Genomic DNA, 42653 nt, shown 5'->3' on the forward strand with positions numbered 1-42653 from the left:
ATTTGCTTTTTAAACTCAGGCGTGAATGTGCGGCGTTCTCGCTTTGTCATAGTTGGAGCTCCTCATCTGTTTTAGGTCAAGTGTACGTGACCTTAATTTTTCTGTCCAGATAAGTGTAGACGCTCCAGTGTACATAGGTAAAAGTATATTTACGCTTATGTACACTTTTGTTGTTAAAGAGGTATCTGCAGCCAAAAGACAACGGTGTACCCTCTAAATTCCCTGTATATTGATTAGTGAACACCTGTTTCATACAGTGAGATAAAAAGAAATTAATTAAATAAGAAAGGAGGCGGCCAGGGTGTTTCAAGTAATTGACGAAAAAAAGAAGCAGCTGAATGCAAAATGTCCTCTGCCTGCTTATACATTAAGGAGCTTAAAGGAAAAATTACTTCTCGAGTGGACGTATCATTCCAATGCGATTGAACAAAAAATTAGCGCCGCATTCCCCTTCAAAATCTCCGATTTAGTGGGGGTTAGGCGCTAAGGTCTTTATTCTTCTCGTTCTTCTATCTTTTTATTATGCCAATTGCCACTTCTTACCTATCATCATTCATACTGATTCTCTTTTGTTTTACAATTGATTTCCATTTTGATACGATCAACCTATCATAAGGACTACAAAATGGAAAGGAGGGTTTGGTCATGAAAGTTGCGAAGTCGCTGCTGCACAAAATTACAAACCAGACAGAAATCTTCCATGCTACGCTGGATATTTACAATGACGCTTTGGCTTATGTGATTGAGGTCATTGACAAAGAATTTGATGATACCGAATGCCTGACAACAAAGTCGATTGTGCCGGCAGTGGAAAAACTGATTCACGCAACCAAATCAAACCCTCTTCCGAAGTACAAAGAGTTTAATGAGCGTTTTTACAAGTTTCCATCCTACTTCCGTAGAAGTGCCATTGCTTCTGCTTTTGGCAAGGTAAAGAGCTTCCGCTCTAACTATCAAAATTGGGAAAAAGAGCAGAAACACGCTCTTTCCGAAGGAAAAAGATTTAAGAAACATCCTCCACGGCTGCAGGTGGAACATAAAGAATTCCCTGTTTTTTATCGAGGGAACATGTTTAATAAAACATCCGATACATCTGCACAAATTAAGGTGTTCTATCAGAATGACTGGGTATGGATGGATATCGAATTCAAAGGACAAGACCACTACAAACGTGGTGTCTGGGAATGGAAAGAAAACAACCCTAAGCTGATTAAGCGGGGAAAGAAATTCTTCCTTTCCATCAGTTATGAAAATAAAGTTACTTTAACAAAAACACCTATTCAAGAGCAAAAAGTGTGTGCGGTAGACCTCGGATTGACAAATTCTGCGGTTTGTTCGGTTATCGATGCAACAGGCACTGTCTTAGGACGGACGTTTATTGACCAGCCTAAAGAAAAAGACCGGCTGCATACGTTAACGAACAAACTGCGGAAAGCCCAGCGGGCAAGTGGCCGCATTCATGCGCCGAATTTTTGGCGGCAGATCAATGGGTACCAGCAGCATATTGTCCGCCACACCAGCCATGAAATTGTAAAATTCGCATCAAAGCATGACTGTGACGTTATCGTATTCGAATACCTGGGCAGAATGAACAGCCCGAAGGGGTTCTATGGAGCCAGGAAACTTCGCTTCAAGCTTCATGGGTGGCGAAAAATTGGCATCCAGAACAAAGTGGAAGAAATGGCGCACTACCTAGGCATGCGCATTTATCGGATCAATCCGCGAAATACCAGCGCCCTCGCGTTCGATGGTTCTGGAAAAGTAGAACGAAATCAGAAAAAAGACCTTGCCACATTTTCAACAGGCAAAGTCTATCATGCGGATTTATCTGCTTCGTATAATATCGGCGCCCGTTATTTCATTCGGGCTTTTAAAAAATCCATTTCGGAAACGAAATGGTTGTCTCTTCAGGCAAAAGTTCCTGAGCTGGCAATAAGGACATCTCAGACCTTGTCTTCGTTCATTAGTCTCCATCATGCACTCGGGCTTCCGCAGGAAGCTTAACCAGCTGATGTTGTACTGTATTCAAGATAAGGGATGCTCCATCAAAATCTTTGATTTAGGTGGAGAGGTTCACGGAAACTCACTAACCTTAAAAGAAACAAAGGTCGTTCTTGAAGGCATTACTGTAGGCGGCAAAACCATGCGGGAACATTTAGAAGTAATTAATCATCAAGAAGCCGTCAGGTATATTCAGGAAATCGTAATAACGAAGGAGCCTCTATCCCAATCACAAATCAAAAGTATTCACCGGCTTGTCTTAAAAGGAATTGATGATAAGCATGCTGGTGTGTACCTTGATCAGCAAGTATCTATTTCCGGAGCAGAGCATATTCCGCCTGAACCATTTCTTTTAAAAGAAAAGATGGAAGAGCTTGTTAAATGGCATGAAGGAGAGGCACAGCAGCTTCATCCGGTTGAACGGGCTGCCAAGTTGCATGCCATCTTTGTCGGCATCCATCCATTCATTGACGGAAATGGCCGCACGTCAAGGCTGCTGTTAAATTTGGATTTAATGAAGTCAGGGTTTCCGCCAATCGTTATTAAAGCAGAAAATCGTCTGGCTTACTATGGTGCATTAGACAAGGCGCACATAACAGATGATTTTCAGGACTTTGTCGAATTAGTAGAGCAAGAAGTGAATCACACGCTGGATTTGTATTTGTCTGCGGTGAAATAAGTGAGGACAATGATAATCCAGGTGGCCAAATAGAAGGTTAAACGTTGAACGATAAGAAAAAAGCACCGTTCTGTTTTTAAAGCGGTGTTTTTTCTTATGGTCTTCCCTGTCTTTGCTACTACGAAGTGTTTAATGTGATCAAACAGGCAGAGGGTCTCCAAAGCAAGCGGGAGACGGAAACATTTGAACACGATCCAATTGAGTCCGCTCAGCAGATCGTCGATGGATATACAGATTCCCCTGTTATCCGCCATCATTCCGGGCGTGCGGTTTACTTTCCAAAATTGGATCGTGTCAGTGTCCCGCCGATAAAGGATTACCGAAAAGCGGAAAAGTATTATTCGGTCCTGTTTCATGAGATGATTCACAGTACAGGCCATCAAAGACGGCTTGCCCGCAAAGGGATTACACAAAGCGGCGTGTCATTTGGAGACGAGACCTATTCAAAAGAAGAGCTGGTTGCAGAAATTGGCGCGGCGATGCTGTGCGGAGTAGCAGGTATTGAAAATACGACAATCGAAAATAGTGCCAGTTATATCGAGTCCTGGCTACGTGTACTAAAAGAAGATTCCAAATTGATTGTCTATGCGGCAGCGCAGGCTCAAAAAGCAGCTGACTATAAAACAATAGTAGCTTCTTAATTAATAGCTGTGTTTGACAAAAGAGCCTTCTTATTTAAGTACCTTATAATAAGAGGACTCTTTACCCTCGATTATCTATATCTGCAATTAGAAGGCCGGGTGTTATGATATCCCTGATTAGGATGATGATTCTTGTTATTAGCGTTATATCGTTGCCTTTTAGCTAACCTATTGAGGAAAACAAACAATCAGTTAGTGAGCATAAGTATACCTAATAAAAAGTATACATGTGATTAGGTATACTTTTGTAATGGAGATATTCGTACACAACAGGTATTCAAAACCATAAAGTCATACAAAAAGGAATTATCAAGCTTCCTCTTTTGTATGGCTTTATAAGCGGGTTCGTTTACGAAGATAATTAAAAAGTTAGCGGTCAAAAGTATACCTAATCAAAAGTGTACCTAAACACAAGTATACATATGATTACGTACACTAGTGTTTATAATGAATGAAATTCGACTGTGTAACGACAAGAAAAAAGCGCTGCTTATTTTTAAAACAGTGCTTTTTATGATTCCGTATAACATTGTGTTAGACCAAAAAGGGATCAGCCCTCTAAGATTTCTAATAAAGGACGGGCTTCGTATAAATGATCGGCAAACTTATTTAAGAATTTTCGCCGCTTTTGTTTGCTCATCTTATTTGCTGCTGTCGTATCTAATAACTCAATATAATAGGAGAGCTCAACCGCAATAATATCTGGTTCATTAAACTTATATTCTTCTGCCGCCTGCTCAAAATTTTTATCCAAATCATCATTTTTATCAGTAGCCATTAATGCTTTGTGTATGGTCTTTATAACTGCACTTTCCTTAGCCTCATCAAATACTGCTGAAACACACTCCATAACTGGTTCATAATCGCTAAGCTGAGCGGCTGCTTCTGCTATATATTTGGTAAAGGGCTTGTACAAAACATCCAGTCTGCTCTTAAAGTCTTGAGGTTTTCCAGTGAATTGCAGCATAAACATTTCCTGAACAAATTTCCTTTTCCATGTGACAGGGTGGAATTCTCTTAAAGCATCATTGAAAAACCGCTTCCGAAAGTATTCGGACACTTCATGCGTTTTTGCCATTTCTTTTAAAAATTCCTCAATCGCACCTGCTGTATTTTTAGATAGGTTATGCTGTTGGTATTCAGACACAAATACAGCTACAGATTGTCTGTATCCATGATCAAAATATTCTTCATCCAGGTACTTCTTCTGTATACTGCCAGAATTCCAATCTGAATGTTTATCAAACATGAAAACCCTCCCTTGCTCTTTTTAAAGAAACAGGCTTTTCCAATGCGTACCAACATCCGCATCGTACCATTCATACTTCTTGGTTTCCATATTTTTCTGAACTCTTAACATTTCTTTAATATAGAGGGTAATGGCTAAGGGTTTAACGCCAGAGAAAATAGCTGTCCAAATAGCCCAAAATATACGGTCTTTGGAGCAGCAAATTATTTAGCTGCAGGAATAAGAAGTACCGTTTATGCTTTTAGCTAATAGAGATTTAAAAGGCAGGAAACAGCCTGTTGCTAACAGTTCATCCGTATCGAATCACATTATTACTCCGGCTGACACATTAAGCGGTCTTTTCTCAGGGAGAAAGACCGCTTTTGTTATATGCCGGCTCACAAAGCAGCGCTAATCATCCATACACTGCTTCTACGTAGTTAAGCAGAGACATATAGTAAAAAATGTACTGGGAAATGTGAAAAAATTGCTTCCACAGCTGCAGGGAGACCTGAAGAAGAAACAAATTGTAGTCATTTATTGTTTAGGAGGAGAAAAATGAAAAACTATAGCTATATCTCACATTTAGAGTGCCCAAAATGCGGTGAAGTACATGAGGAAAAAAAGGTACAACAATTATGTAAGTGTGGTTCACCATTATTGGTGCGCTATGATTTAGAGAAAGTGAAAGCAAACGTGTCACGTGAAGAGATTGCAAATCGTCCAAATAGCTTATGGAGATATCATGAGTTACTGCCTGTTCATGAAAAGGAGAATGTTGTAACACTCCGTGAAGGAATGACGCCGTTTGAAAGACTCCCATCATTAGGTGCAGAATATGGATTAAATCATTTATACATAAAAGATGAAGGCGTGATTCCAATGGGTTCTTTTAAAACACGGGGTGCGAGTGTTGGTATTTCAAAAGCAAAAGAACTGGGTGTAAAACACTTAGCCATGCCAACAAACGGTAATGCAGGCGCGGCTTGGGCGCTGTATGCAGCAAAAGCAAATATCAAAGCTACAATTGTCATGCCTTTAGATGCGCCGCAAATTACACGTAAAGAAGTTTATATTGCCGGTGGAGACTTGCATCTTATCAACGGTTTGATCAGTGATGCAGGAAAAGTTGTGGGCCACTTAGTTCAAAACCAAGGAGTATACGATGCTTCTACACTTAAAGAGCCCTATCGTATTGAAGGTAAAAAGACAATGGGCTATGAGATTGTCGAACAATTTGGATGGAAAGTGCCTGATGTTATTTTGTACCCAACAGGCGGGGGAGTAGGCATCATTGGAATTTATAAAGCCATTCTTGAACTGCAGCAATTGGGCTGGATCGAAGAGGGGAAACTTCCACGTTTAGTAGCTGTTCAAGCAGAAGGCTGTGCGCCAATTGTAGAAGCCTGGAAAAAAGGCGAAAAAGAATCCAAATTCTTTGAAGATTCAGCGACATGTGCATTTGGCATTAATGTTCCTAAAGCATTGGGGGATTTCTTAGTTCTTGAAGGGCTTTATGGAACAGAAGGCTGTGCGATTGCCATTTCAGATGAGGAATTATTGAAGGCGCAAAAACAAGTAGCTTCGTTAGAAGGAAACTTTGTCTGCCCAGAAGGAGCAGCAACTTTTGCGGCAGCTAGAATCCTGCGTGAACAAGGTTGGATCCAGGCAGACGAGCATGTTGTATGCCTTAACACGGGTTCAGGGCTCAAATATCCGGAAACAGTTAAAATCGAAGGTGTAGAAACACTTCAGCCGGGACAGGAAATATAACCCCTGAAAGATGATTATGAGAAAAGAATTTACCTTGTCATCACGAGATGCAAGGGGGATCATGCCTAATTACATGAATCCTGTTCTTTATAGTATTCATCAACTTCAAATGAAAACACAGTGATAGAGGAGTGTTTAAAATGTGTCTAAGTATACAAAGAGTATATAACGACTTGCCTGCAGGCCGCCTCATTTTTGGCCCGCAGCAGCCAGTTCGTTCAACAAAACTGCAAGTTTTACGCCGTCATTTGCGAAGCTTGCGTGAAAGAGTTCAATGATACTTGCTGCCGTGAATGTGCACAAGAGGTTGATCTAAAAAGAATGTATGTTTTACTTGCTAAGTAACAAACGAAAAAAAAGCGGCCACTCATCTCCCGCTCATTGCGAAGCAATTTGAAGGGTTTTCTGGCCTGTAATGCGATCAAAAAGTTGGTAAGCACAAGTATACCTACACACAAGTATACCTAAATACAAGTACACCTATACAAAAGGATACTTTTGTATAGGTGTACTTGTGTGAATAGAAAATACCCCCAATAATAAAACCTTAATAAAATAAGATTTTTATCACTCCTAGCGAGGCTACCCTCTTCTTTAACCCGCTAAGTAACCGGTAGGTGAACTTCTCCATCAAGATCTTTGATTTAGGTGGAGAGGTTCAGATAGTATAGTGTTTGTTAGCATACTGGTTTGTATTTGGAGGGGAAACATATGGAATGGTCAAAAGGGGAGTTTATGGTAAGTGATGAGATTTCATTAATGAATTTAGATACTGTTTCATATTTGCTTTCATCAACATATTGGGCTGCGAAAAGAACTAAAGAAACCATTGAAACAAGCATCCATAATTCGATTTCTTTTGGTGTGTATCATAATAACAAACAAATCGGTTTTGCCAGGGTGGTAACAGATAAAGCAGTGTTCTCCTGGGTGCTGGATGTAGTCATTGATGAACGGTACAGAAAGAATGGGTTAGGCCAATGGCTGATGGAATGTATATTAGAACATCCAGAAATTAAAAATACCAAGTTTGCACTTGCAACTTCAGACGCTCACGGTTTTTATAAAAAATTTAACTTTAAAGAAAATCAATGTATGACAAGAGTATAAGAAAGCATGCAAAGTGAATGATTGAATGACTGCAAAAAAGTAGCCCGCACAATGGGCTGCTTTTTTTGTATTCAAGTGTCGTCGTCTGTATGTATCGGCACAGAAAGAAGAAAAGCGAAAATAACATGGGTTACCCAAAAAAATTCGCAAGAAACAAAAGAGAAAAGAGCTTTTAACTGTTCTTGCTGCCAGGATTCCAGACAAGTCTATACGATAACTTTAAAGAGTATTATGATGACTTGGACCTGTCTATGAGAGAAGATGGGTATCTCCTGATAGAACGTGAAACCACCTTAACAAAAAAGCGGCAGAAACTTCTTCAGCCTACGTGAGGGAATACACTAAGGATGAAGATGCAGGTACTTTGAATACAAAACCTGTCATCAAACAGACAGCTAAAAGCAAGATGAATACAAAGTGATTCAATCTAAAACATGGTCACAAAAGACTCATGGTTATCCCGTTATTAAACACAGTACACTATGTGAAAAATTCAAACTAAATATTAAAATAACTGTCATTAAAACAATGAATAGAACCATGCAAAAAGGTTGCTAAATACCTTTTTAATTTACCTCCCAAAAAAAGTATTTAGTGTTTTCAAAAATCATTTTATCTTTCACCAAACTTTTACTCTTGAAGAGTAAAGTAGCATTTGTACTAGGGAGGTACATACAAAGCGAAATGAAACTTTTTGGGAGGAATTTACATATGAAAATTAAAAATAAATTATTTGGATTAGCAATGGCAGGCATGATTGGACTTAGCTCTTTAGGTACCGTTTCCGCTTATGCGGCCACAGATACAACGACAAGCACAACAGCCGTTCAGGAAGAAACAGCGAAAAATGTAAAAGCAACATTAGATGCAGCCTCTCAAGAAAAAGTACAGGCGATCATGGATAAATTAACAACAGGGTTACAGGATCTTGGTGTTACATTGCCTGAAAAAGGGGATAAAGCAGACTTGTTTACGGATCTAGATGCGGACACAAAAGCAAAGACCGAAGCGATCATGGATAAAATGAAGGCCGATACCATTACATTTGAGGAAGCACAGACTCAGTTAAAAGAGCTTGGCGTAACGCTTCCGGATAAAGCGGAAAGAGGCGATAGGGGCAACCTGTTTGCGGATCTAGATATGGATACAAAGGCGAAAGTAGAAGCCATCATGGATAAAGAAAAAGCAGGCACGATTACATTGGAAGAAGCACAGACTCAGTTGAAAGAGCTTGGCGTAACGCTTCCAGATAAAGCGGAAAGAGGCGGTAAAGGTGATCTATTTGCAGACCTAGATGCCGACACGAAGGCGAAAGCGGAAGCGGAAGCTATCATGGATAAAGAAAGAGCAGGCACGATCACCTTTGAAGAAGCACAAACTCAGCTGAAAGAACTTGGTGTGACGCTTCCAGACAAAGCAGACAAAGACCAGGATAAAGTAGCAGACCTATTAGCGGGGCTGGATGCTGATACAAAAACGAAAGCACAAAAGCTGATTGACCAGGCAGAAGAGCAGCTGGCAGAGTACGGCATTGATCACCTTCCTCTGCATGGATTCAACAAGGCAACTGAAGCAGAATAAGCATCTTCTTATAAAAAATATAAAAGACACTGCAATACCATTGCAGTGCCTTTTTGCTACGGATATAAATGAATAGTTTGTAAATGGATAAGTGCATAACAACAAGGGAGATAGCGCCTATGGAAGAAGAGGTTCTTATCTATATAAATGAAATTCGTCTTCTGTATGATGAGTATCTCAAGTGTGAGGATAAAAAAATTAAGCAAATGATACATGATGATATTCTTTCTTTAGTTGAGGCGATTGATGAAATGGACAGATAAAGATAAAAAGGTAAATAATAAAGTTAAGCCCCATGTGTAAAAGAATCCTTTGACACATGGGGCTTTTTTTAATAAAAAACCTCTGTGGAACTGGCTTGGTGGAGGCCACTCTTTTTTATTGTCGTTGTAAAACCAAGCAGAGGAACTCAGTCTATTGGTGTACTGGGCAAGACTTCTTTATAACAGCAGCCCTCATCATCCCATTTATAAGGGCCTTCTTGTATTAGAATCTGCTTAGGGTAGGGGGTTATGAACCGCTCGGATACATCACCGATATAGGAAAACAATTTAGAAGCACCATCCAAGAATCCTAGCAGCTCGTCAAGACTAACCAAGCGAACAATCATATCCATTCTTATCCCATCTTCGCTGTCTATTTCATCATACACTTCAATTACAGCCTGACGAAACGCACGATCATGCTTTACCAATTTCACAACGTCTTTCATAGTTGGAACACCGAAAATGAAATTCAGCTCATCAGATGGTTCTCTAAGGGCTTTTTCTCCAATTAAGTTTACATGGCGATTAATAGGATTCGTTACGTAATAAAGGCGCTCAAATTCCATGAACACATTGTGGTCCGGATTCGTTTGTTTAACGGCTGGATCCGTTACCAGGTATAAAGCTGAATGATTCACTCATAAAACTCCTTAGTTTTTGCTTTTATTATATCAATTGAAAAACAACAAAGGAAAAAGTGAGAATATTGAGCCTAAGGGCAAAACAGGAAGTAATACTTTTTTTGTATGTTCATCCATTTATTGTTTTATTATACTAGATTGTAGAATCAAAGCTGATATAAGGAGAGAGGCATAATGATAAAGCCATTAAATGTTTTAGCTGCATCACTAGTAGCAGGAACAATTTTTACGTCGTCCGTTTCATCAGTTTCCGCGTCTTTCATTGATACTAAGGGGACAATTTACGAAGAGGCTGTAGATTTCCTTATGGATACTCAGATCTCTACGGGTTATTTCGAGGAATTCGGAGTAGAAATGCCAATCAAACGAGTGGATGCTGCTGTGATGATCGCCAAATACTTGAATCTTGATGTCCAGCGCGCCCCTAAAACGAATTTTAAAGACGTGCCGGCTCGTGCAGTTCAATACGTGGCTGCTCTTAAATATGCTGGAATTGTAAATGGTAAATCGGATACTTACTTTGGTGCTGCGGACAACATTACGCGAGGCGAAGCAGCTATTATCTTTATGAACGCATTTGGAATGGAGCTTGATGGAGAATTCCGGCCAGCTGATATATCGACTAAGTTCACAGATGTAACAGGCCGCTATGTACAGCCTGTAAACTTCCTTGTAGAGCGTGGTGTTATTCAAGGAAAAGCGAATAACCGGTTTGGTACAACTGAGCCTTTAACAAGAGGTCAGTTTGCTTTGATGGTTTATAGAATGCACCTGTACAATAAAAAAACGACGATGGTATTCGCAAATTCCTAAACATATTAATAAGAGAAGAGAGCGGCCTTGTTTGATCTGAACCCAAAAAGCTAGACACAAATATTAAGCAGCTTCCTGGGCATGAATCCGGTATTGAACCGGGCTCATGCCCTCTGGATTCGTTTCTGATTATAATACGTCATGTAGCTTTCTAATTCCTCAATGAAATGATCCATGTTCTGGCATTTTTGAAGATAAAGCAGCTCTGATTTCAACAGGTCAAAAAAGTTCTCCATAATGGCATTGTCCAGACAGTTTCCCTTACGGGACATGCTTGGTTTGACACTCCCACGGCTAAAGCCGCAAGCCCTTCACCTTGCGGTGAGACGGGTGGGATTCTGAAGTGCGAACGCGTTCCCAGTCCATTTCTGTTTAGAAATCGCCTTCAGTTAGGGGCGGTGTCATCAGCCCGTCCTGCTTCGTTTTGTATGCCTTCGGCATACATGTACCTTACAGGCGGTCCTGCTGTTACCACAGGACTAGGTTAAGCTGCTTGCTTGTTTTTCTTTTTTGAAAGTCCGCTGATGGCTTTCGAAATATTAATGGCCGCATTCACATCGGCATGAAGTTTATACTGACACTTGATACAGGCAAACGTGTGTCTTTTTCGATTCTTTTTGTCTACATAGCCACATTTACATGTTTGAGAGGTATGATGTGGATTCACATATTCAACTTCAATCCCCGCCATTTTGGCTTTGTATTCAATAAACTGCTGAAGCTGATAATGTGCCCAGGAGTGTAGATTCCTGCCTGCGTCTTTTTTTGATTTGGCTTTATGCCGAATGCCTGTCAAATCTTCCATTCGAATGCAGCGAACACCGTTCTCTGCAGCAAAACTCACGATTTGCCGGCTTATTGTATGGTTCAGATTTTTCATCCACTGTGACTCTTTGTTTTTGGATTTTTTAATAACGGAGATAAGCTTTAGCTTTCCTAACTTTTTTCTTCTTGAAGAAAATGTTCTTCGAATGAAAGCAGCCTCGTTTCCGCGAAAGAAGAGCGTTTTCGTACCGACCGAGGCAGCAGCTAAATAGTTCAGCCCTACATCGATGCCCATCACTTTTGATGAAGAAGCAGCTCGTTTTGGCTCAAATGAAACAGAAAGCGAGATATACCATTTGCCTTTTTTCTCATACAGCTCAGCGGCTCCTTGTTTTGCCTGCCCGGAAAGAATTTTATCCAGCCAGTGCTGCTGATACGCTTCTGCGATAACCGGCACACCAATTCTCTTTTCTAACGTAGGGAAAGACAGCTTATATAAACCGTTTTCCTTTTCGATAGCGAGGTTTTGATTGTTAAAACCACACCAGAAACGGCGAAACGTTTTTGCTTTTTGATTCTTTTTCTTCGATTTCACTTCACGGATGGTCTGATTCACCACTGCCGAAGGTAGTTTTTCTTGAGAAAAAAGCTTGTAGACCTTAGACGTTGCTTTAGATAGTTCTTCATAACTTAGCAGCCAGTTTGAAAAAGAAGTGTTTAATTCGGTCATTTTTTGATACATCTGTTTCTTTGTTTCCGTTGGTTTCATCAGCTCTAGCCTCAATGAAATAGTTTCCACTTTTGATCCTCCTTTCCAATTTATTTTATAGAACAAGGATACCAAATGTGTGTTCTATACACAAATACTAAAATTGAAAAAAACAAAAAAATTCGAACCTTTGACATGTCAAAAGACATGCCCGGTTCGACCTCGCTCTCATCCCACCTCTGAAGAAGTGGGCTTTCCCGCTTGGAAAGTCTGTAATCTGACGTTCCTGAAGCAGGTGCTGGTATTTGCTCATTTGATAGTGCCAGCCTTGGTCCGAATGAAGAATTGGCGAGTCACCTTCCTGTAAGGAAAGTAAAGATGATCGACAAAAAGATATACGGGTTTGTTGAACCCATGTTGATTTCGTGAACAATGATAGATAGTTAAGATTACACCAGTGTTTTTGCATAGAGGACCTTTTCATATTTAAGTAACGAGTAGTATTGTATATAATTAGGGCAACTATTAAAATAGCCATAAAAGAAAGAACCTTAAGGAGAAAAGAAAATGTTAAATTCTGATTTGGATATACGCTTAGAACCGCGCATTAAAGAATTATACCAATTACATAAGGAACGTTCTGCTAATATTGACTGGAGCTATCATGAATTTATCCCCTGGGACAAGGCCATGTCCTTTAAACGAGTTCCTTGGGATGAGAGTCAAGTAACTCTTCCAGAAGGTGTAATTGTGGCTATAGAAACAGCATTACTTACAGAAGTAAATTTACCTTGGTATACTTCGCATTTAGATTATACATTTAAAAACTCAATGGAAGTAATAAATGATTTCGTACGCACTTGGACGGCTGAAGAAGACCAGCACTCTAATTTACTTGAAACGTATTTATTGGTGACACGAAACGTAAATCCTACAAGATTGCATCAATTAAGAAAAAGGGTAGTTGAAAATGGCTGGTTTCCAGACTTCACTAATCCTCTCGCAACAATGGCCTATACTTCATTGCAGGAGTTAGCCACACTAGTTTTTTACAATAATGTAGCTAAAATAGCGAGTCCATACGATAAAGATTTATCAACATTACTTAGACGTTTAGCGAAAGATGAAGCACTCCATTATGCATTCTATCGCGATACAGTGAAAGCACATCTAGAACTTGATCCGAATTTCATTGTTTATTTTGAAAATGTAATTATCAATTTCTCTATGCCAGGCGCCGTTATGCCAGACTTTAATGAAAGAATGAAGACCATAGCAATAGATTCGAATTATGGTCCTCTACAATATTTTGACCAAGTATTAGATGTGATTGTGACGTATTGGGATATTGCTAACTTACAGCCTACTAGCGAAGACGCCAAACAATCACAGGCGAATATCTTGAAATATCATGGTCGTTTAAAAAGAGTTAGAGATCGCCATCTAGAAAAAAAATAAAAGAAAGATGCGTGAAAGGGTTTTTAAAATGAAAACAACTTGCGAATTATGTGAAAAAGAAACAAACGATAAAGTAAGTTATTTAGAGCTTGAAACATGGGAATTTGATTTTTTAAATAAAGAGAAAAAAGATTTTTACCCTATCTGTTTCGATTGTTTTGACAAACATACCAATCATTTTATTGACAAAGAAATGAATCTTGAATTAAGAAAAAAACGTTCTCTTTCGGTGAATAAGGAGATCCAAGAAGAAATTGAGGCTATTCTTGAAATCGAAAATTAATTTTAGCTGCAAATGCAATCTGATTATGTTTGCCTCCTTCTCCCGTATAGTCCCGATGTACATCATATGATTGGCCAAGATGAGTTATCCCTCATGAAAAGCGCTGCTAGACTCGTAAATACCGCCAGAGGCGGAATTATAGATGAGGATGCATTATATCATGCGTTGAAGGATAGAAGGATTTGGGGAACTGGACTCGATGTTTTTGAGCAAGAGCCTGTACGATTAGATCACTCTATATTTTCTTTGCCCAACGTTGTCACTTTACCCTTATAGGGAGTGCTAGTGTGAAAACGAGAATGCAGGTGGCTCATTTAGCTATGAATAATCTAGTGAGTGTATTAAAAAGTGCAGAACCAATTACACCAATTCTGATAAATAAGGTTTCAAGTAATGGTTAAAATCAATCGAAAAACACATGGTGGAGGCTATAATTTAAGATGACTTATCAATTAAGAGACTGCTTCAAAATGTTTGCATTAAATTCAAATCAGAAGCTCGCAGCTGAGGTCGCTCGGCTTTTGGGCTGCGAGTTGGGAAAAAGTTCTGTAACCCGATTTAGTGATGGTGAAATCCAAATTAATATAGAAGAAAGTGTGCGAGGATGCGAGGTGTTTTTAGTTCAATCCACTTCATATCCCGGGGCTGAACACGTTATGGAGCTTCTTATCATGATTGATGCCTTGAAAAGGGCTTCAGCCGAAAAAATTAACGTTGTAATACCTTACTACGGCTTTGCACGTCAAGACAGAAAAGCACGGTCTCGAGAACCAATCACAGCAAAACTGATTGCAAACCTTTTGGAAAAAGCGGGAGCAACGAGGGTGATCTCAATTGACCTTCATACTCCGCAAATTCAAGGCTTTTTTGATATCCCTGTTGACCAGCTAGTGGGTGTTCCTATCCTTTCAGAGTATTATCAAAACACAGAATTGGAAGATATTGTCGTTGTTACGCCGAATCATGGCGGTGTAGCGAGGGCCAGAAAAATGGCGAGCAAATTAAATGCCCCGATTGCCTTAATTGATATACGCCGTCCTCAGCCAGGTGAAGACGAAGTTACCAATGTAATAGGCAGTGTAGAAGGGAGAAATGCCATTATTATTGATGGTGTAATTGATACAGCTACAACTATGACTCTAGCTGCCAACGCTTTAGTCGAAGCGGGAGCAAAATCAGTACGTGCCTGCTGCACTCACGCGATCCTTTCTGGATCTGCTGCCAGCAGAATCGAATCATCACCAATTAAAGAATTAGTGGTGACGAACACAATTGAGCTTGCAGAGAAAAAACTTGTTGATAATATTACATCTCTATCCGTTGCACCATTGCTTGCCAATGCGATTGACCGAATCCATAACGAAATAGCAGTCAGTCCATTATTTGAATAAATTTGATTAGAGCCAACTATAACTGTTAGTTGGCTTTTTATTACTAAATGGGGCACAAGAAATTCTGCTTGCAGGTGTGCCAGAGATTATACGCGGCAAAGTCACAATCATAGGCAGGGGTGTTATTAATAATGGCACTAGCTGTTGCAGTCGTGTAAAGCACGCTGTCAGCTACAAACCTAAATTACTTTTATTAATAAATTTGAACTTTGCGTAAAATATCAATTTTAGGAAAAAATAAAATAAAAAAAGCGGGTGCTAAAATGACAGACCGCTTAACTTACTTTTTTAATAATCGGCTTATAATAATTTGCGAAATCTTTGTTACCGACAAGCGTTTCCTGAATGATTCGACGTATAGCGCCTTTGACAAAAGTTTCAATATTTGAGTGATCAATCATTTTTAGAATAGCCAGTATTTTCTTATGACCGCCACGATCTGAAACAGCTTGAATATAATCCGCTACCGTAAGATAATATCCATCGAATTCAAATTTCTTATCGGCTTCGAGTCCATGTTCAAGTACAATAATCTTATATAACTCGTTATAAGGTTCCATATGAGAAGCCTCCTAAAGTTTTAAATAAGATTAGTTTACTCAGAATCTTATATGTATATACATATTATTTATTTCTCCGTTAGCTTTCAAAGCATAATAGAGAAAAACATAAAGGGGTAATGTAAATTAATTTTTATTTTGCATAATTTATATTACCGCCGGCAGTAAAAATGTTTCATCCCAAAATGAACGGTAATCTTATGATATTGAGGCACAAGGGAAAAAATGAAGCTTTTTTGTAATTAACGAGACTACACTTTGCAAATGCTCAATATTTTCTCTATACTAACAAAACAGGGATGCTGGTAACATCTCCGTATTTACGGCTCATGACAGAATGTCGGCGGCTAATTGAATTAGGTCAAAAAATAACCCAGTATAGAGCCGCGAACTCTACACACAGGATGGGTTATTTTTTATTGCAATAATATTAACTTTGCGCCAAATACTTATTTTGCGAACAGTTAATATAGACATACAAACATTCGTTTGATAAAATTATCATTATAATAAAAAAGCATCGCGTAGATAATCAAGGCTCCACGAGATGCTTTTAAAAATAACGCGTTGTTGATCAAAGGCACAACGAGTCGAGTTATCTTATGATATTGTACACTTAATTATGCACGATTTTAAATGGTTTATTAAGAAATTACGGCAAATTAAGCAGAATTGACGCTAGAGTTGTCATTGAAGAAGCAACCGGATATCAAAAGAAAATGCAAATTTAAAAGAGCAGCTTCCCAAACAACTAAATGTGCAGGCAATTTACAAAGGATAATCATTTAAAGTAGTTGAGAGTTATTACGCGTCTAAAGGGCTAGAAGTCGGATTAGAATCAACTAACCTCTTCATAAGAATGATTAGAACAATTGTGACCAACCCTCTCTATTCAGGATGAAAAAAGAAAGCTCAAATACATATGATCATGAATTTGCTTAAAGATGAACGATTCTATAGTTTTTTAAAACGAATCAAATATAACGAATGGTCTCATTCCCACCAATTAACTGAAATTGATTTCTCTAATTATCTACAATTATTCATTAGTACTCATTACGATCATTATAATAACTAACTACTTTTTAATATTCGCTATATTAATACAAACAAATATTCGCCAAAATTGGATTTGGCGCAAAGTTTGACTAAATTTGACCTTTAAGGCAGGAGTGATTTTATGGCGGCACCGCGTGAAGAAAGGATTGCTGAACAAAGAATTGAAGCTATGCTGCCATCCTTTCCTTTTTATGTTCAGGAATATATACGTGATAAACGCAGATATGGCAACACTCCCTCTACCCAGCTGGACTACCTATATGATTTCCGGATCTTTTTTGAATGGCTTTTAAAAGAAGGCTTAGCCCCTTCAAGCCAATCTGTCTCTGAGATTCCCTATTCCATACTGGCTACGCTTAGAAAGCAGGATGTAGAGTTTTTTATTGATTATGTTCGGGATGAACCTTTTGAAGCCAAAAAAGATGTTTGGAAAAAGCGTTCAGCTACCCGTGTAACTCGGATCATTCAGTCATTAAAATCTCTGTTTCGCTATTTAACAGAGGAAACGGAGCTTGAAAACGGAGAATGCTACTTTGATCGTAATGTAATGACAAAGATTAAAATCGGGAAAGCAAAAGAAACGGCCAAACGGCGCTCTCAGCGTATCAGTACTTTACTTTTGAATGACGATGATATCCAAGAGTTTTTGTTCTTCCTGAAGAATGAATATGAGCTTACCCTGACTCCAAGAAAACAGGCCATGTACCTGCGTAACAAGGAACGGGATATTGCCCTTATCTCTCTTATGCTAGGCAGCGGGATCCGTGTTAGTGAAGCGGCAGGGCTTTTGATGAACAGTATTAATCATAAGAAGAATACCATAGATGTAACGCGGAAAGGCGGAAAGGAAGATACTGTGCTGGTCCTCCCTTCTACAATGGAAGACCTTCGCGCGTACCTAGATGTGCGCGAAGCAAGATACCAGCCACAAAAACAAGAATCCTTTGTCTTTTTAACACGTTATCAGGGAAAAGCGCAGCAAATCTCTATCCGGTCTATTGAGACCAATATTAACCAATATACACAGGCTTTTACGTCTGGACGAGCCATGAGTCCACATAAATTGCGGCATTCTTTTGCTGGCGGCTGGCTCCGTAATGGCGGTGACATTGTAAAACTTCGCGATCAATTGGGGCATAGTTCGATTGAAACGACTTCTCTTTATACAAATTTAAAACAGGAAGAAAGTATTTCTATTATAGAGCAAATGGATAAATCAAGAAAAAACAAATAAGCAGATTCAACATAAAAAAGAACGTTCTAAAAAGTAAAAAGCGCAGCAGACAAATGTGCTGTGCTTTTTACTCTGCTATCTTTTCTAAATCCTTATTGTCCTCTGCCTGTAAGGCATGCTTTTGAGCCGCTTCATCCCCAAATACGAACATCTTTCTGGCCCTGTCCATGATCCTTACTAAATCCTCATAGTCTTGCTGCATGGTGATTGCTCTTTTTTCAAGCTCTTCGTATTTTGTTTCTATGGCCGCTTTCTCGCGTTTGATCGTTTCAAGTTCTCTTTGAAGGATTTCGTAGTCTGCTTCAGACATATTTATATTTTGCAGAAAAGCAATAATCTCTCTCATTGTAAGTGCTGGAGAGTCTGGAATCCCAACTGTGTTTTCACCTGAAGGGTTATTTTCTGAAACAATATGAAGTCCTGAAGACTTTTCTTTCTTTTCGAGATTACGAAAATGTTGTTTTCTTTGTTTACGTGCAAGACCCAATGCTTTTTCGTACTGCTGTCTAATCACAGCATTCCAGCGGAATCCGCATGCCGCGGCTGTTCTGTTTAAGGTGTCTCCCAATTCTTCAAACGCTTTGAGCTGGGTACTTCCCTCTCTTACATGGCGCAGTACGGTCTCAGCAAGCAGCAGATCATTTTCTTCTGACCAGGCATCTTGTCTCACTTTCATCGGTTATCGCCCCTTTTATTTGGATGACCTTTTCATCAAGATAGCCGCTTCTTCCGTCTTTTATACAAGAATACTTAAAAATGATGTATTCCATATATATTCTGTTGAACTTTAAAATATTTGTGAAAGTTAAGAAGTTAACTAAGATTTACTTTATATTGATAGCCACCATACAAATCTGCTGATATGTGTATAAAGCCTAAAACAGAAAGCCAGAACAGTCTAAGACCGTTCTGGCTTTTTCTATCACCTCATCCTACATGTTTTGTTCTGCTTTTCTTTGACGGACCATCTCATTCGCTCTCTTAATGTATTCCTCGTTTGTAAAAACAGCCTGGGTAGTGGTATTGTGCTTTCTTGCGTGCCTTGAGAAGCTTTTAGCATTGGACCAAGAACTGCAAATCGGACACGGCAGCTCCCCATCAACTTTCCATAGTTTGGTGGTGAATCGCTTTGTATTCGTCTTCATTTTTACTGTATGTTTAATGACAGGTTTTGTATTCGTAGCCGCTTCTTCGCCATTCTGGATGTGTTCACTTATGTATGCTGCAGGCTCTTTCGCTCCTTTTTGATCAGCGGTTATTTCGCGTTCTACCAGGAGATAAATAGCCTCACTAATAGAAAGGCCTAACTCATCGCAACGCTCTTTAAAGTCACCATATAGGCTGTCTGGAAGGCGGGCAGTCAGAACAGTTGAGGACTCTTTTCTTCTTTTGTTTCTTGCGAATTGTTCCAGGTAGCTCATGTTATCGTCTCTCCTTTTTCTTTTTATCTCCTTTTTATATACATATGACGACAAGTGAAACTTTATGTATACAAAGATAATGCAGACGAATACATCAGAAATTGTTACTTGGAACTCAGGGATAGTGAGGGTCTGTTAACCTGAAAACAAAAAAACAGAACCCGCTCTCGAGTCCTGTTTCCTCTTTTCTATGCTATCTATTGTTACCCTTTTTCATATGTTCAATTAGCTTTTTTGTCATTAAGTCCTGGCTTCTCGATGATTTTACTGGGGCAACGTACACGCCGTCTTTCACTTCATTTTCAAGATCCGTGATTCTTTTTTTGTTTATTGTTTTAATTTTCATGGCTGCTCCCTCTTAAAAGTAGGTTGAAACAAGTACCTTTGCGGTTTCTGTATCCAGAACCATTTGTCTCAATTTAGCATTTAGCAAAGCTGCAGTGAACCTCTCCACCTAAATCAGGGATTTTGATGGAGCATCCCTTATCTTGAATACAGTACAGCATCAGCGGATTAAGCTTCCTGCGGAAGCCCGAGTGCGTGATGGAGACTAATGAACGAAGACAAGGTCTGGGATGTCCTTATTGTCAGATCAGGAACTTTTGCCTGAAGAGACAACCATTTCGTTTCCGAAGTGGATTTTTGAAAAGCCCGAATGAAGTAGCGGGCGCCGATATTATAAGAAGCAGATAAATCCGCATGATAGACTTTACCGGTTGAAAACACGGCAAGGTCTTTTTTCGGGTTCCGTTCCACTTTTCCAGAGCCATCGAACGCCAGGGCGCTGGTGTTTCGCGGATTGATCCTGGAAATGCGCATGCCCAGACAGTGCGCCATTTCTTCCACTTTGTTCTGGATGCCTATTTTTCGCCACCCATGAAGCTTGAAGCGAAGTTTTTTGGCTCCATAAAATCCTTTCGGCATTTTCATCCTGCCCAGGTATTCGAATACGATGACGTCACAGCCATGCTTTGCCGCAAATTTTACAATTTCATGGCTGGTGTGGCGGACAATATGCTGCTGGTACCCATTGATCTGCCGCCAAAAATTCGGCGCCTGAATACGGCCGCTTGCCCGCTGGGCTTTTCGCAGTTTGTTCGTTAACGTCTGCAGACGGTCTTTTTCTTTAGGCTGGTCAATAAATCTTCGGCCTAAGACAGTGCCTGTTGCATCGATAACGGAACAAACCGCAGAGTTCGTCAGTCCAAGGTCTACCGCACACACTTTTTGCTCTTGAATAGGTGTTTTCGTTAAAGTGACTTTATTTTCATAGCTGATGGAAAGAAAGAACTTCTTCCCCCGCTTAATCAGTTTCGGGTTGTTCTCTTTCCATTCCCAAACACCGCGTTTATAAAGATCCTGCCCTTTAAATTCGATATCTGTCCATACCCAGTCATTCTGGTGGAATACCTTGATCTGGGCAGTCGTATCAGATGTTCTGCTGAACATGTTTCCGCGATAAAAAACAGGGAACTCTTTATGCTTTATTTGCAGCCGAGGAGGCTGTTTCTTAAATATTTTTCCTTCGGAAAGAGCGTACTTCTGCTCTTTTTCCCAATTTTGATAGTTAGAGCGGAAGCTCTTTACCTTGCCAAAAGCAGAGGCAATGGCACTTCTGCGGAAGTAAGACGGAAACTTATAAAAACGCTCGTTAAACTCTTTGTATTTCGGAAGAGGGTTTGACTTGGTTGCGTGAATCAGTTTTTCCACTGCCGGTACAATCGACTTAGTTGTTAAGCCTTCGATATTATCAAACTCTTTGTCGATAACCCGGATGATAAAGGACAGGGCCTCATTGTAAATATCCAGCGTATCATTGAAGATTTCGGTCTGGTTTGTAATTTTGTGCAGCAGCGACTTCGCAACTTTCATCACCAAACCCTCCTTTCCATTTTTTAGTCCTTATGATAGATTGATCGTATCAAAATGGAAATCAATTGTAAAACGAAAAGAGAATCAGTATGAGTGATGATAAGTAAGAAGCAGCAATCAGTGTAATAAAAAAAGATAAAAGAACAGGAAGAATAAAGACCTTAGCGCCTAACCCCCACTAAATCGAAGATTTTGAAGGAGAATGCGGCGCTAATTTTTGTTCAACTAAAAACCAGCATTTTTTTATCAAATTTCTTCTATAATTAAGTTATAGTACACCGAAAAGCCTCTCCTATACCAAGTAATAGGAAAGAGGCTTTTGTAATATATTATGTTTTATCGTCCAAGCCTTATAAAAGTTAAATATGAAGGTAGCTTCCCATTGTTTGACGGTAAATCGTCTTGTACTCTTTTTGTTTCTACTGTATGTTTAATGACAGGTTTTGTATTTACAGTAAATACACCCTCTTCGTTGGTGTATTCCCTCATGTATGCTGAAGGATCTTTCGCTGTTTTTGGATTAGCGGTGGTTCCGCGTTCTACCAGGAGACAAATAGCTTAGCTTATGAAGATTACAATGCTCCTTAAAGTTGTCATATAAGCTGTTTGGCAAGCGGGCAGTTAGAACGGTTTTCTTTTGTTTCTTGCGAATTGTTCCAAGCAGCTCAGGCTATCTTCTCTTCACTCTCCTTTGTATACCTGTTTATATACATACAAAGACAAATGAAGCTCCATGTATACAAGCACAGTGATGACGAATACAACTGAAGAAAAAAGCTAACACAAAGTTAAGAGAAGTAATGAAGCATACATTTTTATATTATGCTGTTTCACTATCGGATTCCGCTTTCTGACGCAAAGCTTTATTAACAGAGCCACGGTTCTTCCAGATAAACCGAACCATTTCTGTTGGTTCCAGCAGCTGTTCATCTGGATCGCAATAGGTTTCACCCTTTCCATGAATGGTCCATGCCTTCGTGTGGTGATTGAACATCAGCGTCCACTTCCCATTTCGCTGCCTGTCTTCAAAAACAAAGTAATGCTTGTTTCCTTGTTCATCGTAAAAAGCTATATGGGGGAAATCAATAGAAAATTGTTCAATATCTTTTTTCGATTTTAAAATTCTAGTCATCATTCAACTCTCCTTCACGAAAACTTGAGAAATGCAAAAATATCTTGTTTTTAGACAGTTATTTTCAATATTATATATAATTTCAGAAAGTAATGTACACGGTCTTTTTATTCTACATTTTACTCTTCTGAAACATATATGCTGCATTTGATAAAATCTAAAATTAAGATATGCCAAGAGCAATCCCTAACCCGTGGCCAACAGATTTTGGATTGTCAACACTAAATCAGACAGCCTTTTTAAGGGACGATCGTTTGTATTCAATCGGGCTTACATAGCCTAGTGTTCCATGAATCCGCCGCTTATTAAACCAATTAACATAATCACTGAATTCCAGCGTAAGATGCTCGAGGCTATCAAACTTCATTTGGCTGACAAACTCTGTTTTAATGATTTTAAATGTGGCTTCCGCCACGGCATTATCGTATGGACAACCTTTCATGCTTAAAGAGCGGCCAATCTGGAAGGCCGCTAACGTTTCATCGATGAGCTGGTTTTTAAACTCACTGCCACGGTCGGTGTGGAACATCTGGATGTCCCGCAGATCACCCTGAATGGAAGAAAAAGCCCGTGCGACAAGGCTTGCATCTTTGTTTGGGCCTGTGCTGAAGCCAATAATTTCGCGGTTAAAGAGATCGACAAAGATACATACGTAATGCCATTTGTTTTTGACTTTGACGTATGTTAAATCACTGACGACTACTTTTTTGGCTTCTGCCTGCTGAAACTCGCGTTTCAATTCGTTTGCCTGGGCTGACTCATTACACGGAGCTTTCTGTGGCTTGAACTGTGCCACCGTATAGGAAGAAACAAGCCCTTGTTCCTTCATGATACGTCCAATACGTCGCCTGGAAACTATAAATCCACGTTTGTGCAATTCGACTTTGATTTTGCGCGTGCCGTAGGCACTTCGATTTTGTTTGAAAATCTCTATGACAGCGCCTGTTACGTTGTCTTCTGACTGACGTTCTTTTGCCTCATAATAGTACGTACTACGTGAGATTTGCAGGACGCTGCACATTGTTGATACCGAGTATTTGTCTTGGTTTCGCTTGATGACATTTACTTTCGTCCCATGATCAGCGCGGCTTGCTTTAAAATATCGTTCTCCATTCTGAGCTGTTTCAATTCCTTGCGAAGCTCTAAAAGCTCCTGCTGTTCAGGAGACCGGTTGTCTTTTTCTTTAAAAGAACCGGAGGTTTCATCCTGGTGGATCCACCGGTCAAGAGATGACGGAGTCAGATCATATTCATCAATAATGGCTCGTTTCGTTTTTCCATTCTGGTACAGCTGCACCATTTGCTTTTTAAACTCGGGCGTGAATGTGCGGCGTTCTCGCTTTGTCATATTTGGTGCTCCTCATCTGTTTTAGGTCAAGTGTACGTGACCTTAATTTTTCTGTCCAGATAAGTGTAGACGCTCCACTCCCACCCCTTAGATATAAAGGGAAATTTTTCTTTTTACTATACACCAAGTTACAATTTCATTTTACCTAATTTGTTTTTTTATTGAGCTACCCTAAAGGTTAATAACACTCCTTCACAATCCCTTCCTACTTTAAAAAAATATTCTTCATCCCTTATGCTACAATCTGGCCCTTTACATAAAGAAAGGCCCTTTCCTTGTTACAGAAAAGCGCCCGATTGTTAAAGATCAAAGGCTGTTGTAGCTTGCTGCACTTATTTAACTCTACCATTTTTTTATATTCTGCCCTTTTTCTGAGAAGAAACCACTCGCAATCGATTTTGATCAGACTTTATTCCAAAACGACATAAGAAAGTATCGTGGGGTAGAAAAAAATCAACACCAAACGATGCTTAATTTTGCAGCCATGAATTTAAAAAGCTGGCATGTTGGATATAATTAGATAAAACAATCGATATCCAATGGATACTAAGATGCTTTATTTTGACAAAATACACAAGAAAAAAGGTATTCAATTCAAAATCAATGAATTGAATACCTTTTTGTCTACAGTCTGAAAGAAGTCGGTGCGATGACTTCTTTTTTTTATTTACATTTTTTCACTAAAGAAAGTCGTCATCTTATCAACAGCTTGGTTTACATATTGAGGCACATCATACATATCTACATGAGTTGCTCCCTCCACAATCACCAATTCTTTATCACTCGAAGCTGCTTTTTCATACGCACGTTCCGAATAATAACGTGATTCTGAAATATCGCCAGTAATTAGCATTAACGGTTGTGTCAGCAACTTATCTATATTTGCGTACGGATCAAAGTTCATAAGGTATAAAGCACTTGTTGCCAACATTTTATTCGGTGCATTTGGATGGAAAGCACGGTCTGTACGGTAGTAATCATATGCCTCTTTTGCAGTTGTTGGCATATCATCCGTAAGTTCATCTTCAGAATTTGGCACATAAGTACCATATACTGGTTCGCCACCGTTGGCCATTATTGTACGAGCATCACTTGCAGATTTCAAAGTAGCAAGTTGGTCTTCCGGATTTCCTTGTCCCTCATTCGGAAAACCATCCCGAAAAGCTGCTCCAAAATCGTAAGTACTTATCCCAGCGACCGCTTTAATTCGGTGGTCAAGTGTACTTGCGGCAATTGTGTAACCGCCACCAGCACAAATTCCAGTCGCACCAATTTTTTCCTTATCCACATATTTTAGTGTCGTTAAATAATCAACCGCCGCAAAAATATCGCCCACACGTTCTGTTGGGTTTTCCAAATAACGCGGCTCGCCTTCGCTTGCACCTTGATGACTCGCATCAAAAGCTAAAGTAACGAAGCCTTTTTCCGCCATGCGTTTTGCGTAAAGTCCTGCTGTTTGCTCCTTAACTCCACCACCCGGGTGCGTGAACACGATTGCTGGGTACTTTTGTTTTTTATCAAAATTTTCTGGATAAAATACGTTCCCCGCCATATCCCATACACCATTTTTAAACGTAATAGTTTCCATAGTAACTTTATCATCTCCACTTTTTTTACCTGCTTTTTTACCTGAAGCCTCTGCACTTCCACCAGTCGGTCCCGCATTAAAGCCAGCTAGTAAAATTGCAAACAATATGGAAACGATCGCAAAAGCCTTAATTTTTCTCATATCAAATCCTCCTTTTTTCAAATGCATTTTAATAGTCGGGTCACTTATCACTGATTTCGTTGACTTATGGTTTAATCCAATCAATTCTTTGTTGCTATTATGTTTACCATTCGTCATACTGTCTGTTGCTAAAGCCGATAAAAGAGACTCAATTCTCCCTAGCATCGCAATCACACAAGCAGCAGGAAAAAGCATAACAATTGTCTCCCATGTGATATTAGGAAATTGAAAACTAAATAATTGACTTGGAATCGATCCGAAAATCGAACCTATTGCCGCTACCAAAAGTTATATGAAATTGTAGATTTCTGTGCCCCTCCTGTCACATTGACTAATAATTCGCACTATTTTAAGTATTACTTTGCACATCCAACTTGTAAATTTTATTAAAAAATTACCTATCGACTAAAAAGATTATTAAAGTCTTCATTTTATAATCGAACAATCGTTATTTAACATGTAAATAATACACCACAAGGTAGATGCTTTTTTATATTCAGCCCTTTTCACGCACAATAACTTCACTTACATCCACATAATCCGGTTGCTCAATCGCATACGCCATGGCATTAGCAATGACTTCCGGAGGAAGAGCCATTTTACGACCTTCCTTTAAGAAAGCAGCGCTGACTTCGTCGGTAATATCGTGTCCAAGCTCGGTTTCTGTAACACCTGGACTTATTGCCGTAACCTTTAATTTCCCGGCAACTTCTTGTCTCAATCCTTCGGAAATAGCCATTACAGCAAATTTTGTTCCAGCGTACACAGCAGCCGTTGGTACTACGGTATGAGCAGCTGTAGAAGCAGTATTAATGATATGTCCGTAACCCTGTTCCTGCATTAAAGGTAATACGGCAGCAATGCCGTAGAGCACACCCTTAATATTTACATCAATCATTTTTTCCCATTCGTCTACCTTTAATTTATCTAATGTGGACAATGGCATAATCCCTGCATTGTTAATCATAACATCCACTTTTCCATAAGTAGTTACTGCGTGTTTAACCAAGTTTTCTACATCGTTGCGCTTTGTTACATCAGTTACTTGATAAGTTGCTGTCCCGCCTTTGGAAGCAATAGAGGCTGCCAATTCTTCAAGATTTTCTTTTCTACGTGCTCCTAAAACCACTTTTGCACCTTTTTCAGCGAGAAGTGAAGCCGTCGCACGTCCAATTCCACTGCTTGCCCCAGTAATAATAATTACTTTATCTTTCACCTTTAAAACTCCTTTTTATCTTGAATATTTGACATTTCTCTCGTTCCAGTTTTCATGTTTCCATTTTATTTACCTCCTTTTTTGTAAAGGTTTATTAATCCTTCATGTATTTAAATGGTGCAAGAATAGGTTAATTCTTAGAGGCGACTCTAAAGCAAGTGTTTTTTTATTTTTTTCGGTAAAACACGATTTAGAAAGCTGTCTGTACGAGAGGTTTACCAAAAAGAAGCAACTCTTGCAGCTACTGTTCATCAATATTTTGATAACGTTAGGCAGGATAAAAAAATGAAAATTATATCCTCATAAGATCTAATGAGGGAGCATGGTGTCCTCAAGCACATTTTATAATTATTCGAAGATGCGTTAGGCGCTTAATTGGACAAAAATCGTATGAGCCACAAACGATTCGATTCATCCTCTACCATACTGCTTCTATTACTATCAATTAATTGAGGAATATCACCAGGAACTTGAGGAAGATTACGTTTTTATTCCCCCGATCGTATAACTTAACGCTCAATCAAACTACTTACAAAATTTGATCCAGGTTGTCTCTCAACCTAACAGCACTCCTATTTACACGAACCATTTTTCGCATAAAAAAACTGTCCCAAAATCAATAAAAAATTGGGACAGTTACAATAAAAGTAATGAAATTCTTTAAAACCTTGAAATTACATAATTACGAGAAGAAAACCATGTCGGTGTCTCAATGACCAGTATACCGATTACCAACTCGATAACTCGTAATTTATGCATCCTCATATGCAAGAGAAGTTGATAAATCACGTTAAGCGTTAATCTGCTCTTGGAGATCTGCTACCTTCTGCTCAGCAATAGCTATTGAATCAGCTCCAGCGTACCGGTGGCTCCTCCTGGCTTGCGATCGTAATCAACGCCTTAGCTAGTTTCGCCGGATCTCCACCCTGTTCGCTGTTCTGCTCCGCCCACCAAAGGAGATTTTGAGCGTTACGCTCGGCATAATCTTCAATAGACGGCTCTGCATAAGTCAAAGATTCAGGTTCCAACAATTCAGTACGGAAGAATCCCGGTTCAACGATGGTAGTCTTAATACCAAAAGGCGCTACCTCGAAGCGTAGTGACTCTATTCAACCCTCAAGTGCGAATTTTGAAGTTACATAGGTCGAAGTGAACTCTGCCCCAACCAAACCACCTATTGATGAGTCGAGATAATGTGACCCGAGCGATCCTTGCGCATCACAGGTAGCTAGATGACGCGTTACATAAGTTAGTTTAAAGAACCACCCTTATACATAAAATTATTCGTTTAGACTATAATGTTACCAATCGATTCGTTTTCCATCTCTAAAGAACCCCCCATTAGGCCCATCAGGTCCAATAGTCGCTAACCAAAGAATAGATTCAGCTGCTTGCTTTGGGGTTCTTGGAGCAGATGGTCCACCCATATCTGTACTTACCCATCCCGGACAGACCGCGTTTATTTTGATATCTCCTTTGACTTCGGCACTTACCAATTGTGTCAATCCATTCAAGGAAAGTTTAGACAATTTATAGGCACCTGCTCCTTGGACGGACATGTCTCTCATTGCCCCATATCCTGAAGATACATTAATAATTCTCCCATAGCCTTGCTTTTCCATGAGCGGAATAAAGGAATGGATGACATGGTAAGCACCGAAGAAATTAGTTCTCATCGTTTTCTCTAGAATGGAAGGGTCCATAGTCAATAACTTTTCATTCACATTCAAATACACACCAGCATTATTAATCAATACGTCTAATCTTCCATACCTCTCACTTACTGTAACCGCAGCTTGACGGATGCTTTCTTGATTGTCTACATCCAACATCACAAACGAAACATCCAGATCTGATTCCTTAAGTTTTTCCGCAGCTTCATGGCCCATCTTTGGATCCCGACTTGCCAAAACAACCTTAAATCCTTTTAGAGCCAATTGTTTAACCAGCTCATATCCAATCCCTCGATTCCCGCCGGTGACAAAAGCAACTTGTTTATCCTGTGACAAGTAAATCCTCCTTTTAGCATTGAGTCTTATCCATTGTTTCAATTCATTAGAGTTCTTGAATGGTTGGACGAACAATCATCTCATTAATCGCTACATCTGATGGTTGTTCAATGGCAAATGCAATGGTACGAGCAATGCTAGCAGGCTCGATTTGAACTTTTTTATTAGCTTCAACGGATGCAGATTTTAATTCTAAATCTGAAATGGCATCTAGTAATTCTGTATCAATAGTCCCTGGCGAGATAATGGTTGTACGAATATTGTTGCTAGCCTCTTCTATACGAAGACCTTCTGTTATGGCTCGTACAGCAAACTTGGTACCACTATAAACTGAACTAGCAGGGAATACTAAGTGACCGGCTATTGAGGAAACATTTATGATATGCCCTTCTTTTCTTTCTCTCATGAACGGAAGAACAGCAGCAATACCATAAAGTACACCCTTGATGTTAACATCAATCATCTTATCCCATTCATTGATTTTTTTCTGATGAACTGGTGATAATGGCATTACTCCCGCATTATTAACCATTATATCAATTTTTCCGTACTCTTTAAGAGCATAATCAGCTAACTCTTCCACTTGTTCGTGTGAGGCAACATCGGTCACTTTGTAAATGGCTTGCCCGCCTTTATGTTGAATCTCTTCTTGTAACTTCTTTAATCGCTCTTCGCGTCGAGCAGCTAGCACTAGCTTCGCACCTTTAGATGCAAGTTCTTTTGCAGTAGCTTCACCAATTCCACTAGAGGCACCAGTAATAATGACAACTTTATCTTGAATATTTGACATTCAAATAACATCCTCTCTTATAAAAAACTTGATAGAACAATCAACTTTCTATTTTTCTTAGATGAATGGAGGAAGGGAATTTCCTTTACCAATCATCTTTTCAGGAGTAACTGGGTGTACTTTAGTAATTGTTAAGGACCATTGCTGTTACTGCTCAACACTCTGCATGTGGATTTCATTCATACGACCACCGTGTACCTTAACTTTAGAGAAATTCGTTTCAAGTTCACGAAGTTCTGCTGGTGTCAGCTGAATATTTATAGCTCCTAAATTTTCGTTCAGGTGGTCTATATTACGTGTACCTGGGATTGAAACAATCCATGGCTTCTGCGCCATAAGCCAAGCAAGAGAAATTTGAGCCGGTGTAGCGTTCTTTTTCTCTGCAAATCTTCTGAGCAAATCAACAACCGGCATATTTGCTGCTAAGTTTTCAGGAGTAAATCGAAAGAAGCCAGCTCGAAGATCCGTATTTGGATCAAAATTTGTGTGAGCATCTATTTTTCCAGTGAGATAACCCAAACCAACTGGCCCCCATGGAACGAAGCCGATTCCTAGCTCCTCACAAGTTTTCAGTACGCTGTTTTGTTCTGGAGATCTTTCCATAAACGAGTATTCGCTCTGAATTGCTGTAACAGGATGTACAGCATGCGCTCGACGGATTGTTTTCTCACTCGCTTCAGACAAGCCGTAATGCAAAACCTTTCCCTCCTTGATGAGATCTTTCATTGCACCAGCCACTTCTTCGATGGGAACTTTCGGATCTACTCGGTGCTGGTAATAGAGATCAATTCGGTCCGTTTTAAGGCGCTTAAGTGAGTCATCAACTACTTTCTTGATGTGTTCTGGTCGGCTGTTAAGACCTTCCGAACCTTCAATGTCAAAACCAAATTTGCTTGCTATAACCACATTGTCACGGAAAGGTGCAAGTGCTTCTCCAACAAGCTCTTCGTTAGTATATGGACCGTAAACTTCGGCTGTATCAAAGAATGTGACACCCTTTTCATAGGCTGTACGAATAGTTTCTATGCCCTGGTCTTTGTCTGCAGGAGGCCCATAGTTGGCGCTAATACTCATGCACCCAAATCCTAATTCCGATACGTCTAATGTTCCGAGTTTTCGTGTTTTCATTTTATTTTCCTCCTTTTTTTGAAAAAGGTTTATAAACCCTTTTTTATTTAAATAGTACAAGAATAGGTTACTCCTTAGAGTCGACTTTAAAGCAAGTTTTTATCTCTCCAATAAAACTTGATATAGAAAGCTGTCTGTCCTAGGCTTAGCAAAAAGACTAATACTTGCAGCTGCTGTTCATCAATATTTGAAAACAATAAGTCAGATCAAAATCACCATGTTCCTAATGATTTTGATCTGACTCAAATTGTTTCTCAACTTAATAGCTCCTTTATTTATACTAACCACTTTTCCTACAAAAAAACTGCCCCAGACAATAGAAAATTGGGACAGTTACAATAAAAGTAATGAAATCTTTTAAAACCTTGAAATTACATAATTACGAGAAGAAAACCATGTCGGTGTCTCAATGACCAGTATACCGATTACCGACTCGATAATTAGTAATTTATGCATCCTCATATGCAAGAGAAGTTGATAAATCGCGGTAAGCGTTAATCTGCTCTTGGAGATCTGCTACCTTTTGCTCAGCAGCAGCTATTGCATCAGCCCCAGCGATCCAGCGTAATGGTGGTTCCTCCTGGCTTGCGATCGTAATCAACGCCTTAGCTAGTTTCGCCGGATCTCCACCCTGCTTGCCACTCATTGATTCCCATGCAGTGCGAGTTTTTTCTGTACGCTCGGCGTAATCATCAATCGACAACTCAGGCCAGATTCTTGACTCCGGCTCTAGCAACTCTGTACGGAAGAAGCCCGGCTCGACGATGGTAGTCTTAATACCAAAAGGTTCTACCTCGAAGCGTATTGATTCCATCCAACCCTCAACTGCGAATTTTGAAGCTGCGTAGGCGGAAGTGAACTCTCCTCCAACCAAACCAGCTATTGATGAGATCGAGATAATGTGACCTGAACGAGCTTTGCGCATTACAGGCAGTACTGCACGAGTAACATTCATCGGACCAATAAGGTTGGTGGCTAGTTGTTTCTCAATCTGAGCCGGGCTTAGTTCCTCAAAGTAACCCGCATAGAAGTTACCGGCATTATTAACCAGCACATCGATTGTTCCGAAGCGCTCTACTGCCGTCTTGACAGCCGCCGCAGCATCAGTTGAACTAGTAACGTCCAATTTAACAACTAGTAAATTTTCGTTTTCACCAATGACCTTAGCCACCTTTTCTGGATTTCTACCTGTTGCAACAACCTTATAGCCTGCTGCAAGAGCAGCTTTTGTAATATCAACACCCATACCGCGTCCGGCGCCTGTAATAAACCAAACTTTATTGTTTGTCATAATGTTTCCTCCTGATTTTTCTGTAGTTTTTTCCCCTTCAATGGGAGTAAGAATAGATTAATCCTTAAAGTCGACTCTAAAGCAAGTTTTTTTTTCGAAAAAAAGATTTAGAAAGCTGTCGATTCGAGGTTTATCAAAAAGACGCAAATGAAAAAACAACTGGCTGCTTAATTTTCAGAGAAACAGTTTCCTAATTCATTTTCATAAAAATTTATTTTAGTATCCAGAAACTCTAAACTTTGACGAATCTTCTCGAATTCTTCCTCTACTTTTTTGCGATGATTTTTAAGTAGTGCTAACCTTTCTTCCATTGTTTCATCCCCCATATACCCCCACATGATAAATTGTTTCATGTCTTTTAGTGACATCCCCGATTTTTTTAGGTGGAGCAAAGTTTCAACCCATAATTTGTCTTTATCCGAGTAAATTCTGTTATTATTATCGTCTCTTTCTATTTTTATTAATCCTTCTCTTTCATAAAACCTTAATGTATGTGCGCTTACCCCAACCATTTCAGAAAATTCTTTAATCGAATATGTCAATATGAATCGCCTCCATTAAAATCTGATATGTCTATTTGTTCTTTCTTTTTTAATATGTGACACAATGAAAGAATAATGCTTAGAGTTCACTCTAAGGCAAGATTTTTTTTATTCCTCTGTATATGACGTTCTAACGATCTTTTTGATTTATTTCGTTAGAAAAATTTTAAAAAGGAGATATATGTCAGTTCCGCTGTTAAAATGGTTCTCCCGGTATTTTGGTGAAGCCTTTTGCGGGGAATTATAGCAGTAAATCGATTCCCCAGGAGGCGAATGGTCATGAATGTTCAGCTGTTTGATTCGGAATGGACTTTTCTGCATACTGCTCAAACGCCTGATTGTGTTCATCTATATGTTCAGCCAATTTCGTCCAATAATCCCTGCCCTTCTTGTCACAAAATTTCGAGGCGCATACACAGCCGTTATTGGCGTACTCTTCAGGATACGCCGATCCGGTCTATGGCTGTGGTTCTTCATGTCAAGGCCAGGAAGTTTTTCTGCGATTAGCCGGACTGCAGCCAAAGAATCTTTACGGAAAGGCGGCCAGGCTGGTGGAATTCTTATTGCCGGCGTATAGAGAGGCTCGACGCTTTTTTAAAGCAGCTTGCTTTTTCGCTCAGCGCTGAAGCTGCCAGCCGCCTTTCCTGCCACTATGGTGTTCCTGTCAGTGCCGACACGTTTCTGGCGCTCGTCCGAAAGGAAGAGATTCTTCCAGCAGATACTCCAGCTGTCATTGGTATTGATGACTGGGCATTGAAAAAGGGGAGGCGGTACGGCAGTCTTATCTGCGATTTAACGAACCGAAAGCCGATTGATCTCTTGGAAAGCCGCACGGTAGAAGAGGTAAAAAGCTGGCTAGTCCAGCATCCCTCGATTCAGGTTGTTTCCCGGGACGGATCGATGGAGTACGCAAAAGCCATTACAGGCCCTTCAGGTTACGGACCGATGGCATTTGTTTTCTAATCTTAGCCAAAAAATAGACCACTTATTAAAGCGCAAGTTTTCAAAAGCGATCTCCATACCCATTCCGCTTGAGAAAGAACCGCTGCTTCCTGCCGTTACAGAGAGAGAATGGACGGAAAGTGAGAAGAAAAAGTGGCAGCTGGCCCAGCAGGTACAGGCGCAGTATCATAAAGGAGTGAGTATCTCTGTAATCGCCCGGACCTTTTCACTGGACCGTAAAAAAGTTCGAAAGTATATCCAATTAAAAGAACCAATCCGGCATGAGCGAAGGTCACATCACAGCGCAGATCCTTACCAGCCTATTATTCTGGAGCTGCTTAAACAGAATCTGGCCACTCCGGCTATTTTCGCCATTATTCAGAAGGAAGGCTATCAAAAATCACTCTCGTCACTAAGAGACTATATTTTTACCTTAAAGAAGAAAGGACAAGTTTCCCCTAGAAATAAGGTGGTGAAACTGTCTAGAAGCAGGCTGCATGCTTATCTCTGGTCTAAGCTCGCTTCTTCTCCCGAAGAAGAAACAGCTATTCAGATAGTAATGAAAAAGGACCCGGAGCTGGCGAAAATTAGATCGCTTCTAAGTCGTTTCCACAAACTGATGACAGACCGGGAAAGTTTGGCCATATTTGAGAAATGGATAGATGCGGCTTCACAAAGCGGTATCGATGAATTTCAGCAGTTTAGCCAGTATCTCCGTTCTGACTGGGCAGCTGTCAAAAATGCCTTTTTATATTCTTGGAGCAATGGCTTGGTTGAAGGCCATGTAAATCGAATTAAGGTAATCAAGCGGCAGATGTATGGCCGTATGAGCTTTGACCTTCTTCGCCAGAAAGTTCTGTTTCAAACAAGTTGATTCTATTCTGAAAAAATGACAGACAGAGTCTATACATACCTATGATAAGGTTCACCAAAATACCGGGAGAACCATTTTAACAGCGGAACTGACAATTGTCCTTTTATCGCATTACAGATCAGAAGACTCCTTTAAATTGCTTAGTAATTAGCAGGACATGAATGGCCGGTAATGGGAGAAAAATGACGTCAATCCTATTTTTATATAAATATATATTTAAAGTTAGAGGTTAAATGGATTGAGTAGTTGCACTCTCTTTCCTAATTGGTTTTAATCATTAGGACATTCCTTTGTGGCTACCTACATGCCCTGCCCTCTGCAAATACGTCCCTCCTTTCATCAAACTGTAAGCATGAAAAATTGCCTTTTTGCCAAAACGATCCCGTATTTGATCAATCGTTTCGTCTAAAATATGCTGTCTTTCATCCAGATCCAGCGGCGTAAACAAGTCGATTTGTTCGTGCCCCGCCGGCTGCAGCTTGCTGCAAACTACATGAATCTGACGTACTGGCTGTCCGTCCCAATATCTTTTAAACAGCCGAACAAAGTGCTCACACAGTTCAGCTGTTTTGTTTGTGCTTCGTGGAAGCAATATTTGATGCCGAAAGCCGCGGTCCTCAATATCCCGGCTGTAAGATATGCCAAGAGCAATCCCCGCTGCAGCAGCTCCATGCTGGCGCAAACGCATCGCAACATCCTCTGTCATTTCTTTAATAACGATGATAATTTCACCTTCCTTACAAGTATGAGTAGCCTAAAAAAGCCCTAGATTCAAAAGATCTGGGGCTTTACCAATGCAACATAATATGTTGAAGTGCACCTCTTAGAATAGACGTTGAAAACCGTTACTATTTTAGGGGGTGCACTTTAAAAGATATCAAGGGGTTATTTTTTGAAAAATTTTCAGCCCCAGATTCTCCTTACGTAATAGGTATCCTTTTTTAATTTCACTTCGTAGACATCCGGATACGACAATTCTTTCCATTCTTTGAACCCATACATGCCGTCAATTCGTATCAACAAAAGTCCCATCATATTGCTATGAGTGGATAGAACGGTGCCGTCGGTTGCTGCTTCAAGCACTTCCATTCCCCCTTTTGTTATTTCGCGGCTCGATTCTCCGCCGGCCATTTTCAGGTCCATATCCCGAAAGGATTCTTTAAGACGTTCCAACCAATCTTTTATGTTTTTCGAAATCAACCTGTGCTCAGCAAGCCGATCGTCCATTTCTACCTGCAAGCCCAGGCTGTCTGCTGTTGGTTTGACGGATTGAATAGCCCGTGTGAACGGGCTGGAAATGATGTGCTTAATATTCCGCTTTTCAAAAAAGTGCATAAGCTCTTTCGCTTGTTCTTTTCCCTCTTCAGTCAATTCCGCATCCAGCTCTTTTCCTGTAGCTTGGCAATGCCTGACCAGATATACTGTTTTGTCCATTTGGTTCGCTCCTAACTTCCTTTACTCACAACGTCATTACTTTTTTCGTTTTCACCATAAGTTTTAACGAAAAATCCTTCAGATTTAGATCACTCTGTATATAGAATATCTTGAATATTTGAGTACCCTTCCTTTTCCAGCTCACCATATAGCCATTTTTTTGATTTGCCTACGTCGTTAAGGATTCCTTTGTTAATCTCTCCTTCGTCAATTAAGCCTATACCCTTTCCCCCCGTATCTGACTCCTTTAGGGGTCCTGCCGCATGCCCATCAAGCTAAGTTAAAATCATAATCCAAACAAAAAATGCTATGTTTACCATAGGCAGTTTACGATAAAGGATGGCGTTTTTTTGATGAACTATTTCAGCTGAAATGATTTGAACATTCAAGATTCAAAGCTCAACTATTGGTATACGATCTTTTAAATGCGAGTGAAGAAGATTTGCGAAAGCTCCAGCAATTTTGGGAAACTCTTAAAGAAGAATAAGACTAATTTAATCAAAAGACCTGATTGTCACTGAACATGATAGTCAAATGACTGCTGCTTAATGGTGTATTAAGAATGTAGAACTTGGATTTGATGGTAAAACAGGAACAACACATTAGGCGGGAGAAATCTTTATGAAAATTAAAACCGTAGGCACTTGGGATGATGAATTTTGGCAGGACGCGAACCCCCTTTATATGGAGGCATTTGGAGATAAGGGAGCCAAGCCGGTTAAGATTATCAAAAATATGTTTGCACAAGGAATTGCTGAGCTTCATGTGGCGTACAACGAGTCGGGAGCGGTTGTTATGGCTCTTACAGGGAAACTCGTATCTGACCGGGTGATGATCATCGACTATTTGGCTGTATCTGAAAAAGAGCGAGGTCATGGACTTGGCAAACACTTTGTTGATTACCTGCGAAAGAAAGTAGGTGATGAGGTGTATCAGAAATTAATTATTGAGGCTGAGTCAGAGGAAACACCAGATAATAGAAGACGTATCCACTTTTGGCAATCATGCGGCTTTCTTCTCACAGAGTATGTCCATCACTACATCTGGGTGCCGGAAACCTACCAGGCTATGTACCTTCCCCTCCTTGCTGATTCGAGGAAGGTAATGGGAGATGACGAGCTGGGCCGGGCTCTTCAGCTGCTCAACAACCGGCCGCGTAAGTGCCTGGGCTGGCGTACGCCACACGAAGCGTTTATTGACGAAGTGTTGCACTTAAATTGACAAATGATCCAATAAAAAAAGACCTTATTGATCCTGTGAGATTTTCTAACATGAAATTTTATTTTATAAAGAAAAACAGAGCAGAAATTAGTATATAATGTAAAATTATCGCATCAAATTACGAAAATTGAACTTATTAACCATCATAATAAATCAGAGGATACAAATATGGCTCATAATAACATCGTAAATAGTCTGGATATTCAAAATAAAAAACTCGACCACAAATCTCTTATCCCAACACCAAATGGGTTTGTGTTCAAATTTATAAAGAAAGATAACGATTTTGTTTATACATTTATTAAAGGTGAATTTCTAAAAAAAGTAGGACTTTCTCCTGCATGTATCGTTGGCAAAACCTTGCATGAGCTCTCCCGTGAAGATAAAGCGAATGAGAAATATCATTTTTATGAAACAGCCTGGAACGGCAGCATTATTAACTATGAAGAAAATGTAAATGGATTTCATTATCTCGCTTTATTAATTCCAGTAATGGCCGATTCACAGGTTATTGAAGTAACTGGTACTGCTATCGAGACTACAGAGCATCAGAAGAGTGCCCTCAAAATTCAAGAACTAGAGAAACTTTCATTTGGTGTGGCTAAACAATGGCTAAGTCATGGATATTCCGGGAAGCATTGATGTCCGCGTTTTCGGAATGACCGCACGAAACACAAATAAATACCGCTTGTGTTCGACGGTTTTCTTTCGCTGTATGTCCGCATGAGTGACACTTTTGGGAAGTGTAGTGAGGATCAACAGCGATCACCTTCTTGCCGTACCACTTCGCTTTGTATTCCAGCATCGTGCGGAATTCCGACCAGGAAACTTCGCTGATTGCTTTGGATAATGTACGGTTCTTCAGCATGTTTGACACTTTCAGGTCCTCAATCCCGATGACATCGTGGTTTTTGATGATCTCGGTCGTGATTTTTTGCAAGTAATCAGTCCGTGCGTTCGCAATCTGTTCATGAATACGTGCCACTTTCATACGCTGTTTTTGTACATTTTTCGCTTCTGATAAAGGTTTTTTTTGCTGAATCGCCAGGCGCTGGCGGCGGGAAAGAACACGCTGTGCTTTGGCCAGCTTCTCTTCTAACGCTCTAAAAAATGTTGGATTTTTGTACACTTTCCCATTCGAGAGAATGGCAAAGTCTTTTAAGCCGACATCAATCCCAACAGTGGAATCTGTTTTGGGCAGGTCTTTCACCTCTGTTTCAACAAGCAAAGAAACTAAGTATTTGCCGGAGGGGTTTTTTCGTACCGTTGCGTTTAAAATGCGGCCTCGCACGTCACGGCTGTTCGCAAAACGAACCCACCCCAGCTTAGGCAGTTTCATGCGATTGCCTGCAATACTTACCTCTGGAAGCTGGTTCTTTTTTTCAATATTTGTCGTGTAAGACTGAACCTTATTTTTCTTACTCTTAAATCGTGGAGCCTTGTTTTGCTTCTTGAGGAAACGGCCAAATGAGTCTGCAAGATGTTTCAAGGATGACTGCAGGGAATGTGAGTCAACTTCTTGCAGCCAGCTTAATTCTTTCTTTAGCTGTGTAAGCTGGGAAGAACAGGCACTGTACGATAAGCCTTTTCCGGTTGTTTGATAGGTTTCGTTCCATAAGGAAAGGAAGCGGTTGAACACAAAACGCGAACAGCCGATGGTTTTCGCAATCCACCCTTCTTGTTCTTTGTTTGGATATAGGCGAAAGCGATAGGCTTTGTTAACCAGCATTCTACTCACCTCGTTTAGTAGATATAATACAAATTATACCAAAAGTAAGACAAAACTAAAAACGTTTGCTTCGCAAAACTGACATTCACCCCACCGCTTATTTCTAGGCTGCGCCCTTGACGAAATGGAAGCGGGGGTACTCTTTCAGTAAAATCTGATAGAGTGTGATAAATAAAAACACCTTTAAGTTGAAAAACGGGTATGTACTTACCTAAAAAACTAACTTGGAGGTGTTTTTTTCTATGGGGACAAGAGTCTGTTATCCAGTGGAAGTAAAAATGAAGGCTGTAAAAATGAGATTAGCTGGAGTGCCGGTCAAAGAAGTCTTAAATGAGTTAAATATCCGAAACAAGACGCAGCTTAAACCATGAATGAAATGGTACAAATCAGGTGAACTTCACCGATTTGAACAGCCGGAAAAAGTGCTCACACAGTTCAGCCGTCTGATTTGTACTTCTTTTGCAACAATATTTGATGCCTAAAGTCGCGTACATTGTTTCACAAACAGAGGCAGTCTGCCAGCCTAGGCCGATTCTTTTTTATGCATAAAATACCGGATCTTCCTCATCCTACTGAAAAAGGGGCAATAGGTGATGTCATTTTAGCAGCAGGATGAAGCATTGTATTCAGAAAGCCGTTTTTATTGGTCTATTTATACAAGATGTTCTTTCTTGGCATACCATATTTCTCACCGCTACGGTGGAAGGGTTTAAAAGATGCATTTGATCGGCGGTCTTGGCGGAAATTAATGAAGCGGTCCTATGACAGCAAGCTACAAACGCTAAAAAAAGTAGAAGGAAGACAGTGGGTGAAAAAATGAAAAGGGAAGCAAGCATTTCAACCTGGCAGCTCTTTTTCTTTATGCTGCAGACCCATGTTGGTGTCGGAATTCTCTCTCTTCCATACGACGTGCATCAAGCCGCAGGGAAAGACGGCTGGTTATCGATCCTGCTTGCGGGTTTTTTCATGCAATTAGGGATTATCGTGATTTGGATGCTGGCTTCCCGCTTTCCCAACAAGGCACTGCCTGAATTTCTGCCGCTCATAGTCGGACGTGTGATCAGTGTACTTATTATAGCGCTTTATATGCTCTTCTTTTTCATGGTCGCCAGCCAGGTTTTAGCAGTTTTTCTTTCCATTACAGCAGACTGGGCATTTCCACGAACACCGTCCGTTGTTTTCGCCGTTATTATTACTGGGATTACGATCTATTTGATTCAGGAGGATATCAGGGTTATTGCTCGCTTTCACATAGTGGTGTCCTTTTTAATGGTTAGCGTGCTTGTAGTCTTTATTTTTATATGGAACCACTTGAATGTTTATTATTTACTGCCTATTGCATCTTCCGGTATCCAGGATATAGCAGCAGGAGCCCAGAAAGCGATTTTTTCATTAGCTGGAATCGAAATGCTGCTCTGGCTTTTTCCCTTTACTCAGGCGAACAACAAAGGAAAATGGAAAGCTGCTGCAGGAGCAAGCCTGGTTGTCACGATTATTTATACATTGCTGACGCTTTGCGCATTTACCTATTTTAGCGAAGCTAAGCTAAAGCACGTCCCAGAACCAGTTATTTACATGCTTAGATCAATTGAACTGGGCATCGTAGAACGGCTGGATCTTATTTTTCTTACTTTTTGGGCTGGTTTCTCCATTACTTCGTTTATGAACTACCTGTACTTAGCTGCAATGAGTGCAGCTAACATCACTAAAGCGAAGCACCATAAAACGGCTGTTTATATTTTCGGTCTTCTCATTATACCGCTGGCTGTTTATACGAGTAATGCCGAGTCGATCAAAATGCTTGGCGGCTTCATCAGCTCGGCCGCTCTTGGTTTTTTGTTTATCATTCCTTTATTTTTACTTGTTGTCGCCGTTATTATGCGAAAGCGAGAAGGTACAGGATGAGAAAATGGTGGACTGTCGTTCCTCTTTGCCTTAGCAGCAGGAAAAGCACAGCAAAGGAGAATGGCCTATGCTAAAAAAAACTGTCTATACACCAGGAAAAAAAGCTCCAGTTTATAGATGGCTATGTAAGTGCAAAAAAATATCCTCCGTCTATTCGTGAAATAGATGATGCGGTTGAGTTAAATTCTTGTTCAACCGTAAAGGGCCATCTTGATCGTTTAAAGGTGTCCGGATACGTAACCTGGGAACAGGGAAAGCCGCGGACATTGAACGTTATAAAAAAAGCACAATAACTCCATTGAAATTAAATGCTTAATAGATAAAAGGAGCAACAACAGCATGAGGGACTGACCCCTGTCTGTGAGACAAGGATCAAAGCACCTTTTAAACAGCTAGCTGCCGGTACGCAACCGGCGGCTGGTTGTTTAATTTCGCTTGAATACGGATATGGTTATAGTAGTGAATATACCTTTCAACAGTTTGCACTACGATGGCCGTCGTAGTGCTTTCCAGGTTGTCGAGGTAGAACGTTTCAGACTTTAGTGAGGAATGAAACGATTCGATGGAGGCATTATCAGCGGGCGTCCCTTTACGGGACATGCTCATGATAATGCCTTTTTCTCTGACTTTCTGCTGGTACGCATAAAATGTGTAAACGGATCCCTGATCACTATGAAGGATGCATTCTCCAAGCAGAGGAGGAAGCTGCGACAGGGTATCGAGCACAAAGTTTGTATCCTGAAAGTCTCTGATCAAATACGCAATGATTTCGCCGTTATATAAATCCTGGATACTTGAAAGATACAGCGGTTTCTGCCCAAAAGGCAAGTACGTAATATCTGTGACAAGCTTTTGAAGGGGCTGACTTGCCTGAAAATTACCTTTTAAAAGATTGTCGGCAATATGATAAGGCTGTCCCGTCTGCCTGCGTTTCTTCACTCTCACCCGGCACTGCCAGCCATACTTCTGCATCACACGCTGCACCCTTTTATGATTTATAGGGATTTCCCGCTTTAATAAGGCAGTGATTTTACGGTAGCCATATCGAAATTTATTCTCCCGGCACAACGTGCCGATTTTTCGTTCAATCGCCTGCCTGGAAGTTTCTATCCGGCTCTTCTTCCTCCAGCGATAATAAGTAGATCTTGGTATGCCCAGATGACTGCAGATTTCCTTAATGGGCATCTCTTTTTTCAACTCATCAACTAATTCTACAGCTACTTCTGGTACCACTTCCTCTCCAATTCTTTGTACTTTTTTAAGACTTCAATCTGTTGTTTCAAAAAACGATTTTCTGTCTTCAGTTTCTCTGCTTCATTTTCACCTTCCGGTCCTTTCCCATAGGCATATTGCTTACCTACAGGCTGTTCAAACCGATAGGTTTCCTTGTTTTGATACCATTTCACCCACCTTATGAGTTGTGAACGGTGCCTAATATTTAATTCCTGCATGACTTGATTGGCCGGAATCCCGGCTAATCGCATTTCCATTGCCTTCATTTTTATCTCTGTTGGATAGCTCACTCTTGTGCCCACAGAAAAACACCTCCAAGTTGTTTTTTTAGGTAATTACATACCCGTTTTTCAACTGAAAGGTGTTTTTATTTGTCTCACTCTATGGGGTCAGCCCCTGAAGACTGTTATTGCTCCTTCTTTTTTACTTTCTGTATTCCAAAAGTGAAATTGACATTCACTTAATCATGAATCATTTCAATTAGTTATAGAGAGGTAATCAAGTGAGGAAGAGTGTTTGGGGACCGTCAATAATTTTGTGTAAATGGCGAATCCCTTTTCTTGCAGACTGTCATTTAATCAGTCGTTTTAAACATGGCTGCGAGCTCTGCGCGCGCCTGGTCAAAACCAATATGGCACCGCAAAGC

At 40.1% G+C, this 42653-nt stretch carries 43 protein-coding genes and 5 pseudogenes; 24 read left to right on the forward strand and 24 right to left on the reverse strand.

Annotated features, from left to right (window positions below):
- The first annotated feature begins 301 nt into the window (after window positions 1-301).
- From M3221_RS23425 to M3221_RS23440, 4 genes are all read left to right on the forward strand, one after another.
- Window positions 302-487, forward strand: a complete 186-nt coding sequence (locus tag M3221_RS23425) for a hypothetical protein (protein WP_251274441.1) — start codon at window positions 302-304, stop codon at window positions 485-487.
- A gap of 158 nt (window positions 488-645) precedes the next feature.
- Window positions 646-2004 carry an RNA-guided endonuclease TnpB family protein gene (locus M3221_RS23430; protein ID WP_251274442.1) on the forward strand — a complete coding sequence of 453 codons (1359 nt, stop codon included), beginning with the start codon at window positions 646-648 and terminating at the stop codon, window positions 2002-2004.
- A gap of 139 nt (window positions 2005-2143) precedes the next feature.
- Window positions 2144-2680, forward strand: coding sequence for a Fic family protein (locus M3221_RS23435; RefSeq protein WP_251274445.1), 537 nt, complete (start codon window positions 2144-2146; stop codon window positions 2678-2680).
- Between the two features lie 134 nt (window positions 2681-2814).
- A complete protein-coding gene (locus M3221_RS23440; protein WP_251274447.1) occupies window positions 2815-3321 on the forward strand; it encodes a zincin-like metallopeptidase domain-containing protein in 507 nt (168 codons plus the stop codon).
- A 550-nt stretch (window positions 3322-3871) separates the two neighbouring features.
- Here M3221_RS23440 and M3221_RS23445 read toward each other — a convergent pair.
- Window positions 3872-4570: a hypothetical protein gene (locus tag M3221_RS23445; protein WP_251274449.1), complete on the reverse strand. Its 699-nt coding sequence runs from the start codon at window positions 4568-4570 to the stop codon at window positions 3872-3874.
- A 537-nt stretch (window positions 4571-5107) separates the two neighbouring features.
- Here M3221_RS23445 and M3221_RS23450 point away from each other — a divergent pair.
- From M3221_RS23450 to M3221_RS23465, 5 genes are all read left to right on the forward strand, one after another.
- Window positions 5108-6322: a threonine synthase gene (locus tag M3221_RS23450; RefSeq protein ID WP_251274451.1), complete on the forward strand. Its 1215-nt coding sequence runs from the start codon at window positions 5108-5110 to the stop codon at window positions 6320-6322.
- A gap of 177 nt (window positions 6323-6499) precedes the next feature.
- Window positions 6500-6667: a hypothetical protein gene (locus tag M3221_RS27105; protein WP_472843781.1), complete on the forward strand. Its 168-nt coding sequence runs from the start codon at window positions 6500-6502 to the stop codon at window positions 6665-6667.
- A 366-nt stretch (window positions 6668-7033) separates the two neighbouring features.
- Window positions 7034-7432, forward strand: a complete 399-nt coding sequence (locus M3221_RS23455) for a GNAT family N-acetyltransferase (RefSeq protein ID WP_251274453.1) — start codon at window positions 7034-7036, stop codon at window positions 7430-7432.
- Between the two features lie 711 nt (window positions 7433-8143).
- The gene (locus M3221_RS23460) at window positions 8144-9013 is read left to right on the forward strand and encodes a hypothetical protein (protein WP_251274455.1); all 870 of its coding nucleotides are present in this window, start codon (window positions 8144-8146) and stop codon (window positions 9011-9013) included.
- Window positions 9014-9132: 119 nt separating this feature from the next.
- Entirely contained in the window at window positions 9133-9276 is a 144-nt protein-coding gene (locus tag M3221_RS23465; protein ID WP_251274458.1) for a hypothetical protein, read from the forward strand.
- Window positions 9277-9422: 146 nt separating this feature from the next.
- On the opposite strand, the gene M3221_RS23470 is transcribed toward M3221_RS23465, so the two are convergent.
- Window positions 9423-9917, reverse strand: coding sequence for a hypothetical protein (locus M3221_RS23470; protein WP_251274462.1), 495 nt, complete (start codon window positions 9915-9917; stop codon window positions 9423-9425).
- 177 nt (window positions 9918-10094) lie between these two features.
- Between M3221_RS23470 and M3221_RS23475 the strand changes: the two genes are divergently transcribed.
- Window positions 10095-10733 carry an S-layer homology domain-containing protein gene (locus tag M3221_RS23475; protein WP_251274464.1) on the forward strand — a complete coding sequence of 213 codons (639 nt, stop codon included), beginning with the start codon at window positions 10095-10097 and terminating at the stop codon, window positions 10731-10733.
- A gap of 63 nt (window positions 10734-10796) precedes the next feature.
- Here M3221_RS23475 and M3221_RS23480 read toward each other — a convergent pair.
- Window positions 10797-11020 (reverse strand): annotated as a pseudogene (locus M3221_RS23480) (IS3 family transposase); the annotation flags it as partial.
- 197 nt (window positions 11021-11217) lie between these two features.
- Complete coding sequence (locus M3221_RS23485) at window positions 11218-12297, reverse strand: RNA-guided endonuclease InsQ/TnpB family protein (RefSeq protein ID WP_251274466.1); 1080 nt, start codon at window positions 12295-12297, stop codon at window positions 11218-11220.
- A 477-nt stretch (window positions 12298-12774) separates the two neighbouring features.
- Between M3221_RS23485 and M3221_RS23490 the strand changes: the two genes are divergently transcribed.
- The 4 genes from M3221_RS23490 (at window position 12775) to M3221_RS23505 (ending at window position 15339) form a co-directional block, all read left to right on the forward strand.
- On the forward strand, window positions 12775-13665 hold the full coding sequence (locus M3221_RS23490) for an acyl-ACP desaturase (RefSeq protein WP_251274468.1): 891 nt from the start codon (window positions 12775-12777) through the stop codon (window positions 13663-13665).
- Window positions 13666-13693: 28 nt separating this feature from the next.
- Window positions 13694-13948, forward strand: a complete 255-nt coding sequence (locus M3221_RS23495; protein ID WP_251274470.1) for a hypothetical protein — start codon at window positions 13694-13696, stop codon at window positions 13946-13948.
- 66 nt (window positions 13949-14014) lie between these two features.
- The gene (locus M3221_RS23500) at window positions 14015-14224 is read left to right on the forward strand and encodes an NAD(P)-dependent oxidoreductase (protein WP_251274472.1); all 210 of its coding nucleotides are present in this window, start codon (window positions 14015-14017) and stop codon (window positions 14222-14224) included.
- A 164-nt stretch (window positions 14225-14388) separates the two neighbouring features.
- On the forward strand, window positions 14389-15339 hold the full coding sequence (locus M3221_RS23505) for a ribose-phosphate pyrophosphokinase (RefSeq protein ID WP_251274474.1): 951 nt from the start codon (window positions 14389-14391) through the stop codon (window positions 15337-15339).
- Window positions 15340-15614: 275 nt separating this feature from the next.
- Here M3221_RS23505 and M3221_RS23510 read toward each other — a convergent pair whose 3' ends face one another.
- On the reverse strand, window positions 15615-15899 hold the full coding sequence (locus tag M3221_RS23510) for a hypothetical protein (protein ID WP_251274477.1): 285 nt from the start codon (window positions 15897-15899) through the stop codon (window positions 15615-15617).
- 1180 nt (window positions 15900-17079) lie between these two features.
- Between M3221_RS23510 and xerS the strand changes: the two genes are divergently transcribed.
- Window positions 17080-18192, forward strand: coding sequence for a tyrosine recombinase XerS (xerS, locus tag M3221_RS23515; RefSeq protein ID WP_251274479.1), 1113 nt, complete (start codon window positions 17080-17082; stop codon window positions 18190-18192).
- A 67-nt stretch (window positions 18193-18259) separates the two neighbouring features.
- On the opposite strand, the gene M3221_RS23520 is transcribed toward xerS, so the two are convergent.
- The 14 genes and pseudogenes from M3221_RS23520 to M3221_RS23585 form a co-directional block, all read right to left on the reverse strand.
- On the reverse strand, window positions 18260-18868 hold the full coding sequence (locus M3221_RS23520; RefSeq protein ID WP_251274481.1) for an RsfA family transcriptional regulator: 609 nt from the start codon (window positions 18866-18868) through the stop codon (window positions 18260-18262).
- Between the two features lie 256 nt (window positions 18869-19124).
- Complete coding sequence (locus M3221_RS23525; protein ID WP_251274483.1) at window positions 19125-19613, reverse strand: hypothetical protein; 489 nt, start codon at window positions 19611-19613, stop codon at window positions 19125-19127.
- Window positions 19614-19806: 193 nt separating this feature from the next.
- Window positions 19807-19959 carry a hypothetical protein gene (locus tag M3221_RS23530; RefSeq protein ID WP_251274485.1) on the reverse strand — a complete coding sequence of 51 codons (153 nt, stop codon included), beginning with the start codon at window positions 19957-19959 and terminating at the stop codon, window positions 19807-19809.
- A 167-nt stretch (window positions 19960-20126) separates the two neighbouring features.
- The gene (locus M3221_RS23535) at window positions 20127-21485 is read right to left on the reverse strand and encodes an RNA-guided endonuclease TnpB family protein (RefSeq protein ID WP_251274487.1); all 1359 of its coding nucleotides are present in this window, start codon (window positions 21483-21485) and stop codon (window positions 20127-20129) included.
- Window positions 21486-22305: 820 nt separating this feature from the next.
- Window positions 22306-22617, reverse strand: coding sequence for a hypothetical protein (locus M3221_RS23540; protein ID WP_251274489.1), 312 nt, complete (start codon window positions 22615-22617; stop codon window positions 22306-22308).
- Between the two features lie 226 nt (window positions 22618-22843).
- Window positions 22844-23964 (reverse strand): IS3 family transposase gene (locus M3221_RS23545; protein ID WP_251274491.1). Its coding sequence is split into 2 segments (ribosomal slippage): window positions 22844-23715 and window positions 23715-23964, totalling 1122 coding nucleotides; the frame shifts between segments, so codons are not numbered across the junction.
- Between the two features lie 667 nt (window positions 23965-24631).
- A complete protein-coding gene (locus M3221_RS23550) occupies window positions 24632-25720 on the reverse strand; it encodes an alpha/beta fold hydrolase (RefSeq protein ID WP_311316170.1) in 1089 nt (362 codons plus the stop codon).
- Window positions 25721-25768: 48 nt separating this feature from the next.
- Window positions 25769-25975 (reverse strand): annotated as a pseudogene (locus M3221_RS23555) (SulP family inorganic anion transporter); the annotation flags it as partial.
- A gap of 214 nt (window positions 25976-26189) precedes the next feature.
- A complete protein-coding gene (locus M3221_RS23560; protein ID WP_251274493.1) occupies window positions 26190-26909 on the reverse strand; it encodes an SDR family oxidoreductase in 720 nt (239 codons plus the stop codon).
- A 1301-nt stretch (window positions 26910-28210) separates the two neighbouring features.
- The gene (locus M3221_RS23565) at window positions 28211-28918 is read right to left on the reverse strand and encodes an SDR family oxidoreductase (RefSeq protein ID WP_251274495.1); all 708 of its coding nucleotides are present in this window, start codon (window positions 28916-28918) and stop codon (window positions 28211-28213) included.
- Between the two features lie 46 nt (window positions 28919-28964).
- On the reverse strand, window positions 28965-29708 hold the full coding sequence (locus M3221_RS23570) for an SDR family oxidoreductase (protein ID WP_251274497.1): 744 nt from the start codon (window positions 29706-29708) through the stop codon (window positions 28965-28967).
- Between the two features lie 147 nt (window positions 29709-29855).
- Window positions 29856-30836, reverse strand: a complete 981-nt coding sequence (locus M3221_RS23575) for an aldo/keto reductase (RefSeq protein WP_251274499.1) — start codon at window positions 30834-30836, stop codon at window positions 29856-29858.
- Between the two features lie 448 nt (window positions 30837-31284).
- The gene (locus M3221_RS23580; RefSeq protein ID WP_251274501.1) at window positions 31285-32127 is read right to left on the reverse strand and encodes an SDR family NAD(P)-dependent oxidoreductase; all 843 of its coding nucleotides are present in this window, start codon (window positions 32125-32127) and stop codon (window positions 31285-31287) included.
- 167 nt (window positions 32128-32294) lie between these two features.
- Window positions 32295-32669: a MerR family transcriptional regulator gene (locus M3221_RS23585; protein WP_251274502.1), complete on the reverse strand. Its 375-nt coding sequence runs from the start codon at window positions 32667-32669 to the stop codon at window positions 32295-32297.
- Between the two features lie 279 nt (window positions 32670-32948).
- Between M3221_RS23585 and M3221_RS26930 the strand changes: the two genes are divergently transcribed.
- The 3 genes from M3221_RS26930 (at window position 32949) to M3221_RS27110 (ending at window position 34485) form a co-directional block, all read left to right on the forward strand.
- Window positions 32949-33176 (forward strand): transposase family protein, encoded by a 228-nt coding sequence (locus M3221_RS26930; protein WP_396395372.1) that lies wholly within the window; start codon window positions 32949-32951, stop codon window positions 33174-33176.
- A 231-nt stretch (window positions 33177-33407) separates the two neighbouring features.
- On the forward strand, window positions 33408-33632 hold the full coding sequence (locus M3221_RS23590) for a transposase (protein ID WP_311316171.1): 225 nt from the start codon (window positions 33408-33410) through the stop codon (window positions 33630-33632).
- Window positions 33622-34485 carry a transposase gene (locus M3221_RS27110; RefSeq protein ID WP_251274506.1) on the forward strand — a complete coding sequence of 288 codons (864 nt, stop codon included), beginning with the start codon at window positions 33622-33624 and terminating at the stop codon, window positions 34483-34485. Before M3221_RS23590 ends, M3221_RS27110 begins: the two co-directional genes overlap by 11 nt.
- Window positions 34486-34762: 277 nt before the next feature.
- On the opposite strand, the gene M3221_RS23600 is transcribed toward M3221_RS27110, so the two are convergent.
- From M3221_RS23600 to M3221_RS26940, 3 genes are all read right to left on the reverse strand, one after another.
- Window positions 34763-35212, reverse strand: coding sequence for a DinB/UmuC family translesion DNA polymerase (locus M3221_RS23600; RefSeq protein WP_311316172.1), 450 nt, complete (start codon window positions 35210-35212; stop codon window positions 34763-34765).
- 176 nt (window positions 35213-35388) lie between these two features.
- Window positions 35389-35919 (reverse strand): histidine phosphatase family protein, encoded by a 531-nt coding sequence (locus M3221_RS23605; protein WP_251274510.1) that lies wholly within the window; start codon window positions 35917-35919, stop codon window positions 35389-35391.
- 89 nt (window positions 35920-36008) lie between these two features.
- On the reverse strand, window positions 36009-36140 hold the full coding sequence (locus tag M3221_RS26940) for a YetF domain-containing protein (RefSeq protein ID WP_396395380.1): 132 nt from the start codon (window positions 36138-36140) through the stop codon (window positions 36009-36011).
- A 514-nt stretch (window positions 36141-36654) separates the two neighbouring features.
- Here M3221_RS26940 and M3221_RS27115 point away from each other — a divergent pair.
- The 3 genes and pseudogenes from M3221_RS27115 to M3221_RS23615 form a co-directional block, all read left to right on the forward strand.
- Window positions 36655-36921: pseudogene (locus tag M3221_RS27115) on the forward strand (GNAT family N-acetyltransferase); the annotation flags it as partial.
- Window positions 36922-37029: 108 nt separating this feature from the next.
- Window positions 37030-37140, forward strand: a pseudogene (locus M3221_RS27120) (IS30 family transposase); the annotation flags it as partial.
- A 168-nt stretch (window positions 37141-37308) separates the two neighbouring features.
- Window positions 37309-37782, forward strand: coding sequence for a hypothetical protein (locus tag M3221_RS23615; RefSeq protein WP_251274514.1), 474 nt, complete (start codon window positions 37309-37311; stop codon window positions 37780-37782).
- On the opposite strand, the gene tnpB is transcribed toward M3221_RS23615, so the two are convergent.
- On the reverse strand, window positions 37742-38869 hold the full coding sequence (gene tnpB / locus M3221_RS23620; RefSeq protein ID WP_251274516.1) for an IS200/IS605 family element RNA-guided endonuclease TnpB: 1128 nt from the start codon (window positions 38867-38869) through the stop codon (window positions 37742-37744). The genes M3221_RS23615 and tnpB overlap by 41 nt on opposite strands.
- A 242-nt stretch (window positions 38870-39111) precedes the next feature.
- On the opposite strand from tnpB, the pseudogene M3221_RS26945 reads away from it, so the two are divergent.
- The 3 genes and pseudogenes from M3221_RS26945 to M3221_RS23635 form a co-directional block, all read left to right on the forward strand.
- Window positions 39112-39237: pseudogene (locus M3221_RS26945) on the forward strand (IS3 family transposase); the annotation flags it as partial.
- Window positions 39238-39673: 436 nt separating this feature from the next.
- The gene (locus M3221_RS23630) at window positions 39674-40774 is read left to right on the forward strand and encodes a GerAB/ArcD/ProY family transporter (protein ID WP_251274518.1); all 1101 of its coding nucleotides are present in this window, start codon (window positions 39674-39676) and stop codon (window positions 40772-40774) included.
- Window positions 40775-40860: 86 nt separating this feature from the next.
- Window positions 40861-41067 carry a LexA family protein gene (locus tag M3221_RS23635; protein ID WP_311316173.1) on the forward strand — a complete coding sequence of 69 codons (207 nt, stop codon included), beginning with the start codon at window positions 40861-40863 and terminating at the stop codon, window positions 41065-41067.
- A gap of 91 nt (window positions 41068-41158) precedes the next feature.
- Here the strand turns inward: M3221_RS23635 and M3221_RS23640 are convergent.
- Window positions 41159-42309 (reverse strand): IS3 family transposase gene (locus M3221_RS23640; protein WP_251274520.1). Its coding sequence is split into 2 segments (ribosomal slippage): window positions 41159-42039 and window positions 42039-42309, totalling 1152 coding nucleotides; the frame shifts between segments, so codons are not numbered across the junction.
- Window positions 42310-42653: the final 344 nt, after the last annotated feature.

The sequence above is a fragment of the Domibacillus indicus genome (genome assembly GCF_023715895.1).
Lineage (GTDB): Bacteria > Bacillota > Bacilli > Bacillales > Domibacillaceae > Domibacillus > Domibacillus indicus_A.

Excerpts from the sequence above, each read along its gene's own strand:
- M3221_RS23575 (WP_251274499.1), bottom strand. The coding sequence starts at position 30,836 with ATGAAAACACGAAAACTCGGAACATTAGACGTATCGGAATTAGGATTT.
- M3221_RS23505 (WP_251274474.1), top strand. The coding sequence starts at position 14,389 with ATGACTTATCAATTAAGAGACTGCTTCAAAATGTTTGCATTAAATTCA.
- tnpB (WP_251274516.1), bottom strand. The coding sequence starts at position 38,869 with ATGCTGGTTAACAAAGCCTATCGCTTTCGCCTATATCCAAACAAAGAA.
- xerS (WP_251274479.1), top strand. The coding sequence starts at position 17,080 with ATGGCGGCACCGCGTGAAGAAAGGATTGCTGAACAAAGAATTGAAGCT.
- M3221_RS23550 (WP_311316170.1), bottom strand. The coding sequence starts at position 25,720 with ATGCATTTGAAAAAAGGAGGATTTGATATGAGAAAAATTAAGGCTTTT.
- M3221_RS23435 (WP_251274445.1), top strand. The coding sequence starts at position 2,144 with ATGCGGGAACATTTAGAAGTAATTAATCATCAAGAAGCCGTCAGGTAT.
- M3221_RS23570 (WP_251274497.1), bottom strand. The coding sequence starts at position 29,708 with ATGTCAAATATTCAAGATAAAGTTGTCATTATTACTGGTGCCTCTAGT.
- M3221_RS23580 (WP_251274501.1), bottom strand. The coding sequence starts at position 32,127 with ATGACAAACAATAAAGTTTGGTTTATTACAGGCGCCGGACGCGGTATG.
- M3221_RS23530 (WP_251274485.1), bottom strand. The coding sequence starts at position 19,959 with ATGAAAATTAAAACAATAAACAAAAAAAGAATCACGGATCTTGAAAAT.
- M3221_RS23460 (WP_251274455.1), top strand. The coding sequence starts at position 8,144 with ATGAAAATTAAAAATAAATTATTTGGATTAGCAATGGCAGGCATGATT.
- M3221_RS23490 (WP_251274468.1), top strand. The coding sequence starts at position 12,775 with ATGTTAAATTCTGATTTGGATATACGCTTAGAACCGCGCATTAAAGAA.
- M3221_RS23445 (WP_251274449.1), bottom strand. The coding sequence starts at position 4,570 with ATGTTTGATAAACATTCAGATTGGAATTCTGGCAGTATACAGAAGAAG.
- M3221_RS23510 (WP_251274477.1), bottom strand. The coding sequence starts at position 15,899 with ATGGAACCTTATAACGAGTTATATAAGATTATTGTACTTGAACATGGA.
- M3221_RS23540 (WP_251274489.1), bottom strand. The coding sequence starts at position 22,617 with ATGACTAGAATTTTAAAATCGAAAAAAGATATTGAACAATTTTCTATT.
- M3221_RS23455 (WP_251274453.1), top strand. The coding sequence starts at position 7,034 with ATGGAATGGTCAAAAGGGGAGTTTATGGTAAGTGATGAGATTTCATTA.
- M3221_RS23500 (WP_251274472.1), top strand. The coding sequence starts at position 14,015 with ATGATTGGCCAAGATGAGTTATCCCTCATGAAAAGCGCTGCTAGACTC.
- M3221_RS23465 (WP_251274458.1), top strand. The coding sequence starts at position 9,133 with ATGGAAGAAGAGGTTCTTATCTATATAAATGAAATTCGTCTTCTGTAT.
- M3221_RS23605 (WP_251274510.1), bottom strand. The coding sequence starts at position 35,919 with ATGGACAAAACAGTATATCTGGTCAGGCATTGCCAAGCTACAGGAAAA.
- M3221_RS26930 (WP_396395372.1), top strand. The coding sequence starts at position 32,949 with ATGAATGTTCAGCTGTTTGATTCGGAATGGACTTTTCTGCATACTGCT.
- M3221_RS23520 (WP_251274481.1), bottom strand. The coding sequence starts at position 18,868 with ATGAAAGTGAGACAAGATGCCTGGTCAGAAGAAAATGATCTGCTGCTT.
- M3221_RS23525 (WP_251274483.1), bottom strand. The coding sequence starts at position 19,613 with ATGAGCTACCTGGAACAATTCGCAAGAAACAAAAGAAGAAAAGAGTCC.
- M3221_RS23475 (WP_251274464.1), top strand. The coding sequence starts at position 10,095 with ATGATAAAGCCATTAAATGTTTTAGCTGCATCACTAGTAGCAGGAACA.
- M3221_RS23535 (WP_251274487.1), bottom strand. The coding sequence starts at position 21,485 with ATGAAAGTTGCGAAGTCGCTGCTGCACAAAATTACAAACCAGACCGAA.
- M3221_RS23450 (WP_251274451.1), top strand. The coding sequence starts at position 5,108 with ATGAAAAACTATAGCTATATCTCACATTTAGAGTGCCCAAAATGCGGT.
- M3221_RS23430 (WP_251274442.1), top strand. The coding sequence starts at position 646 with ATGAAAGTTGCGAAGTCGCTGCTGCACAAAATTACAAACCAGACAGAA.
- M3221_RS23615 (WP_251274514.1), top strand. The coding sequence starts at position 37,309 with ATGGCTCATAATAACATCGTAAATAGTCTGGATATTCAAAATAAAAAA.
- M3221_RS23495 (WP_251274470.1), top strand. The coding sequence starts at position 13,694 with ATGAAAACAACTTGCGAATTATGTGAAAAAGAAACAAACGATAAAGTA.